Raw genomic sequence first — 57,671 nt, forward strand, 5'->3', positions numbered from 1 at the left:
GTTCCCATGCCGAACACGGAAGTTAAGCGTCTCAGCGCCGAAAGTAGTTGGGGGATCTCCCCCTGTGAGGATAGGACGTTGCCAGGCAAACGGTGGTTCTGGAGCATTCGCTCAAGGGCCGCCGTTTTTTCTTATCATCGATTCAGTTTAGTGGAAGAGAGGACGTAAGAAATGGCTAAGAAGATCAAAGTATATGTCGAACCAAATGAAACGGTCAGCGAATGTTTAGATCGAATCAACGAAATGGGTTATCGTCCTATACGCCGCATTGAAAAGCCCGTCTTTGAGCAAACGGGAGCCAAAGATGAACCTGTCCATTCCCATCAATCGATTTTATTTGAATGCGTCTCTAAAGAATCCTAATGCCAAGCCGTCACACGACTCTGTGTGACGGCTTTTTTTATGTCTCAAAATGAATGCTCACGCTCAAAGCATCGATCTCCAAGCGTATCCAATAAAGTTTGAGCACGTTTCTCTATCTTTATAGGAAGGTTTTCTTTACTAAAGTACTCAAGAGCCAAACTTTCACCATCTTCCATGACGAGTTCTCCACGTACTCCTTTTGCTTGGTATAAATGAATGACACCGTATGTCTCGTCTCCGTTCGGATATTTAAAGTAACCGTCTGGACCGGAAAAGACTTGGATTAATTCAAATTGCTCAGCGAGAAGCCCAGTTTCTTCTTTCAATTCTCGTGCAGCGACTTCTTCCAATGTTTCCCCGAGTTCCATCGATCCTCCTGGTAAACCCCAATCAAGTGTATCCGATCGGAATTGCATCAGTACCTCTTGCTTTTGATTAATGACCAAAATGGTCGCTCCTACACTGATGATTGGGCGATTTCCAATCACTTCACGTAGACCTGCGATATAACTCATCTAACTCCCCCTTTTTCAATAGCATATATTATCAGAGAAACTTGCGCCGATAATATCAAAAAAGCGAACGATAAATATTCAGACAATTAAAATGTTCGCAGTTTATTGACATGTTTTCAAAGAACAAGGTACGATAGGCGTGTGAGATAGGAAAAATAAATAGTGCTCCATATAATCGCAAGGAAATGGCTTGCAAGTTTCTACCTGATCACCGACTCTGATCAGACTATGGGGTGTAGCTGACGTGTATTTGTCATGCCTATACCCTAAACTGATTGCTCGGTTTAGGGATTTCTTTTTGTAAGGGGGACATTTGGAATGAACGCAGTGGTTGGAGTAATTATGGGTAGTTCATCTGATTGGGAGACGATGAAACATACTTGTGACTTGTTAGATGAGTTACAGATTCCATACGAGAAACAAGTTGTCTCAGCTCATCGAACACCAGACCTTATGTTCGAATATGCGGAAGAGGCACGAAGTAGAGGCATTCAAGTTATTATCGCTGGTGCTGGTGGCGCAGCTCATCTTCCTGGAATGGTGGCTGCTAAAACGACACTCCCTGTCATCGGTGTCCCAGTTCAGTCCAAAGCACTCAATGGAATGGATTCACTACTATCAATCGTTCAGATGCCTGCGGGAGTGCCAGTAGCAACTGTGGCAATCGGGAAGGCTGGCGCGACGAACGCGGGACTACTCGCTGCTCAAATTCTAAGTATTCACTCCAAAGATATCACGCAGCGACTTGAATCGTTTCGGGAGAAAAAACAAGAGGTGGCTATGCGAGGAACGGAGGAGTTAGTCTAATGAGAATCGGAATCTTAGGCGGAGGACAGCTTGGGCGAATGATGTCTCTTAGTGCAAGTGCAATGGGATACACGACACTTTGTCTAGACCCAAACCCACATGCACCGACTGCTCAAGTGGCGGATTCAATCGTTGCTTCATTTGATGATGTTGATGCCGCAAAGAAACTTGCTGACCGTTCAGACGTTGTAACGTATGAATTCGAGAATATTGACACAGAAATGATTGCAGCGATTGAAGAGAAATGTCCACAAGGAATGGATGTATTGAAAGCGACGCAGCATCGTACTTTAGAAAAACAAATGATTGAGTCAGCTGGTTTACGAGTCGCACCTTATGTTTCAGTCCGTACCGTTCGAGATGTTCAGGTGGCGAAAGAGAAACTTGGGTTGCCATTTGTCGTCAAAACGTGTCGCTTTGGTTATGACGGAAAAGGACAGACGGTCATTCGGACGGAACAAGATGTTCAGGCATTCATTGAACAGTTCACCGAGCAAGAATATGTCGCTGAAGCTTGGTTGCCTTTTGAAAAAGAAATCTCGGTCATTGTGACACGAGGAGAAGAAGAAACGTCAACGTTCCCAATTAGTGAAAATATTCATCATAACAACATTCTACATCTATCGATCGTACCAGCTCGTGTGGCTGATGAGATTCAAGAAGATGCGAGACACCTTGCGCTTCAGCTTGCTGACCATATCGGATTAATGGGAACACTCGCTGTCGAGCTGTTTGTCATGTCAGATGGTCGCCTTTACGTAAACGAACTCGCACCACGTCCCCATAATTCTGGGCACTATACGATTGATGCTTGTGAAACCTCACAATTTGAACAACACATTCGAGCCGTGACGGGAATGCGTCTCGGACGGACAACATTGAAAACGCCTGTCGTGATGGTCAATCTTCTCGGCGAGCATATGCAACGACTCAATGTCAAAGCATTGCCTTCGAATGTTAAACTACATCTGTATGGAAAAGATGAAGCGAAGACAGGTCGCAAAATGGGACACTTGAATGTTCTCGGTGACACGGTCGAGGATGCGCTTCATACCATCGAACAACTGGCAATTTGGAAGGAGACCGTTTTATGATTTCACGCTACACCCGCCCAGAGATGGCGAACATTTGGACTGATCAAAACAAGTTCGAGGCTTGGCTAAAAGTTGAACTTTACGCTTGTGAGGCTTGGAGTGAACTTGGGATTATCCCGAAAGAAGATGTACAGGTCCTTTGGAACAAAGCATCGTTTGATGTTGACCGTATTTTAGAAATTGAACAAGAGACGCGTCACGATGTGATTGCGTTCACGCGTGCGGTCTCCGAGACACTCGGAGAAGAGAAAAAGTGGGTACACTACGGATTGACGTCGACGGATGTCGTCGATACGGCGCTCTCGTACTTAATCAAGCAGGCGAATGATATTTTAGAAGCCGATTTAAATCGCTTCATCGGCATTCTTGCAGAAAAAGCAAAAGCACATAAATATGACATCATGATGGGACGTACACACGGTGTACATGCGGAACCGACGACGTTCGGCTTGAAGCTCGCCCTTTGGTATGAAGAAATGAAACGCAACAAAAAACGTTTCATGGCAGCACGCGAAACGATTGAGTTTGGGAAAATGAGTGGAGCCGTTGGGACATTCGCAAATATTGACCCGTTCATCGAGTCATATGTATGTGACAAGCTCGGTATTCAAGCTGCACCAATCTCGACACAGACGCTCCAACGCGACCGCCATGCCGAGTATATGTCGACGCTCGCATTGATCGCGACATCGATTGAAAAGATGGCAACAGAGATTCGTGGTCTTCAAAAAACAGAGACACGCGAAGTGGAAGAGTTTTTCGCAAAAGGACAAAAAGGATCGTCGGCGATGCCGCATAAACGGAATCCAATCGGTTCTGAAAACATGACAGGTCTTGCACGTGTGATTCGCGGTCATATGGTGACGGCTTACGAAAATGTTCCGCTCTGGCATGAACGTGACATCTCGCACTCATCGGCAGAACGCATCATCATCCCGGACGCGACGATTCTTCTCAACTATATGTTGAATCGCTTCGGTAATATTGTGAAGAATTTGACGGTGTTCCCAGAGAATATGCGTCGTAACATGGACCGTACGTTTGGAATCATCTTCTCACAACGTATTCTACTCGGTCTCATCGAGAAAGGCTGGTCGCGCGAGGCTGCATATGACGCGGTTCAACCGAAGGCGATGCAGGCATGGGAAGAAGAAACAATGTTCCGGACATTGATTGAAGAGGACAAAGAAATGGGCGCACTCTTTACGAGTGAAGAGCTCGATGAGTTGTTCGACCCGCGTTATCATGTACGCCGTGTCGATACGATTTTTGAACGCTGTGGTTTGTAATCGTTGAGGGGCGATATGCCCCTCTCACTTTTAAGGGGGACGGTTCAGATGAAAGCAATTTATGAAGGCAAAGCGAAAGCGTTATTTGAGACAGAAGAAGCGGGTGTGCTTCGCGTATATTACAAAGATGATGCAACGGCATTCAATGGAGAGAAGAAAGAGTCGATTGATGGAAAAGGGATTCTCAACAACGCCATCACGACCCAGTTGTTCGAATTGATGCATGACAACAAGATTCCGACGCACTTTATCAAACGAATCTCAGAGCGGGAACAGTTAGTCCGCCGTGTCGACATCATTCCGTTAGAAGTAGTCGTTCGAAACGTAGCGGCCGGTAGTCTGGCGAAACGACTCGGTTGGGAAGAAGGGACGCCGCTCCTCGCACCGATTGTCGAGTTCTACTATAAAGATGATGCCCTTGGGGATCCGTTGCTTACAGAAGACCATATCCGTTTGTTGCAAGTCGCTACACATAAAGAAGTCGAAACATTGCGACAACTAGGTCTTTGGGTAAACGATGTATTGCTCGATTTCTTCGGCCAACATGGCATTGACGTGATTGATTTCAAACTAGAGTTTGGAAAAGTAGACGGAACGATCATCTTAGCGGATGAGATTTCACCAGATACATGCCGCTTGTGGGACAAAGAGACGAAACAAAAGCTCGATAAAGATGTATTTCGTCGCGATTTAGGTTCTTTGACTGAGACGTATGGACAATTGTTAACACGCATAGGGGGAAACGGACAATGAAAAAAGTAAACGTGTATGTGACATTACGTGAAAGTGTACTCGACCCACAAGGAGTTGCCGTGAAAGGTGGACTCGAACATCTTGGATTCGCTGGGATTGAGTCGGTCCGCATCGGGAAGGTCATTGAGCTTCAAGTTGCTGACGAGACAACAGAAGACATGGTCAAAGAAATGTGTGAGAAGTTACTCGTCAACACGGTCATTGAGAATTATGAGATCGAGATGGGGGTACTTGCATGAAGTTCGCGGTCATCGTCTTTCCAGGATCAAACTGTGACCTCGACATGTACCATGCGGTAAAAGACGTGCTCGGGGAAGAAGCGGAATACGTGTTCCATACAGAAACATCACTTGAAGGATTCGATGGGGTCCTCTTACCAGGTGGCTTCTCATATGGCGATTACTTGCGCTGTGGGTCGATTGCTCAATTTTCACCGATTATGGCTGAGGTGAAGCGTTTCGCAGAAGAAGGACGTCCGGTTCTTGGGGTATGTAACGGATTCCAAGTACTCGTTGAAGCAGGGTTACTTCCAGGTGTATTGATGCGAAACCGTGATTTGAAATTCATGTGTAAGACAGTCGAACTCGTCGTCGAAAATAATGAGACGATGTTCACTAGTGATTATGCGGCACAGGAAACGATTCGGGTCCCAATCGCACACGGTGAGGGCAACTACTACTGTGACGAGGAAACACTTGAGACATTGAAGGCAAAAGGTCAGATCGCGTTCACCTATAAAGAGAATCCGAACGGGTCGGTCGAAAATATCGCTGGTATCACTAACGAGGCAGGAAATGTACTCGGCATGATGCCACACCCGGAGCGTGCGGTCGAAGCGCTACTAGGTGGGGAAGACGGTAAACGGTTATTCACGTCAATCGTAAAATGGGGGGCACGACATGTTACTTACAACTGAACCGACAGCTACACAAATCCGTGATGAAAAGATCTATGCCACGATGGGATTATCAGACGACGAATATGCACTCGTCGTCTCACTACTTGGTCGAGAGCCAAACTATACAGAAATCGGTCTCTTCTCGGTCATGTGGTCTGAACACTGTTCGTACAAAAACTCGAAACCTGTGCTCCGGAAGTTTCCTACAACCGGTAAGCACGTTTTACAAGGACCGGGAGAAGGGGCAGGAATTGTCGATATCGGAGACGGTCAAGCTGTCGCCTTTAAAATCGAGAGTCATAACCACCCGTCAGCCATCGAACCTTATCAAGGTGCAGCGACTGGGGTGGGTGGAATCATCCGCGATATCTTCTCGATGGGCGCCCGTCCGATTGCATTATTGAACTCGCTCCGTTTCGGAGATTTGAACGAATCACGTGTGAAACATTTATTCGGTCATGTCGTATCGGGCATCGCCGGTTATGGAAACTGTGTCGGCATCCCGACTGTCGGCGGTGAAGTCGCATTTGACCCGGCTTACTCAGGAAATCCTCTCGTCAACGCGATGTGTGTCGGTTTCATCCGGCATGAAGATATTCAAAAAGGAATCGCAGAAGGTGTCGGGAACTCGGTCATGTATGTCGGTGCGACGACAGGACGCGACGGAATCCATGGTGCCACGTTCGCTTCTGAAGAACTCGGGGAAGACGCAGACGAGAAACGTCCAGCCGTACAAGTCGGAGACCCGTTCATGGAGAAGTTATTGATTGAAGCGTGTCTCGAAGTCATCAAGCACCCAGCGCTCGTCGGGATTCAAGACATGGGGGCAGCCGGATTGACATCTTCTTCAGCGGAGATGGCCTCAAAAGCTGGCATGGGGATCGAGATGAACTTGGACCTCGTCCCGCAACGTGAGACAGGCATGACGCCTTACGAGATGATGTTATCGGAATCGCAAGAACGGATGCTTCTCGTTGTCAAAGCCGGACATGAAGCCGAGATTGAAGCGATTGTGACGAAGTGGGGACTTCACGCGATCAAGGTAGGAGAAGTCATCGAGGAGAAAGTGCTTCGCCTCGTTCACCAAGGAGAAGTCGCAGCCGAAGTACCGGTCGACGCGCTCGCCGAAGACGCTCCTGTCTATCATAAACCGTCAAAAGTACCCGCATATTACGAAGCGTTCCAGGCGATGAAACCAATTACGCCGGTCGTCAACGACGTGATGACGACATGGAAAGACGTCCTTGCGATGCCGAGTATCGCTTCGAAACGTTGGGTGTATGAGCAATACGACCATATGGTACAAACATCGACAGTCGTCGCACCAGGCAGTGATGCCGCGGTCATTCGCATCCGTGAGACGGAGAAATCGCTCGCGATGACGACAGACTGTAACGCAAAGTACGTCTATCTCGATCCTCGGGTCGGTGGGGCAATCGCTGTCGCTGAGGCGGCTCGAAACATCGTCGCAAGTGGCGCAGAACCACTCGCCTTGACGGACTGCCTCAACTTCGGAAGCCCAGATAAACCGGAAGGATTCTGGCAACTCGACCAAGCCGTTGAAGGGATGGCGGAAGCGTGCCGTACGCTTGATACGCCTGTCATTGGTGGGAACGTATCGTTGTACAACGAATCGAACGGACAAGCGATCTATCCGACACCGGTCGTCGGAATGGTCGGACTCATTGAGAAACCGGAACACATTACGACATCGTTCGCGAAACAAGCAGGAGACGTCGTCTTCTTACTCGGTGAGACGAAAGCAGAATTCGGTGGAAGCGCCCTTCAAATGCTCCAAGATGGAAAAGTGAGCGGTCATGCACCGACACTCGATCTTCAGGAAGAGCAAATGACGCAAAAGGCATTGCTTCAAGCGATTCGTAAAGGTCTTGTCACGGCGGCACACGATGTGTCAGAAGGCGGTCTTGCGGCAGCGTTACCGGAACTTGTTTTCGGAACCGAGTTCGGTGTTGACGTCACAATCGATACAGATCTCGTCACTGCGCTATTCAGTGAATCACAGTCACGCTTCCTCGTGACGGTCGATCAAGCGCAAGCTGAGGCATTCGCGAGTATGACGAACGGAACAGCAATCGGAACGGTCACAGAAGCGGCAACCGTTGTCGTTCGTGCGAGTGACCGTTTGATTGAAATGGATGTGCAAGAGTTGGAACGTGTATGGGAAGGAGCTATTCCATGTTATATGACATCCGAGGCATGAATGAGGAATGTGGAGTCTTCGGTGTGTTCGGTCACATCGAAGCTTCACACCTCGCCTATTACGGACTTCACAGTTTGCAACACCGTGGTCAAGAAGGAACGGGAATCGTAACGGCGGATGGAGAACGTCTCCATGCGAAGCGCGGACTCGGTCTCGTCACCGAGGTGTTTGATGAGACGTCACTTGACGCACTCACGGGGAATCATGCGATTGGTCACGTGCGTTACTCGACAGCGGGAGGTAACACGCTAGAGAACGTTCAGCCACTTCATTTCAAATCGTTAACAGGTGATTTGGCGATGGCACATAACGGAAATCTCGTGAACGCGACAGAGTTAAAACATATGCTCGAAGCGGAAGGTGCCATCTTCCAGACGACGTCTGACACGGAAGTTGTAGCTCATTTGATTAAGAGAAGTCGTGGCAATTCGTTGAAAGAACGGATCGCGGATAGTTTGGCTCGCCTCGTAGGAGCGTTCGCTTTCTTGTTTTTGACGGAAGACGCGCTTTACGTCGGAGTCGACGTACATGGATTACGTCCTTTGTCACTCGGACAGACAGAAGACGGTGCATACGTCTTCGCATCGGAGACATGTGCGTTTGATGTCGTCGGAGCAACGTACGTCCGAGATGTCGAACCAGGGGAACTACTCATGATCACGAGTGAAGGCATCACATCCGAACGCTTCAGTGAAGCGGCAGTTCGTGCGATGTGTTCGATGGAATACATCTACTTCTCACGACCAGACTCGATCATCGATGGCATCAACGTGCATACGGCGCGTAAAGCCATGGGGAAAAAGATGTTCGAAGAAGCGCCGGTCGAAGCAGATGTCGTCACGGGTGTACCAGACTCGAGTATTTCCGCGGCAATCGGTTACGCCGAAGCGAGCGGAATCCCATACGAGATGGGACTCATTAAGAATCGTTATGTCGGACGGACATTCATTCAACCTTCTCAGGAATTACGGGAGCGCGGCGTGAAGATGAAACTGTCGGCGTTACGCGGTGTCGTGAATGGGAAGCGGGTCATCATGGTCGATGATTCCATCGTCCGAGGAACGACGAGCCGCCGAATCGTTACCTTGCTTCGAGAGGCAGGCGCGACGGAAGTGCATGTGCGCATCACGTCACCGCCAATCAAGCATCCATGCTATTACGGAATCGATACATCAACGAAGGAAGAGTTAATTGCGGCAACCAAATCCGTTGAAGAAATCAGAGAAGAGATTGGTGCCGATTCACTAGCGTTCCTCACATTAGATGGAACGGTCGAAGCCATCGATCGTCCATTCGAAGGAGCGTTACGCGGGCAGTGTGCTGCATGCTTCACGGGACTTTATCCGACTGAACTTGCAGAACTCGTGACAGAGACAAAGGCTTAAGGGGGAAAACCGATGAGCGTTCGATATGAACAAGCGGGTGTGAATTTAGAAGCAGGATACGAAGCCGTATCCCGTATGAAACGTCACGTCGCTCGGACGATGCGTCCGGAAGTGATGACAGGTCTCGGTAGTTTCGGGGCGATGATTGACCTCGGCTCGATGAACATGAAACATCCGATTCTCGTGAGTGGGACGGATGGGGTCGGAACGAAGCTGAAGTTGGCTTTCGCACTCGACCAACATGACACGATTGGAATTGATTGCGTCGCCATGTGTGTGAATGATTGCCTCGTTCATGGAGCGGAACCGCTTTACTTCCTCGACTATATCGCGACAGGAAAAGCAGAGCCGGCTAAACTCGAGCGCATCGTCGCCGGTGTCGCCGAAGGTTGTGTCCAAGCAGGCTGCGCCCTTGTCGGTGGCGAAACGGCTGAGATGCCAGGTATGTATCCGGATGGAGAGTACGACATCGCCGGATTTGCGGTCGGGGTCGTTGAAAAGGATAACCTGTTAGACGGTTCGAAGATTCAAGTAGGAGACATTGTACTCGGACTCGCTTCTTCAGGTGTTCATTCAAACGGGTTCTCCCTCGTCCGACATATCGTCGACGCGCAACACCTCCAATACACGGATGAGATTGCGATGCTCGACACGACACTTGGGAACGCCTTACTTCTTCCGACACGAATTTATGCCGAAGCGGCGAAAGCAGCGATTTCGACAGGGAAAGTACAAGGGATGGCACATATTACAGGCGGTGGCTTTTATGAGAATGTCCCTCGCATGTTGCCGGAAGGGCTCGGAATTACGTTCGATGCATCCAATTGGCCAAGCCTTCCTGTATTCGACTGGCTCGAACAAGTCGGAAACATCTCGAAACAGGAAATGTTCAACGTCTTCAATATGGGAATCGGTTATATGATTACGGTACGTCCTGAAGATGTAGAAGTGGTCGAAGCGGCGCTCGAACGTGTCGGTGAGACAGCGCATCGAATTGGGAAAGTCGAGAGTCGTCCGGGAATCCGAATCTCAGGAGTCGACCAATGAAGCGATTTGCCATCTTTGCGTCAGGATCGGGGAGTAACGCTGAAGCCATTTGGAAGACGATTGCCGATGGACAATTATCAGCCGAATGCGTGTTGCTTGTGACGGACAAACCAGAAGCGACGGTTCTCGATCGTGCGGAGCGTTATAACATCCCTAGCTTTTCTTTTACGCCGAAAACATATTCTTCCAAAGAGGAGTTCGAGGAAGAAATCCTCGTTCTTCTCGATTCACTTCAAGTAGACTATATTGTGTTGGCGGGGTATATGCGCCTAATCGGAAATGTGTTACTATCCGCATATCCGAACCGAATCATTAACATTCATCCCTCGCTCTTACCTGCGTTTCCGGGGAAAGACGCGATCGGTCAGGCACTTGACGCTAAGGTGCCTACGAGTGGCGTGACGGTTCATTATGTGGATGCGGGGATGGACACAGGTCCCATCATCGCACAAGCGACTGTAGAGATTGAAGGATGCGATCGTACTGAGGCGACACGACGCATTCAAGCGATTGAACATCAACTGTATCCGCGCGTATTACAACAAGTGTTGAATCAACAGGAGGTTTTCAAGTGAGAGCATTATTAAGTGTTTCTGATAAAACAGGGATTGTGGAATTAGCAAAAGTCTTGCATGAGGCGGGCATTGAACTCATCTCGACAGGAGGAACCGAGGCGGCACTCCAACAAGCCGGTTTACCAGTCAAAAACATCTCTGAAGTGACATCGTTTCCCGAGATGTTAGACGGTCGTGTCAAGACGTTGCACCCACTCGTTCACGGTGGATTGCTCGGGCGTCGCGACCTCGAGACGCATGTCGCACAAATGAAAGACCATGATATCGAGCCAATTGATTACGTGGTCGTCAACCTCTATCCATTTAAAGAGACGATTGCAAAAGAGAACACGACTTATGAAGAAGCCATTGAAAACATCGATATCGGTGGACCGAGCATGTTGCGTTCGGCTGCGAAAAACCATGCGAGCGTCACGGTCGTCGTCGACCCAAGTGACTATACACTCGTTGCAGATGAGGTACGTGGAGGCGGCACATCGTTTGAGACACGTCAACGTCTTGCTACGAAAGCATTCCGTCATACGGCTGCTTACGATGCGTTAATTGCCGACTATTTAGGTCGCCAAATCGGGGAAACCTTCCCAGAACAGTTGACGGTCACGTATGAAAAAGTTCAAGACCTTCGCTATGGGGAGAATCCGCATCAACAAGCAGCGTTCTATAAGACGCCTTTATATGACGGGATGACACTTGCGAATGCAACACAGCTTCACGGGAAAGAACTTTCGTATAACAACATTCAAGATACGAACGCGGCGCTTGAAGCACTCAGTGAATTGAACGAGCCGGCTGCCGTCGTCGTCAAACATATGAACCCGTGTGGTGTCGCAGTCGGACGGACGATTCACCAGGCGTTCGAACGTGCACATGCGGCCGACCCGGTTTCTATTTTTGGCGGGATTGTGGCCCTGAACCGCGAAGTCGATTTAGAAACGGCAGACGCCCTTCACAACATCTTTTTAGAGATCATCATTGCGCCATCCTTTAGTGAGGCAGCACTTGAACGATTGAAAGAGAAGAAGAATCTTCGCTTGTTAACGTTGGATATGGGACAAATGACAGGGATGCGCTTAACGGCTGTCGCTGGAGGATTGCTCGTCCAAGATGGGGATGACATGACGCTCGACGACGCCGCGTGCCAAATCGTGACGGACCGTCGCCCGACTGCATCCGAATGGGAAGATTTGAAACTCGCATGGCGTGTCGTCAAACACGTGAAGTCGAACGCCATTGTCGTAGCGAAAGATGAGACGACGATTGGAATCGGAGCAGGGCAGATGAACCGTGTCGGAGCTGCAAAAATCGCTTTCGAACAAGCGGGTGAACGTGCGACAGGTGCAGCGCTTGGAAGTGACGCGTTCTTCCCAATGGCAGACACGGTCGAAGCGGCAGCAGCGGCAGGTATTACAGCCATCATCCAACCAGGTGGGTCAATCCGCGATGCCGAATCGATTGAAGCGGCAAATCGTCATGGGATCACGATGGTATTCACATCCGTCAGACATTTCAAACACTGAGAGGGGTTCGCGTCATGAACGTAATGGTCATCGGTCGAGGAGGACGCGAGCATGCGCTCGCATGGAAATTAAAACAAGACGGACATCACGTCTTCGTTGCACCAGGTAATGACTTTATGGAGGGCATGACGTCTGTGTCGATCAATGAGACGGACGTCGAGGCGCTCGCTCAGTTTGCAGAAGAGATGGACATCGAGTGGACGATTGTCGGACCGGAATCTTCCTTGATGGCAGGGGTCGTCGATACGTTCCGTGCCAAAGGACTGAACATCTTCGGACCGACGAAAGAAGCGGCCTTGCTCGAAGGAAGCAAGGCGTTCGCAAAAGAGGTCATGATGGAGGCGGGCATCCCGACAGCGGCGTATGAGGCGTTTACGGACGCAGAGTCGGCGCTCACCTATATTCAGAAGCTTGGGGCACCGCTCGTCGTCAAGGCGGATGGACTAGCTGCTGGGAAAGGTGTCACGGTCGCATTCACGGTGGAAGAGGCGGAATCGGCTGTACGTGATATTTTCACGACGGATAAATTCGGACAACAATCACAGGTCGTCATCGAAGAGTTCCTTGATGGGGAAGAGTTTTCACTCATGGCATTCGTCTCGGGAGAGCGTGTCATTCCGATGATTACGTCTCAGGATCATAAACGTGCTTATGACGGTGACCAGGGACCGAATACTGGCGGTATGGGTGCTTACAGCCCGATGCCGCATCTATCAGAGCATGTATACGAAGAAGCGGTGAAGACGGTGTTAGAACCGCTCGCTCAAACAATGGTCAAACGAGGGACGGCGTTTGAGGGATTCTTGTATGCTGGTCTCATCTTGACATCGACTGGTCCAAAAGTGATCGAATTCAATGCGCGCTTTGGTGACCCGGAAACGGAAGTCATCTTACCGAATTTGACATCACCACTCCTTGATGTGATTCAAGCGGTCGTCCGTCAAGAAACGTATCCGATTGAATGGATTGATGGGTATACGATGGGTGTCGTCATCGCAGCGAAGGGTTATCCGGATCGACCTGTCACAGGGCAAGTGTTGTCTGGGTTTGAGGCGCTCCCGAAGGACGTTCTCGTCTTTCATGCGGGGACTGTACAACAGGAAGGTCAAGTCATTGGGAACGGTGGCCGCTTGCTCGTCGTTACCGCGACGAAACCGACGTTACTTGAAGCGAAGACAGCCGTATATGAAGCGATTGAACAACTCGATTTGCCGAAGACGTTCCATCGAACGGACATCGGGTCGCGAGCGTTTACACAGATTATTTAAAGGATGGGTCAACCCATCCTTTTTTTCATGCGAAAAAAAGGAAATCCCGATATCCTGTTCTACAATATTAAAGTAGTTTGTAGAAAGAGGGTGGTCGACCTGCGTGTTCAAACAAAATTATTCATTGCGATTGCCGTTAACATCGTACTCTTCATTGGTGTCATTCTGTTTGTCATCAAACCGTATTTTGTAGAAAAGAGCATTGAGCAGGATCAGGCGATGACCCGCGATCAAATCGAGAGCGTGTCAGAAGTGTTCGCCAATCATCGAAGCACACTCGAACGCATACTTGTCGACTGGTCGGTTTGGACGAACGCTTACGATTTCGTACAAAACAAAAACGATGCCTTTATCGAAAATAATATGGGGGAAGAAACGCTCGACAATTTAGGAGTCGGGGCGATGATTTTCCTCGACCAAAATCGAGAGGTTGTCTACTCCGAATTCAATCAATTTTATGAATTGGACAATATAGAAGAAAAGAATGTTTTCCTGAACGAACTGGTGCGATACATCAACTCGTCTGGAGTCACACAAAGTGCGGTATATGGTACCGACTATGGTCCCGTCGTTTTCATGAGCCATCCGATTGTGAAAAGTGATGGAACAGGCGAGCCGGGAGGGACGCTTGTCCTGATTCAAAAAATTGGTCCGGACTTCATGGCGGCTTTAAGTGTACAGGCAAAAACGAAATTATCCATCAGTCCGCTTTCGCATCAACGGTTAACGATTGAACAAGACAATCAGTTTGCCCGTGTCTCTTTACCACTGCAGTCGGTCTATCAAGATGCGAACTGGGAAGTCAATTTCTCAGTGAAGCGTACGTACTACACCAACACGCAGACGATGCTTGAAACAGGCATGCTCGGGCTATTGGTCCTCGGTATTGGTCTGTTGTTGACATTGTTTTGGACCGTGAACCAAATCATCACGAAACGATTAATGGCCATCGTCAAAGAATTGAAGTGGATTACGAAAGAGCGAAATAGTCGTTTACGAATTCGCTTAAACCCGAGCCAGCGGGATGAAATCGAAGAGATGGCCATCAGTATGAACGAAGTGCTCGATGCGCTGGAACAGACACAGAAAGAGTCGTTGACGCGTGCCTTTCGAGATTCCTTGACACGTCTTCCGAACCGTTTGGCCGTCGAAGACATGTTTATGAATTTACCGGATACTTCCCGTTCGATCGGGGTGATGGGGATTGACCTCGATAACTTCCGACGGATTAACGACCAGTTCGGTCAACGGACAGGTGATGCGATGCTGACCTTCTTTGCATCTCGGTTAATGTTTTACAAAGAGGAAGGTTTTGTTGCGCGGATTGGGGCCGATGAGTTTATTATGATTCATCCCGGATGGGCGACCGAAGAGTTACTGATTGTTGCGAATCAATTGGTGAAGGATTTGAGAGAATGGGGTTTGAAGCAAGGAATGAATCATCTGACATTAAGTATCGGAATCGATGAGTTGGAACCGTCCCATCATTCATACGAGATCATGATGGCGCGTCTCGACGTCGTCTTACACGAAGTCAAGGCATCAGGGAAAGACAACATCCTTACGTATCAGGACATTGAGGATGGAAGCCATTACTTGCAGGCACTCGAGATGGAGCGAGATTTACGATATGCGCTTCGTCACGATGAATTTGAACTGTACTATCAACCAATCGTTTCCCCGAAACCGTTTCAAGTGCGAGGGGTGGAGGCATTGATTCGTTGGAATCACCCTCAAAAAGGTTTCGTTTCACCGGGCATTTTTATTCCCGTCGCAGAACAACTCGGACTCATCTCAGATGTGGGGAGATGGGTACTCGTCCGAGCCATCACAGAGATTCAAGACTATGCGGAACGCTTTGATTTATTTTTGTCTGTCAATGTATCGAAACGTCAGATTTTAGATGGATCGTTTTTAGAGGCGTTGGAAGAAACGCTCGCCACAACGAGCTTTCCGCCTCATCGATTGCATGTAGAAATCACAGAGAGCGAAGTCGGTGGGAATGTATATGAACTTCAACAGTTCATTCATGCGTTGAAGACAATCGGTGTCAAAATATCACTTGATGATTTTGGTGTCGGCACGTCATCGCTATCTTACCTTCAGTCCCTACGTCTCGATATCATTAAAATTGACCAGAACTTCGTCAAAGGGATTCCGGAGAATAAGTTTGATCGTGCGTTGTTAGAAGGGTTATACCAAACGTTCCATACCCTCGGCCTCGATATCGTTACGGAAGGGGTCGAACGACCAGAACAATTAGCATTCGTATTAGAATATAGTGGTTCGCTCATCCAAGGATATCATTACAGTAAACCGATTCCGATGGAACAGTTGCATCACTATTTACGCAAAACGGTGATCACTCAAATTTGACGTAGGCGACTCTTCATGCGAAGAGCCGCCTTTTTTGTGAAAAATATATGTGAAATTTGTTACAATAGGGAACATAACTTGCGACCCTTTCAGAGAAAAGGTAAACTTGAAACAGGTAAAGAAAACGCTTTCAAAACTATTTCTTAATAGCATTGAAAGGGAAAAGGGAGGATTGGGTTCGATGCCAACAAAAAGAACGGCGCGGGCACCGTGGTCTAAAGTGATGATTCGTTCGCAACTTGAAGTCGTAGATCGAGTACGACCACCTTCGCTCGTCTTACAAAACGCGACCTATTTGAACGTATACGTGAAACAATGGAAAACGGCGAACATTTGGATTGAGGGAGACCGTATCGTATATGTCGGTCCAGATCTACCAGAATCGGCGGTCGAGACGGTCGATGTGTCAGGAAAGTATATTGTACCTGGTTATATCGAGCCTCACGCTCATCCATTTCAATTATACAATCCGGCGACGTTGTCTAAGTACGCAGGAGAGCGCGGAACGACGACGCTCGTCAACGACAACATGCTTCTTTTTTTACAAGAAAAAGAGCAAGCGTTTGCGCAGCTTGAGGCGATTCAACAGTTGCCAACAAGCACGTATTGGTGGGCAAGACTCGACACGCAGACCGAGCTCGATCGTGAGAGTGTCGCCGTCGATTCAGAACGGGTTCACGAATGGTTCAATCATCCTGACGTCGTGATGGCCGGTGAGCTGACAGCGTGGCCACGCGCCTTGAAGGGCGATGATGAGATGCTTCAGTGGATGCTTGACGCAGAGACATGCGGTTTACCGGTCGAAGGGCACTTTCCGGGTGCCTCACCAAAGACATTGACTAAAATGGCGTTGATGGGTGTTCACAGCGACCATGAGGCGATGACAGCGGAAGAGGCGCTTAGCCGACTCGAACTGGGCTACACGACGACACTTCGTCATTCTTCGATTCGACCGGACCTAACGGGAATGATTCGTGACCTGCTCGCGAACGGATTAACCGCATTCGATCATCTCATGGTGACGACGGACGGTTCGACCCCTGGCTTTTATGAAGACGGGATGCAGGACGCTCTCGTTCGCATCTTAATGGAAGAAGGGTTACCTGCGATCGAAGCGTATCGGATTGTGTCTCACAATGTAGCGCGTCATTTCGATCTCGATCATATTCTCGGTTCGATTGCTCCAGGTCGTATCGCCCATCTGAACATTCTTGACGCAATCGAGGAACCACGCCCGTCGGCTGTCATCGCGAAAGGGCAATGGATTTTCCGAGATGGTGTGTCTCTGTTCCCGAACGAATTGGTGGAAGCGGTACTCGATAAGATGCCGTCAACAGACGTTTCGATTGAATTGACACCACAAGATTTGTCGTTCAGTATGCCTGTCGGTCTCGATATGGTCAACTCGGTCATCATGAAACTGTTTAAAATCAAGCACGATACAGGGCAAGACGAATTGCCGCGCGATGAGGATGAATCGTTCTTGATGTTACTTGATAAAGAAGGAAAGTGGCGATTGAACACGGTTCTGAAAGGATTTGCGAAAGACTTCGGCGGTCTCGTCAGTTCGTACTCAATTAGTGGAGACTATTTGATTTTAGGAAAATGTAAACAGGATATGTTACAGGCATTTGAACGGATGAACGAACTCGGAGGAGGAATTGTCCTTGTCGACAAAGGAGAAATCGTTGCTGAAATTCCGTTACCGCTTTGCGGCATGACCTCGACAGAGCCGCTCGAGACGCTCATCGGTCAAGAGAAACAACTACGTGAAGAGCTTGTGTCACGAGGGTATCAGTTCGAAGATCCGATTTACACGTTGCTGTTTTTAGCATCCACACACTTGCCGTACGTTCGGGCGACTCCACTCGGTATTTATGAAGTGATGAAAAAACAAGTACTATTTCCTGCGATTTTGCGATGAATAGTTGAGTCCGAGCCGCCCCTGCTTTAGAATGATAAAGAAGTATGAGTAGAGAGGATGCTTGCGGATGCAACTCGATAAATTACGAGGTCGAGAGCTTGATCAATTGTTTGAGGCAATTTTGAAGCTCGATACGCTCGAAGACTGTTATCAATTATTTGAAGATTTAGCGACTGTCAATGAAATTCAGGCACTTGCGCAACGACTAGAAGTGGCGCGTCAAATACGTGAAGGCAATACGTATCATAAAATTGAGGACGCAACGGGTGCCTCAACGGCTACGATTTCTCGTGTGAAACGTTGCTTGAACTATGGGACAGGCGGATACGATCTCGCTCTTGAACGTCTACAACAAACAAAAGGTGACTCGTAAGAGTCATCTTGTTTTTGATGGAGGGGAGGGGCGAGATGCAACAAAAATTCATGAAGCGGAACTTACAATTGTTCTTTCGAAATTTAACACCAGTCCAAACACTCGTGTTAATCTATAGCGCGGCAGCCGTTTTATCCGTGTTGCTCCTCGCCTTACCGATCGCCCATAAACCAGGTGTGACGATTACGTTTACGGACCTCGTCTTCTTTGCGGTGAGTTGTGTCAGTGTCACCGGACTCACACCGATCGTGGTCACCGATACGTTTTCGACGTTTGGTTTATTTATTATCTTGTTCATCGTTCAGGTGAGCGGGGTCGGGTTGATCAGTTTGCATGTCATCATGTGGATTTTGCTCGGGAAACGAATTGGATTTCGGGAACGACAACTGATTTTACGTGACCAAAACCAGACATCGATGTCGGGGATTGTCAAATACATCACGGAAATCGTGATTACCGTTATCGCAATCGAGGCGGTTGGTGCCGTCTTACTCGGTGTCCATTACTTAAATTATTTCGATACCGCCGGGGAATCCTTCTTGCAAGGGTTATTCGGGTCGGTCAGTGCGACGACGAACGCCGGTTTTGATATTACCGGTAGCTCGCTCGCGCCATTCCGTGAAGACCCATTTGTCATCTTCACGCAAATTGCGCTCATGACCGGTGGTGCCATCGGATTCCCCGTTCTTGTAGAGATTCGGACCTATTTGGTGAGTCGCATCACGCGGAAACGTCATACGTTCCCGAGTCGATTCTCTTTGTTCACGAAATTGACGGTCTCGACATTCTTTATTTTAATTGCTGTCGGAACGGTCGGCTTGTTCATTTTTGAGTACAACAATGCATTTAAAGACTTGCCGCTTTGGCTATCTCTCTCGGATTCATTGTTCCAATCGGTGACGACACGTAACGGTGGATTATCGACGGTCGATGTCAACTTGTTTTCAGAAGCGAGCATGCTGCTCTTATCAATCCTCATGTTTATCGGAGCTTCCCCATCGTCTGTCGGTGGGGGGATTCGGACGACAACATTTGCCGTGGCCGTTCTCGGTGTCGTCGCGTTTATTCGTGGTGACTCGTCGATTAAAATTTTCGGTCGTGAGATTGTTCTCGAGGATATTTGGAAAGCATTCGTCATCATTACGGTGTCGCTTGCTGTCTTATTATCTGGGGTCATGGTCATGGCTTATTTCGAAGATGCCTCATTGACACGAATCTTATTTGAGGCATGTTCCGCGTTCGGGACGACAGGACTCTCTGTTGGCCTCTCTTCTGAATTCAGTAACGTCGGAAAATGGGTGCTGACGATTCTCATGTTCATCGGTCGAATCGGGGTCATTGCCTTTATTCTCATCTTGCAACGGAGACAACCGAAGCGGATGTATAACTATCCGAAAGAATCAATCATCTTAGGATAAGGAGATCGTCATATGAAAGCATTTTGGATTAACTTTGGATATGTTTTTATCGTTCCGGTCCTTCCGTTCATCGCGGTCGTCAATGGAACGGCGCTCTGTTCGCCAGACTCACCATTACTCGATATTCCAGTGCTCGGATTCTTTTTAGCGAATCCGCTCTGGTTTGTCCCGGTATATGCACTATTCGCATTGCTAGTTGCGAAATGGTTAACGGATCGGGAACGGAATCGTACGGCACGCTCGTGACTTGCTTCGGCAAGTCTTTTTTTAATGGAGAGATGCACGCGATGCAAAAAATCGATACACTAGAGAAGGATTCGATGGGAGGGAACAAGTTGAAATTTCAGTCATGGCGACATGTGTTTAAATTAGATCCGAATAAGCATCTCGACGAGGAGGCGCTCCATGCGCTCATTCACTCGGGCACCGACGCTTTTTTGATTGGTGGGACGGACGGGGTCAATGCGGAGAATACATTCGCACTTTTTGCGAGAGTCCGGGATGCCGGATTACCGGTCGCCCTTGAAATCAGTCAACCGAGCCAGGTCATCGATGGCTTCGATCACTACTTTGTACCGACCGTGCTTAACGCCGGAACGCCGGAATGGATTGTCGGACACCATGCGCGTGCATTTGAGCGCTACGGTCATTTCTTTGATTCACGTCATGTCACGGCACAAGGCTATCTCGTCTTGAATCCAGACGCGAAAGTGGCGCACGTGACGGAATCAAGATGCGACTTGTCGCTAGAAGAAGCCGTGGCATATGCCGAAGTCGGACATCATTTGTTCCGACTCCCGTCACTTTATATCGAATACAGCGGACGACTCGGCGATGTCGACGTCTTGAAAGAAATTCGATTGGCGTTACCACAGGCGCACCTTTTTTACGGAGGTGGCATCGATGGGGCGGAATCGGCTCAGTTGATGGGAGCGTACGCCGATACGATTGTCGTCGGCAATATCATTTATGAAGACTTAGCGGGAGCACTTGCGACTGTGCAAGCACTCCGATAAAATAAGAACAAACGTTTGGAACAAGGAAGGAAACGATTATGTATAATCTTAGCGAAGAATTAGTCAAAGGCATGAACCCGGAACAAGCGGAAGCGGTCAAGCACACGGATGGTCCTCTGTTGATCATGGCGGGTGCGGGGTCTGGTAAAACCCGTGTCTTGACACATCGTGTCGCCTATTTGATGGCGGCAAAGCAAGTGGCACCGTGGAACATTTTAGCAATCACGTTCACGAACAAGGCAGCACGCGAGATGAAAGACCGGATAGCGCGCCTCGTCGGTGGAGTCGCCGAAGACATTTGGATTTCCACATTCCACTCGATGTGTGTCCGTATTTTACGACGCGATATCGATCGCATTCGATATGACCGAAGCTTTTCGATTTTAGACGCCTCGGACCAATTGACGGCAATCAAACAAGTGTTGAAAGAGTTGAACCTCGACCCGAAAAAGTATGAACCGCGTACACTTCTCGGGATGATTTCAAATCATAAGAACGAGTTGCGCACGGCAAAGGACGCAGCGGCTCTTGTCGGCAACAACCCATATGAACGAATCATCTCTGACGTCTACACGGCGTATGAGAAAAAGTTGAAACAGAACAACGTACTCGACTTTGATGACTTGATCATGAAGGCAATCCATTTATTCCAAGAGGCGCCGGACGTCTTGGCGTTTTATCAAAAGAAATTCAAATACATTCACGTCGATGAGTATCAAGATACGAACCGGGCACAGTACACGCTCGTCAAACTTCTCGCACAAGCACACGAGAACTTATGTGTCGTCGGGGACTCGGATCAGTCGATTTATCGTTGGCGCGGTGCCGATATCGCCAACATCTTGACGTTCGAGAAAGACTATCCGAGCGCTCACGTCATCTTGCTCGAACAGAACTATCGTTCGACGAAGCGAATTTTGGAAGCGGCGAACGGCGTGATTCAGAACAACGCTTCCCGTAAAGATAAAAACTTGTGGACTGAGAACGATGAAGGAGAGAAACTCTTACTCCACGTCGCCTCCGATGACCGTGACGAGGCGTTCTTCATCATGAACCAGATGAAGGAACTGAAGATGGAAGGGATGGACTACGGTCAGATGGCGGTCCTGTATCGGACGAACGCCCAGTCACGTGGTCTCGAGGAGATGCTCCTTAAATCCAACATCCCGTATAAAATGGTCGGCGGGACGAAGTTCTATGAGCGAAAAGAAATCAAGGACGTCTTGGCGTACTTGCGCTTGATCGCCAACCCGGACGAGGACATCTCATTCGTTCGAGTCGTCAATGAACCGAAACGAGGCATCGGAGCCGCAACAATCGACAAACTAGGAGACTTTGCGGATATGCAGGGTGTCTCACTCATGGATGCGATTCGTGACATCGAACTGTCTGGGATTGCACCGCGTACGGCGACGAAGCTCGCAGATTTCCGTCAGATGATGATGGACTTACGACAAATGGCAGACTATCTCTCGATTTCAGAGCTCGTCGAAGAAGTATTGAAGAAGACGGGTTATGAAGAGATGCTCAAGATTGAGAAGACGCTCGAAGCAGAAAGTCGACTTGAGAACTTACAAGAGTTCCTGTCAGTCGCTCAAAACTTTGAAAAAGAAAGCGATGAACAGTCACTCGTCGCCTTCCTCACTGATTTGACGCTCGTGTCCGACCTCGATTCACTTGATGAAGTCGACGAGTCGCATCAAGTCACGTTGATGACGTTGCACTCGGCCAAAGGACTCGAATTCCCGGTCGTCTTCTTAATCGGGATGGAAGAAGGTCTATTCCCACATAGCCGTGCATTAAACGATGAAGAAGAGATGGAAGAAGAACGTCGCCTCGCATACGTTGGGATCACGCGGGCCGAGAAACGTCTCTATTTGACACGTGCTCAGTCGCGGATGTTGTACGGTCGTTTCCAAAACAACCCGGAGTCAAGGTTCTTGCATGAATTGCCAGAAACGTTGTTAGAACGGTCCGGTAAGGCGAGAAAGCCGATGCCGTGGAACCCGGTTGAATCACCAGGGAAGTTGCCGGTGAACGGCTTTAGCTCAAAACCGAAGCCGAAGCTCGCTCAATCTTCAGGCGCCGAAACGGTCGGCTGGAACGTTGGTGACAAAGCGAATCATAAAAAGTGGGGACAAGGGACAGTCGTCCAAACGCGTGGAGAAGGCGACCAACTCGAAGTCGACATCGCATTCCCAGAAGTCGGCATCAAGCGTCTATTGGCTAAATTTGCCCCAATCGAAAAAGCATGAGGTGAAGATATGGAGATGGCAGAACGTGTAGAAGAGCTTCGCAAAACGTTAAACCAATATGGTTATGAATATTATGTGCTCGATCGGCCGAGTGTACCGGATTCAGAGTACGACCGTTTGATGAACGAGCTGATTCAAATCGAAACAGACTATCCAGAACTTCGGACTCCGGACTCCCCGACACAACGCGTCGGAGGAGCCCCGCTCGACGCGTTCGTCAAAGTGACGCATGACACACCGATGCTTTCACTCGGGAACGTCTTTTCAAAAGAAGAGCTTGCAGAGTGGGTGGAGCGAATCGAGAAAGACCTTGGCTACACACCGACATTCGTAGCTGAACTAAAATTTGATGGGCTCGCCGTCTCTTTGAAATACGAAGACGGTCGTCTCGTTCGAGGCGCGACGCGCGGGGACGGTACGATAGGTGAAGACATCACGCAAAACTTGAAGACGATTCGCGCTATTCCGCTTCGTCTCCAAGAGGATGTGACGTTTGAGGTGCGGGGTGAGGCGTATATGCCGAAGCGTTCGTTCGAACAATTGAATGATGAACGGGAACGACTCGGTGAGCCATTGTTCGCCAACCCGAGAAACGCAGCGGCCGGTTCACTCCGACAGCTCGACTCTAAAATTGCCGCATCGAGAAATTTGGCTTTCTTCGCCTACGGTTTGGTGTCACAAGACGATCTCGTCGCGTCACACGATGAGTCACTCGCTTATTTGAAACGCCTTGGCGTCGCCGTAAGCGGGGACTATACGACATGTAAGACGGCAGATGAACTTTGGGACTATATCGAAACATATGTGACGAAGCGTAGTGAACTCCCGTACGAAATCGACGGAATCGTCATTAAAGTGGCTGGATACGAAGAACAAGAACAACTCGGCTTCACAGCGAAAAGTCCACGCTGGGCCGTCGCGTATAAGTTCCCGGCAGAAGAAGTCGTGACGACAATTGAAGACGTCGATTTCAGTGTCGGTCGCACTGGGAAGGTCACACCGCGGGCACGGTTCGCTCCGGTATCTGTGGCAGGATCAACGGTAACGTATGCGACACTTCACAATGAAGATTTTATAAAAGAAAAAGACCTTCATATCGGTGACCGAGTCGTCATTAAAAAAGCTGGGGATGTCATTCCGGCTGTCGTATCAGCACTTGCTAGTGAACGAAGCGGGGAAGAACGAGCAATCGAATTCCCAACCCATTGCCCTGCGTGTGGGTCCGAATTGATCCGATTAGAGGGTGAGGCCGATCATCGCTGTGTCAATCCGGAGTGTCCGGCTCAACTGCTCGAAGGGCTAATCCATTTCGTCTCACGACAAGCGATGAATATCGACGGACTCGGTGAAAAAGTGATTACGCAACTCCATGAAGCAGGACTCGTCCATAACGTGGCCGACTTGTATCGTCTGAACCGAGACGATTTACTTGGACTCGAGCGTATGGGTGAGACGTCGGTGACGAACTTGCTCTCGGCAATTGAACAGTCGAAACAAAATTCGCTCGAACGTGTGCTCTTCGCCCTCGGCATCCGTCTCGTCGGACAAAAAGCAGCTTCGTTGATTGCAGAGCGGTTCGAGACGATGGAAGCCATCATCGATGCAACGGTCGAAGAACTGACGTCGATTGATGGAATCGGGACGAAGATGGCCGAGTCAATCGTTCTTTACTTTGAAAAACCAGAAGCACGTGAACTCGTCAGTGAACTAGCAGAATCGGGTGTGAACTTGTCTTTCAAAGGAACAAAACGCCCAACGGCTGAAGGGGCACCCCTTTCTGGTAAAACTGTCGTATTGACCGGGAAATTACATGAGATGACGCGGGGGGAGGCAGGGAAGCAGCTTGAACTCCTCGGCGCGAGTGTGACGGGAAGTGTGAGTAAAAATACAGACTTACTTGTCGCCGGTGAAAAGGCTGGTTCGAAGCTGACGAAAGCTGAATCGTTAGGCATCGAAGTATGGGATGAGGTAAAGCTTCTCGATTTTTTAAGTGAACATGCATAAGACGTTTCGCTACGGCGAACGTCTTTTTTGTCGTGTCGTATTGTAAAAAATTATGAGATTGAACAGGTTCGCACAAGCGTTCGGAGGGTATAGATTAACTAAATCAAAATGCTAATATATTTTTGCGGGAGAACCCTTTGACACCATGACTTTCACACACACATCCCCTCATTCCTCTACGTGGTGAAATCCGTCATCGGGCAAACATCGATGTGCGCGCTCATTTTTCACCTTAGAGGAGGGACCGACACCATGACACATAACATCCAACGCTTCGTTGCTATATTCACCATCCTCATGCTCTTTTCAACACTGATCCCCTACCACGTCGCACATGCAGACACGACCACATTCCGATATATTCAAGTGGATTTGACAGACGAGGAAGTCGAGACATTATATGAATCAAGTCTTGTCTACGAAGACGTCACGTATTATGGAGTTCGTGAATCAGCCAATGTTTGGCGATTTATGATCGATGCGGAAACAGTCGATGATTCGTTGATTGATTTGGTGACACTTTACAACGCTGAAGGCGTTCCATATACGTTCATCCCGAACTCCATCACGGAAGCGTATCCTGTCGAAGTGGAGGAACCACCTGTTGTCATAGAACCAGATCAACCGGAAGAGGTGACACCACCAACAGAACCAGAACCGGTTATCGAAGAACCAGCAATCGAGCCGATCTTACCGGCGCTCGCGCTAGAAGCGCAGAACATTGCCGGGGTCGACAAAGCCGTTGTCGGAGGTGAACTGTCGTATACGTTCATCGTAGAGAATACAGGAGACGCACCGTTAACGGTGACGAACTTTTCCCACGAGTATGTGAGCGGGGACGTTGGCCGTCTTGCCATCGAATCGTTGAATCAACACGTGTTTGATCGCTTGTATGAATTGATAGGAGAAGATGGTCTCTTACCCGATGAACGGGTCGAGGTGACAGCTGTCTTATCCGTTCCGTCTGACTATTCATTCAGCACGCATCCTGAGATTGGTAGTCTGTTTCGCGTGACAGGAGTGGATGAATACGACCGCATCGTCACAGCAGAAAGTCAACAAATCGTCCTTTTGCAACAACCTGATTTTACAGTGACAGGGACGAGTGAGATGGAGACCGTTCAGCCAGGTGAACCAATCCGATACACCTATACAGTGACCAACACTTCTAACGTTACCTTGTTCTTGTCTGACGTGATGCTAACTTGGCCGAGTGGTGCCTTGACGTATGAGGAGCAACAGATGGCGAATGAACGATTCGTGAAGCAAGTCGAAGCCATCCCTGAATTCGTAAACGGGTTCGGACCGGAAGAAGTGGTCACCCTTTCATTTGAACTCCCACTGCTCCCGTCCTATGACACACGAGCTGGGGCAGAATTAGTACAACAGGCAACGTTTACCCTCCAAGTGAATGAAGGAGTGAACGTGATCCGTTCCGTCGATGTACCGGTTGCGGTGAAACAACCCGTTCCGGTAAAAGAGGATGAACCGAAGCAAGTGCCTGAGAAAGAAGAAACAAAGATGGAACCACCAGTCGTGAAAGTGGTTGTAAAAGAGCGAGAGGCTCCTCCAGTGAAGCCTGACGATGAAGTCGACACGTATTCGCAAGATGTACTCCCGATGACCGGGGAGACGAACGAGACGTGGCATATGATGATTGGACTCCTCATGTTTGCATCTGGACTCCTTTTGATGATTCGTCGTAAGCACCCATCTACAAAACAATAATCGTGTATCCCTTCTTGTTTGATCAAGGAGGGATTTGTTCTGATTCCGCTTCGATACTTTTTTCGTGGAACGATTTTGTTATAATGGACAAAGTGAAATAGGAAACGATGTTCAAAGGAGCTAGACATAGATGAAATGGAAACAACTCGTCATCCCGACAATCGCCTCTGCGCTTTTGTTAAGCGGATGTTCAATGAAAATCCCGATGGGTGAAGAAGAAGCGACACCGACCGGCGAAGAAACAGCAGCAGAAGGCGTCACACAAGCGATCGAAGCACGTGATTCCTACTATCAAATGGTCATTCCCTTCAAAGCCGCAGCAGCGCGAGGACTTGCCCAGCGTCAAGTGAGTTCGTCGTTAGAGCTTGAAGAAGTTGAACTCGGTCTCATGCGCCATTCGACAGATGCGTTTGACCCAGACAAATTCGCTTATCAAGAGGGACAACTTTTAAACGCGGAAGACGTAACCAATTTACTTGGACGTAAAGGCGGGAGTAACGAAGGATTGACGCCGCTCAACCCGGCTTATGCGGACGGGAAGGCCGAAGTCGAAGACGACAAGTTCGTCGATGCGAACAAGAAGTCACCTCTATATTTGGCTTCGATCGTGGAACAGAACTATATGACGAAAGAGGATAGCGGATATCAGCTTGGCGGTGTGTCGTTTGCACTCATTTTGAACCGTGAGTATGTCTTCCAGGCACCGAACTACGGACCGACCTATACGGTGAAACTCGATCAGAAAAAAGTGATCGCAGAAGGGGAACGGATGGCGAACGAACTCGTCGCTCAATTGCGGAAGCGAGAAGACTTTAAAGATTTGGATGTAAACGTCGCGCTTTATATGAAGTCGACGCAAGGTTCACCGACGCCGGGGAACTATATCAAATCCGCTTTCGTCGGAACGGATGATGAGGTCACATCAGGTGACTGGAAAGCCATCGATGAGAAGTACTACTACTTCCCATCTGCGACGGCAACGAATGACGTACGCGAGGATGCACAGAAATTTACGCTCTTCAGTGACCGAATTGCCGATCTGTTCCCAGACTATAGCGGGATGATTGGGAAAGGCTTTTATCAGAACGGCGATTTGTCACGACTTGAAATCGATATCCCGATTCAATTCTATAGTCGTGCCGAACTTGTCGGATTCACCCAACACGTTGTCGGCTTGCTTGAAAACCGATGGGAATATAGCCGGAATGTCCCGGTCCGCATCAACGTGACATCACTCGGTGGCGACCCTGAAGTGACGATTGTGTTCGAGGATGGCATGGATAGTCCAAAAGTATACTTCTAATTCAGAAGAGGTTCGTTTTTTGAAACGAACTTCTTCTTTTTTTCGTATGAAAAGTGAAAGGATTATCTTTGACCTTATTTGACCAATTGAGTAGAATAGAGTTAACAGAAACGGGAAAGGGATAGGTGAGGTGAATCCATATGGCTAAAAACTATTATGACGAGCTCGGTGTCTCAAAAGGGGCGAGCGAACAAGAGATTAAACGTGCATACCGGAAGTTGGCGAAACAGTACCATCCGGACGTCAATAAAGATCCTGGCGCACAAGAGCGATTCAAGTCAGTCCAAGAAGCGTTTGACGTGTTGAGCGACCCAGAGAAAAAAGCGAACTATGATCGATATGGTAGCCCGGATGGACCGTCGTTCGGACAGGGGTTTGGTGGCGGTGGAGAAACTTACGGGGAAGGTTCGTCCCAGTTCGAAGATTTATTCCGACAATTCGGAGGTGGGTCGCGTACGACTTCGCGAACATTCGGATTTGAAGATATGTTCGGGAGCTTCTTTGATCAAGCTGTCGAAGAAGACTTGGATGAGACCGTTCGTGTGAATATCCCACTCAGCCAATTGACGAAGGAATCGAAAGTGAGCCTTCGACTTCAAACAGGCACGGTGAATGTCAAAATTCCACAGGGTGCCTATGAAGGTCAGAAGTTGCGGTTGAAGGGAAAAGGCAGCCGAGTCGGACAATCAGGGAACCGAGGAGATGTATACGTCGAGCTTCATTTTGCGGATGACGATACGTACCGACGTGAAGGAGAGCATATCGTGACGTTGAAACGATTGCGTCCGCTCGAGTTTTTAGATGGATCGAGCGTCATCATTTCAACACTCGACGGAGGACGGGTGAAGTTGAAAGTGAAACCTGGAAGCCGACCGGGGCAACGGATGCGCATTCCAGGTCGCGGTGTCATGACCGGTTCGAAAGTACGTTCTGACTTATTCGTACAACTCGAGGTCGACCTGCCTCTTGATGAAACATACCGTTCTGTCTATGAGCAAATCGAACGTTAATGGATAAGGAGGAATCGTGATGGACTTTAATCGTTTTACAGATAAAGCACATGAATGCATTGTCAGTTCACAGGCGTTGGCAAAACAATATCATCATAGTGAAATCAATGAGTGGCACGTGTTGGCATCTATGATTTCACAGACAGACGGGATTGCGCCGTTGCTGTTTCAAAAAATGGAGATCAACGTATCTGAGATTGAAGGAGAAGTCGCGCTTTCTTTGAAAAATGCGCCAAAACTTCAAAATCCGACGACACCGATGATTTCTGCTTCTTTGTTAGGCGTGTTGACGACGGCCGAGCGGGAAGCGACAGGGATGAACGATGAATACGTATCGGTCGAACATATCTTACTCGGGATCTTGTTGAACAGCAGTCAGGCGCAGGCGATGCTTGAGCGAAAAGGCATCACGGAAGAACGACTCCGCGAGGCGCTCGTCGCCGTACGTGGCAATCGCCGCATCACATCGAAATCGCCTGAAGCGACGTATGACGTCTTGACGAAATACGGACGAGACCTCATTCAAGAAGTGAAGACTGGGAAAATTGATCCGGTCATCGGACGCGATAGTGAGATTCGTCGCGTCATCCGGATTTTGAGTCGGAAAACGAAAAACAATCCGGTCCTCATCGGGGAACCGGGTGTCGGGAAAACGGCGATTGTCGAGGGACTCGCTCAGCGGATCGTTCGCGGAGACGTGCCGGAGAGTTTGAAAGACAAAACAATCTTCAGTCTCGACATGAGTTCACTCGTCGCTGGTGCGAAATATCGCGGTGAATTCGAGGAACGACTTCAAGCCGTCCTATCAGAAGTGAAGGAAGCAGAAGGCACGATTATCCTCTTCATTGATGAACTGCATACGATTGTCGGAGCTGGGAAGTCGGAGGGGTCGATGGATGCCGGAAACATGTTAAAACCGATGCTCGCCCGTGGGGAATTGCACTGTATCGGTGCTACGACGTTAGACGAGTATCGCCAATATATCGAGAAGGACCCTGCACTCGAGCGGCGTTTCCAACAAGTGCTCGTCGCTGAACCAGACGTCGAGGATACGGTTTCCATCTTGCGTGGCTTAAAAGAACGTTTCGAGATTCACCACGGAGTACGCATCCACGATAACGCTCTCGTCGCGGCGGCGATGCTATCAAATCGCTATATCACCGACCGGTTCATGCCGGATAAGGCTATCGATCTCGTCGATGAGTCGTGTGCGATGATTCGGACTGAGATGGAATCGATGCCGGCTGAGCTCGATGAATTGGTCCGTCGGGTCATGCAACTTGAAATCGAAGAAGCGGCGCTTAAAAAAGAGAGTGACGCGGCTTCCATGAAGCGTCTCGAAGCACTTCAACAAGAATTGGCATCACTCCGTGAACAGTCTGACTCGTTACGTCTTCGTTGGGAAAATGAGAAAGAGTCAACGCACCGCGTGCAACAAATCCGGGGAGACCTTGAAAAAGTACGTCTCGAATTACAAGAGGCAGAAAGTCGCTACGACTTGAATCGGGCTTCAGAACTGAAATATGGACGAATCCCAGAACTCGAGCGAGAACTAGAAGAAGCGGAACAGCTAGCGAGTTCGGTGACGCGTGAACTCGTACGCGAAGAAGTGACGGAAGAAGAAATTGCCGAGGTCGTCTCGAAATGGACCGGCATTCCGGTGACTAAACTGACAGAAGGAGAGCGAGATAAACTACTCAACTTAGAAACGGTGCTACACAAGCGTGTCTTCGGTCAAGATGATGCGATTCGCTTGGTCAGTGACGCGGTCATCCGGGCTCGGGCCGGAATCAAAGACCCGAACCGCCCAATCGGTTCTTTCCTCTTCCTTGGACCGACGGGTGTCGGTAAAACCGAGCTCGGGAAAGCGCTAGCGGAAGCGATGTTTGATTCAGAAGATCATATCGTTCGTCTCGATATGAGTGAGTATATGGAGAAACATGCCGTATCACGACTTGTCGGTGCACCTCCAGGATATATCGGTTACGAAGAAGGCGGGCAGTTGACGGAAGCCGTTCGCCGTAACCCTTACTCCGTTCTCTTGTTAGATGAGGTCGAGAAGGCACACCCAGACGTTTTCAATATTTTGTTGCAACTGCTCGATGATGGTCGATTGACCGATTCGCACGGTCGCATCGTCGACTTCAAAAATACGATTGTTATCATGACGTCGAACATTGGAGCAGACATTTTGCTCGAAGCGGCGAAAGATGGTGTGATCGATGAGGATGAAGAGCGTCAAGTGCTTGATAAGCTCCGCCGACATTTCCGTCCTGAATTCTTGAACCGGGTCGATGAAACGATTTTGTTCCATCCACTTACGAAAGATCAAATCGGTCAAATCGTCGAGAAAGCAGTCGGTCGAATGAGTGAACGGCTCACGACGCGCTCGATTCATATTGAAATCACGGATGCAGCTAAAACGTTCGTCGCCGATGAAGCGTACGAGCCTCAATTCGGTGCTCGTCCAATCAATCGTTACGTGCAACGAACGATTGAGACGAAGCTTGCCCGGAGTATCCTAGCGGGAGATGTCGAGGATGGCCAAACGGTCGTCATCGATGTCGAAAACGGGGAATTGACGTTACGTCCGTCGACGGTCAATGCATAAGAAAAGAGGAATCCGATCGGATTCCTCTTTTTATGTATGCCGAGGTTGTCGTTTCAAGAGTAGAAAACTGATGCCTACAAAGATGAGGTAAAGCACCGTTCCGAAAAATAAATTGAATAGCCACGGGATGGTCCCCATGAACAAGGCGCGTGTCGCTTCCTGGAACCAAAGCAGTAACCAAAAGAATAAACCAAGACTCGTTGCGAGTAGGGCATAAAACCCCGTCATGCCATGTTTCGTCAATCGTTTGATTCCGAACCCGAGTAAAGCCGTTACAAGAAAAATCGTACCTAGCCCAACATAGAACAATCCATCAATCGGCAAAGACTGCATCTACATGTCTCCTCTCACAGCATAAGAATCATATAGTTTCATCTTACACCTCGAGGAAATAAATGGGAATCAAAAAGGTGAAGCGTTTCGTCGCTCAGGTTGATAAATACAATATGGCTCTGATTCCTTATAGTCTCCCGTAACTGCGTATGCCCGCGCCCGTGAACCACCACAAAGATAGCGATATTCACAATAGCCACATTTCCCTTGGTGTGTATCGGGGTCACGTAGCGCCTTGAACGTCGGATGGTGACGATAAATATCAGCGAGGGGTGTCGTTCTTACATTTCCGCAATGGATCGGTAAAAACCCGGAAGGCTGTACGTCTCCTGTGTGCGAGATGAAGACAAACCCGTTCCCGTCATTCGTCCCACGTGGTGCCTTGGCTAAATCATCATGCGGATGTCCGATTGGGGGGAGCCCATCTGCTTTTCGCCGCTGATTTTCTTGTCGTGCCACCCGCCGATAGAACTGGGCTTCTGTTGTCGAGATGATGAACGGTGCCGTCTCCTGTAGTGAGAACGCCCACTTGAGCACTTCTTCATGTCGCTCGGGAGAAATGGGCTGTAACAGTGAACCGCGTCCGGTCGGGACGAGGAAAAAGAGCGTCCAGACGGATACACCGAGGGACTCTACGAGTTTCGCCATTTCGGGCAAGCGATCGACGTTGTATTCGGTCACCGTCGTGTTGATTTGAAAAGACATCCCTTCTTCTCGGAAGTAGGAAATTCCTCGGATGGTACGCTCAAAACTGCCACGTGTCCCTCGAAAGTAATCGTGCGTCTGTGCGTCCGGACCGTCGATAGAAAACGCCCAGCGTGACAAACCGGCAGCTTTTGCTCGTTTTACGGCGTCATGCGTGACACGCGGTGTGGCAGAAGGTGTCATCGAGACTCGCATCCCGAGAGAAGAAGCGTACGCGGTCAATGCAAACAAATCTTCACGCATGAGGGGGTCGCCACCTGTGAAGACGAGAATCGGATTATCCATCGCATGAATCTCTCGAATGAGCGCCTTTCCTTCTTCCGTGTCGAGTTCATTTTCGTATCGGTGAAACTGTGCCTCGGCCCGGCAATGGACACAGGAGAGCGCGCAGGCACGCGTTACTTCCCAAATGACGATAAACGGGTTCTCGTGATAGTCGATGTGCTTCATACCATCACCCCCTGCTTGAGGTTTAGGTTGTTAACCGCTTGTTTTGCAGAATCAACACAATCTGGTAAACCAACCCCATGGAGAATGGCGCCACACGCCTCGACTCCGTCCCACTTCGAGAGTGCTTGTTCAAAGGCGCGGACATCCTCTTTATGACCGACCTCGTATTGGGGCATCGTTTGAACGTGGCGTTCGACTTTCGTGAAGAGTGGTGTCCCGACTTGTTGAATACGACGGAGCTCGTGCAAAGCGAATGATGCAATCGTATCATCGTCCTCGTGCAATAAGGACGAAACATAATCAGAACCGATGTACATGCGAATCAACGCTTTCCCTTCAGGTGCCATATGCGGCCACTTCTTATGCATCCAACTGCAAGCGGTCAAGGCGTTGCCTTCCGATTTGGCGATGACGTAACCTGTTCCGTCTAGCGCCTCGACTTCTGATTCGTCGAATGCGGCAAGAACGGTCATCGAGGACGTTCGCTTACGAGTCGACAAACGCTCGGCTTCAGAAAATCCGAGTAGCGGCCCGAGCATGTTTGGGGAAGTCGCAAGGATGATGCCGTCAAACTGCTCGACCGTTCCATCCGCCAATGTGATTTCATGCGGTCTTACGGACTTGACGATTGTATTCAGCACGAGGCGGTCGATGGAAGGACGGAGCGCCTCAACGAGCGCACCGAGCCCTTGGTCGATGGATAAAAACTTTCCGGTCTCGGACGGCTTCACCCCAGCCTGAACAGGTGGTGTGAGTGCTTTCATTCCGAGAATCAGACTGCGAGTTTTTTGTTCAATCGTGATAAACTGAGGGAAAGTAGACTCGATGCTCATATCATCAAGCGTTCCGTTGTAAATCCCGGACAGAAGGGGTTCGATCATCGTGTCGACGACTTCTGAACCGAGTCTCGTCCGAAAGAAGCGATCGAGCGAGATGTCCTCCCCTTCATACACACGCGGAATCACGAGGTCGAGTCCGGCACGAAATTTTCCTCTCCACGTAAAGAGATCCGTTTTAACCATCGGCCAAAACTTAGTCGGAATCCCCATGACCGATCCTTCTGGCATCTGTCTCAGTTGTTGACGGACATAAATGTAAGAGGTCCCGGTTTTAGAACGAACGAGTTGGTCCTCAAGGCCAAGGTCGGTAATGAGAGTCGTCAAAGTTGGCTTTCGTGCCATATAGCCATCCGGTCCGGTCTCTAATGTGAATCCGTCTCGATAGATGGTTTTGATTTTTCCGCCGAGACGGTCCTGTGCCTCGAACAGTGTGACGTGTGCGCCGGCGACCTTGGCATAATGTGCCGCGGCCAGCCCGGCGATGCCACCTCCGATAATTGCAATCTGATTCAATCGATTCACCCATTTCTTTAAAATTCTTTTCTTACTAACGGTACCGAGAATGTAGACGCAGACATAGGATAAGTGTCACGGAGTTCTAGACAAATTTGTCACGAATTCGAAAGGGGACGATGAGATGATCGCCTTCATCATTGTCGCGACTGTCATTGTGTCAGGTGTGATTGGATTTATTGTGACGATGAATCGACATGGGGAAAAATTGGTCGGGGACGAGGAAAGTCCATCGATGATTTGGGCGGATGAGGACTGGTATAAAGAAGATGGACCGCCAGACGGATAATATGATAAGATGACCCGGTTGAAATTTGATGGAACATGAGGTGATCGAATGAATGTACTCGAACAACAGTTGAACCACTTGATTGATGAGTGTCGTCCGTACACAGCTCAAGGGAAAGTAGCGGACTATATCCCGGAACTGGCGCATGTGAAAAATGATTTACTCGGGGTGGCGATTTGTTTGCCAGACGGTACGTATATTCACGCTGGGGACGTTCATCATAAGTTCACGATTCAAAGTGTATCGAAGGCGCTGACGCTTTGCTATGTGCTGATGGAGTTTGGGGAAGACTATGTGTTTTCAAAAGTAGGGATGGAACCGACGGGCGATGCGTTCAACTCGATTGCGAAACTCGAGGAGACGGTCCCGTCAAAACCGCTGAATCCGATGATCAATGCGGGGGCGTTAGCAGTGACGAGTATGATTTTAGGGGAGACGGCTGAGTTAAAGATTTATCAGTTCCGTCAATTTTTAGCGACGTTGTTAAATCGACCGGTGGAGGAAATTACGTACGATGAAAAAGTCGCCCGCTCTGAATACGAGACGACCGACTTGAATCGCGCACTCCTCTATTTTATGCGTCATCATGGGATTGTAGAGGGAGACGTCGATGAAATTATTGACGTGTATACGAAACAGTGTGCCATTGAAATCGACTGCTTTGACTTGGCACGAATCGGACGTGTCTTCGCTGGGAACGGGGAGGACCCGGATACAGGGGAAGAATTGATTCCGCGTCGTGTTGTTCGGATCGTCAAAGCCATCATGACGACATGTGGCATGTACGATGCTTCGGGGGAGTTTGCCGTCCGTGTCGGTCTTCCAGGTAAGAGTGGAGTGTCCGGCGCCATTTTAGCGGTTGGGAACCACGAACTAGATTTGAGTAACGTCGGGTTTGGCATCTTCGGTCCAGCGCTCGATTCAAAAGGGAACTCGATTGCGGGGATGAAGTTGCTCGAACTGTTGATTGAACGGTATACATCGCGCTAAATGGTTAGATGTTCAACGGATGTATCCAGTTCGTGCTGCAACGTTTTGATTTTTGTATCATACGCAGACTGTAGGTCGACAGGCGGTGTGAACGAACGCCAACGCTTCAACAGTTGGTCATGGTCGTTCATCTCACCGAGTTCGGTTTGCATCTTTTTTAACGTACGGACGGTGTCCATGGACGCGTCCGACTCGTAGTTTAACAAGTATTCATGTAAGTATCGCTCACGTTTCACGGCCAAGCGGACTTTATGGAGCGCTTCGATTTGATCTTTCCCATTGGTTTGTTCATGATAGATGCGAATACGCTGTTTGCGCTCGCTTTTCGCCTTTTCTAACATCGGAGAGGCGTTCGTTTTTTTAAACGCACGAAATAAAGGTCCTCCGATGAAACGGCGGATTTGTTGATCGAGTGAAGGGGTCATCTTTTCACTGACTCGAGTTGAGAGAATCGTTCGTTCGATGGCACGTTGCTTTTCCATCGCTTGAAGAAACGCTTCATCGAGATTCGTTTCGGCATCAAACTGTTCGACAAGTACGTCGAGGTCACGCACATGACCAAGTGCTTCCATCAATTGTTTGAGTTGCCGGAACGTCGCAGGCTTCGTCTCAAAGATTTGCATGAACGTGATCAGCTTTCGTAAATGAACGCGGGCGCGGTGAATATCCTCGGAATTGTTGAACGTGAGAGCTTCTGTCACGTAGTGATTGAACGTGTTCCACGTTTCTAACAGCTCAAATTTAAGTTTTTCTGCATGCCGTTGATTCATGATATTGTTTCCTTTCTGAAAAAGAGATGAGGGTTGTCCATGTACCAAACACATTCATTAAACGAAAAAATAAAACTATTCTTTACGATTTTCTTCCCAATCCTAGTCACGCAAGTGTCTTTTTATTTGATTAGCTTTTTCGATACCGTCATGTCCGGACGCGCGGGTGCGGTCGATCTGGCAGGCGTCGGTGTCGGATCAAGCTTATGGATGCCGGTGTATACCGGACTTAGCGGAATCTTGCTGGCGGTGGCTCCGATTGTATCGCAAGCGCTCGGCGCACGGGATCGTCAACAGATTCAACGCACGCTATTTCAAGGTATCTACTTAGCCGTCATACTGAGTATTGTTACGCTGACATTAGGGTCTTTCCTCGTGCCGATTGCAATCGAGGGAATGGGACTCAGTACGGAAGGGAAGCGAATCGCGACCCAATACTTACTTGCACTTGGTTTCGGCGTCTTACCGATGTTTTTGTTCAACGTGCTTCGCACACTCATGGATGCGCTCGGCAAGACGAGGGTCTCGATGATCCTCATACTATTAGGGTTACCCATTAATGTCGGATTAAATTACATCTTCATCTTTGGAAAACTCGGTGTTCCAGCGTATGGCGGCGTTGGGGCAGGAATTGCCTCGAGCATCACTTATTGGTTGCTCTTTTTCATGGCTTTCTTTTTCGTCAGAAACGGAAAACCATTCCGTGAATATAAGTTTTTACGGACGACTGAGCGCATCATCTGGCTCAGACAAAAAGAGTTGTTGCAACTCGGGACGCCAATTGGGCTTGCCATTTTTGCGGAGGTCAGTATCTTTGCGGCGGTCACGCTACTGCTTAGCTCATACGGGGACCAAATCGTCGCGGCACACCAAGCAGCCATTAATTTCGCCTCGTTCGTATATATGCTCCCGCTTTCGGCATCGAGCGCACTAACGATTGTCGTTGGATACGAACTCGGCGCGAGACGGCTGCAAGATGCTGTTCGATATGCGAAGATTGGGATCTCGCTTTGTCTCGCTGTCTCCATCTTTTCTGGTGCATTGTTGTTTTGGCAAAATGAGCGGGTCGCTGCCATTTATACGAATGATCCGACTGTCGTGGACCTCGCAGCCCACTTTATGATTTTCGCCGTGTTCTTCCAGTTATCAGATGCTGTCGCCGCACCGATTCAAGGGATTTTACGAGGGTTCAAAGACGTCAACATCACGTTGGTCCTTTCTCTTGTCGCCTATTGGGTCATCGGTTTACCTCTCGGTTATGTATTGGCGGAACACGCTGGATTCGGACCAGACGGTTATTGGATTGGATTGATTGCCGGGCTGGCCGCCGGAGCGGTCTTATTATTCCTCCGACTCGTATGGATTGTCCGGCGCTACGGGACGCTCCAATCGACATAAGGACGTAAAGGTTGTTCGCAATTGTGAACAATCTTTTATTTATTATAAATTGGTCTATACAACTATACTTTTATCCAGTATGATAACATGGAGGAAAACAAAAAGGAGTGGTGAACCGGTGGGGACATTGATCAATGCTCATATCGTGTCAGCAGAACAAGCATGGGAGCGAGGGTATATCAGGTGGAATGGCCAATCGATTGACGAAATCGGATCGATGGAACAGTTTGTACAACGAGATGAGAACGTGATTGATGTCTCGGGTGCGCTCGTGACACCTGGTCTCATCGATATCCATATTCACGGGGGATATGAAGTCGATACGATGGACGCGGACGAGTCACGGCTTCGTCAATTGAGTGAAGACATGCTACAAGAAGGCGTCACGTCATTCTTTGCGACAACAATCACTCAATCGAAAGAGGCGATTGAACAAGCGTTGACGGCCGTTCGAAACGTCATGGCAACAGAGGATACGACCATCGCCGGAATTCATTTGGAAGGGCCATTCGTTAACGTAGAGATGGCGGGGGCGCAACCGGCGGAATATATCATCGACCCAGATGCGGAACAGTTTCGAAAATGGCAACAGCTTGCTGGAGGCCATATTCGACTCGTCACGTATGCACCGGAACGACCAGGAGCCCGTGAATTTGAAGAAGCGCTTCGCGAATCAGGAGCAATCAGTTCTGCGGGACATACGAGTGCGACGTTCGAAGAGAATAAACAGGCGGGCGTTAAACATGGAACACACTTATATAACCAAATGCGAGGCTTGCATCATCGGGAACCGGGAACGGTCGGATATTGTCTGTTAGAGAAAGGTGTCATGGCCGAAATCATTCCAGACGGGATTCATAGCCGCCCTGAAATGGTTGATTTTGCTTACCGTCTAAAAGGAGCAGATGAACTCGTCGTCATCACGGATGCGATGCGAGCGAAGGGTTTGCCTGACGGACAGTATGAATTGGGAGGACAACCGGTCATCGTAGAAGGCGGCGCTGCCCGCCTTGAAGCCGGCAATCTCGCAGGGAGTGTGTTGACGATGGATGCAGCATTCCGAAACATTCAAGCGTATACCGGATGTACGGTGGAAGAGGCGGTCAAGATGACTGCGACGAATGCGGCAAAAGAGTTCGGGTTAACGACAAAAGGAGACATCAAATCGGGGTTTGATGCGGACCTTGTCGTCTGGGATGACACAGCACATGTTCAGATGACAATCGTCAAAGGAAACATCGCATATGAACGGGAGGATCAAAGATGAACGTATTAGTCGCCAAATCAGCGAACGACGCGGAACGAATCGCATATTTGCTCATCAAAGAACGGATTTCAGGGAAGCATGACTTCGTACTCGGTCTCGCCACAGGTAGCACGCCAGTCGGAATGTATCAAATGTTTAAACAAGACGCGCTCGATTGTAGCCATGTGACGAGCGTCAACCTAGATGAGTATATCGGACTGTCACCAGAGCATCCCCAGAGCTACAACCGTTTTATGAAAGACCGACTGTTTGACGAAGTACCATTCAAGCAAAGCCATCTTCCTCAAGGCGATGCGCCAGATCCCGAAGCGGAAGCGAAACGGTATGAAGCACTCGTCCGAACACTTGGTGTCGACTTGCAACTCCTTGGCATCGGGGAAAATGGACACATCGCATTTAATGAACCGGGTACAGCGCTTGACGCGAAGACGCATGTGACTGAACTCACCGAATCAACACGGGAGGCAAACCGTCGCTTTTTTGATCGGCTTGAAGATGTACCGACCCACGCCATCACGATGGGACTCGATACAATCATGAATGCGCGGGAGATTGTTCTCGTAGCGACAGGCGAGCGGAAGGCGGAAGCTGTACAACATATGATTGAAAGCGTACCGACGGTCGACTGGCCGGCGACGATTCTGCAAGCACATCCTGGTGTAACGGTCGTACTCGATGAAGCGGCGGCATCGCGCTGTGCAGAGGCCCTTCAAGCTCGAGGGCAAGAAGCGGCAACGCGATTCTTCACGATTCGGGCTTAACTAACCTGCGGAGACATCTCCGCAGGTTTTTCTGTTTTTAACTGTGGGAAAATGTAAAGAAATGAATTTGTCATCAAAACGTTTTCGACAAATTTCACACTTTCCTCTATAATGAGTGAAGCTTATTACTTTGACTCGAAGGAGACCATTATGAATTCTAGAACACATACTCGTAGACAGCGCAAAGGTCCGTCTGCGTTTTATAAGGTATTTAGTGCCCTCGTGCTGATTGCGATTATTGCTGGGTCTAGCATTTACGGTACCGCATTTTATAAAGCCCACAACATGTTGTCCGGTACCCAGGTCACGTTAGAGGACGACCCAACAGTCGAACCGACTCGTTTTGATAAAGAAGACACAGAGTCGTTTTTGATTTTAGGGACTGACCTTTCTCCACAAAAGAAAGCGCGTGGAGAGTATGGACGCTCGGATGTCATGATTGTCGTCATTTTGAACAAGAAAGAAAAACAGACGACGATGCTCAGTATCCCACGTGATTCGTACGTGAATATCGATTACACGGGATACAACATCCCTTATGGAAAGACGGGTCTTGATCAAGATAAGATTACGCACGCCTATTACTTTGGTTCGATGGATGAATCGAATCCGAACAACGGGATGCGCATGGCAACGAACACAATCGAGGACTTGGTCGGCGTTGAAATCGACCATGTCGTCTCGCTCAACTTCCAAGGGTTTGTTGATTTCATCGATGCGGTAGGTGGTGTTGAGATTGACGTACCGTTCTCATCACAACAAAACAGTTATGACGCCTCGCGTGAGACCGTTCAAATCGAAGAGGGACTTCAGCAACTTTCTGGTGAAGAGGCACTCGCCTACGTCCGAAACCGATATGACGACCCACGTGGTGACATCGGCCGTGGACAACGCCAAATGGAAGTCATCAACGCCGTACTCGAACAATCACTTGGCACGTCACTGATCAATAACTACGATAAAGTCTTGAAAGCCGTCGGTGACAACATGCAGACGACGCTCGGACCGAATGATTATATGCGTTTGATTGAAGATGTCGGTGCGTTGCACAATACGGTGCAATATCAATTGACAGGTGAAGGTGCCCGCGCAGATGACGGCCACTTCTACTATTTCTTGAATGAACCGCTTCTTGAAGAAGTACGCTATCGTGTACAACAAGCGGACGCAGGCAATCCTGTGGAGCCGATGACGGACACGGAGTTGGAGTCTTACACGTTAGACCCGAACGGAATAACGTACGAAGCACAATAAAAAAAGTTTGCCTCTCTCGGGGCAAACTTTTTTTATATGCGATCCATCGCGACGGTCAAGGAGTAGGAGTCTCCGCGGAAGAGTGAACGACTATACTCGAACATGTCACCGTTCTCGAGATAGGTACGTTGATCGATCAGCAATACCGGTGCGTTTGGAGAAATGGTTAGCAGTCTTGCTTCCTCGGGACCAGCGCTACGGGCTTCAAGTGTCTGTGTTGCATTTTTCAAACGTAAACCGTGCTGTTCGGCGTACGCATAAATGGAACCGGTCGCGTCTTCTTTCGTCAGGTCAGGCAATAAACGGACAGGAATGTAGGCGGTCTCGAGCGCGAGAGGATGATCATCTGCAAGTCGGAGTCGCTTCATTTCGTATACCGGCGTTTGATTCGGGATACTCAGTTGCTGGGCGATTCGATCCGTTGCCGGGATGACCTCGTAGGACAAAAGACGACTGAGCGGTCGCATACCTCGATGTTTGATTTCTTCAGAGAAACTCGTCAATCCGGACAATGTCATCGCAATCTTTTGACTCGCAACGAATGTGCCCCGGCCTTTTTGCCGACTCAAATAACCAGCGTTGACGAGGTTCATGATGGCTTGACGAATCGTCATACGACTCACATGAAATTGTTCGGAAAATTCTCGCTCTGAGGGTAAGGTGTCTCCTGGTTTTAACAATCCGTCATCAATTTGTTGCTTTAAGTACGCTTCAATTTGATAATAAATAGGTAACGGAGATTGTTTATCGATTTCTAACATATCATTTCGCTCCTGACTGAGAAGATGTATGTTTCATTATAGACGAAATAAGACTAGTTGTCTGAACAGATTTATAGAGAGAAGGTGGAGGACAAGATGGATCAACATACAGTAAATACAATCGTGACCTCAGTAAAACAGGACAATAAAGGGCATTGGCATACGCTCGAGAATAGTCCTTTTTATGCGGAAGGCGGCGGTCAACCGGCTGACCGTGGATCAATCGGTTCGCATAATGTATTGGATGTGCAAATTAAAGATGGTGAAGTGTGGCACCTCTTGTCAGAAGGATTATCTACGGGTACACCTGTAGCGGTTCGAATCGATGAGGACGTGAGAAGAGACCATTCCATCCAGCATACTGCCCAACACTTGTTAACAGCGATATTAGAAGACCGACATGGGATTCGTACGCTCAGCTTTGGAATCGGGGAAGAGGATTCATCTATTGAGATTGAGACGGCAGCGATGGACTGGACGCAAATTGAAGTACTCGAGCAAGAGATCCAGCAACTCATCTTTGACAATCATCCGGTTCATGTCTATGAAATCCCGGACGAAAAAGTCGATCGGACACGCTTGCGGAAAGCCTCCGATCGAACAGGAATGATTCGAATCGTCGAAATCGAAGGGATTGATTACAATGCGTGTGGCGGCACACACGTTGAAATGACAGGACAACTTGGCATGATTCAAGTCACCTCGCTCAAAAAAGTGAGAGGCAACATCCGCTTGACGTATGTTGCCGGAAATCGTGCGTTAAAGGCGACGCAACGAGCACGTGAAGCGCTCCGGACGATTCACCATACATTCTCGACGACGAATGAAACGGTGGCGGCACGTGTGATTGAAGAGCATACGATTCGACTAGAACGTGAAAAAGAAATCAAAACACTTGAGGAACGGATTGCGAAAGCGAAAGTAAAGGCAGTCTTACAAGAAGATAATTATGTAGCGTTACATGTGGGACGGACCGAGGCCGAAACATTGACGACCGCAATTATTGAACGGATTGCCGCGACAGGACGCATTGCGGTCGGGGCCAACTACAGTGCGCAAAAATTATTTGTCATGCATGATGGGACTCACGATATCGCGGTAGGGACGTTCCTCCGAGCGGCACTTCAAGAGATGCAGATCGGTCGCGGTGGTGGAAACCATAAACAAGCACAAGCTCGATTCACTTCCGTATCGGAACTAGAACGGGGGATGGAAGAAATCGTGAGACGATTGCAAGAGGGGGTTTTACCATGTTGACCATTCAATCGGGAAAAGAAGCACAGTTGATTGACCAGGCCAGATACGTGCGAGAAGTCGTATTCATTCAGGAACAAGGAATCGATGCTAGTCTCGAATACGATGACTTAGACGATGTCTGTACGCATGTTGTTGGTCTCATTGACGCTCAACCGGTGACGACAGCACGCCTTCGCCCCGTGGATGCGACGGTCGGGAAAGTGGAGCGAGTGGCGACGATTCAGGCGGCTCGAGGTCATGGATATGGAAAAGAAATTATGAATGAAGTCGAACGTGTCGCAAAACATCAAGGATTAGGTGAGTTGCGCTTAGGCGCACAACTAACGGCGCTCCCATTTTACGAAAAACTCGGGTACGAGGCGTTCGGAGATGAGTTTTTAGATGCGAATATCCCACACCGAATGATGCGGAAAACGTGGTAATCCTTTTTTGAAATATCCCATTTTTCTAAAAAAAGGTTGGCAAGAAGATTTCGATTTGTTATAACTAATACTAACAACTGACAGATAGAGGTTGCGAATGACATGAGTAAGCTTGATTGAAACGGACGCACTCCGGATCGAGCCGAAAGGGGAAATTCGCCGAAGTCAACGTTCACGTGCGTGTGAACGGAGGCTGGGGTAGTCGTGAATAACGCCTACACTGCCATGGTCAACTACCATGGAGCGCTATCTACGGAACGATTTTTTTAATCGTTTTTCAACTGCGCGTACAAGCGGCAGACCGTAGGGAGAGTGCTTCCTACCGGTCTGCCGCTTTTTCTGTTGGTGGACATCTTGAAAGTGGGGAACTTGATGACAACCGTACTGAAATTTGGAGGCAGCTCTGTTGCCACAATCGAACAAATACAAGCCATTTCGGACTATTTACAAACACGTGTGGCGACCGGTGAAAAATTGGTCGTCGTCGTTTCGGCGATGGGCAAGACGACGGACTCGCTCCTGTCGCTTGCTAAACAAATCACGGAGCGCCCGATGATTCGTGAACTCGATCGGCTACTCGCCGTCGGGGAAGAACAGACGATCAGTTTACTCAGTATCGCCTTGAACTCGCGAGGCGTACCGGCCATTTCACTCACCGGGCAACAAGCTGGGATTGATACGATGGGCATCCATACGAAAAGCAAAATTAAAGCGATTCGTAAAGAAGTGTTGCACGAGAAGTTACGTCAGTACGATGTCTTAATCGTCGCTGGTTTCCAAGGTGTGAATGAAGCGGGAGACGTCACGACACTCGGGCGTGGCGGTTCGGATACGACAGCAGTCGCACTAGCAGCCGTCCTCAGTCAACGTTGTGAAATTTATACAGATGTGGCTGGGGTGTATACGACAGACCCGCGAATTCATCCGACGGCGAAGCGTCTAGACACGGTGTCTTACGACGAAATGATGGAGATGAGTGCACTCGGCTCCAAAGTCATGGAGATGCGAAGCGTCGAGCTCGCCAAGAAGTATGACGTGAATATTTTTGTTGGAAAGACGCTCTCGAGCGAAGGAGGAACATGGATCATGGATACGACACAAGCAATGGAACAGAAAGCAGTCACGAGTGTGAGTGTTGTCAAAAACGTACTCAGTGTCTCAATCAAACATATCCCGCACACGGCAGCCGGAGTCGCGGACATCTTTGAAAGATTATCAGAACGCCACGTCAACATTGATATGATTTCGCAGACGGCTTTCGATGGAGAAGTGTTCCTTTCGTTCACATGTCCACTCGATGAAGAAGCATTTTTGGAAGAGGCGCTCGCAGAATTGACAGCGACCTTACCACAAATCAAAATCGATCGTCACACAGAACATGCAAAAATTTCAGTTGTCGGAATCGGCATGCGAGACGCAACAGGCGTCGCATCAGAACTGTTCGCGACATTCCGCGAGATGGGCATCCCGTTCTATCAAGTCACGACTTCTGAAATCAGCATTTCCTATACGATTCAAGAACAAGACGTGGAAGCGGCCGTCGCAGCCATTGCGGCTCGCTTCAACTTATAAGGGGGAAGCACGATGTATAACGTAGCTGTCGTCGGCGCAACTGGCGCCGTCGGACAAAAAATGATTGATGTATTAACAGAGTACGAATTTCCAATCAGTGAACTGAGACTATATGCTTCAGCCCGTTCAGCAGGAAAGACGGTTGAGGTGAACGGACAACCGGTCGTGATTCGCGAGCTGAACGATTCGATTTATGCGGACCCAATCGATATCGCCTTGTTCTCTGCCGGTGGGAGCATCAGTGAACAGTATGCGCCACGCTTGAGTGAACAAGGGGTCATCGTCATCGACAATTCAAGCGCATTCCGAATGCAAGAAGGAATTCCGCTCATCGTGCCGGAAGTGAATCGGGTCGAGCTCAGCCCAGAGAAGACGCTCATTGCGAATCCGAACTGCTCGACGATTCAATCGGTCGTCGCGCTCGCACCGCTTTCGGAAGTGTATGGACTGACACGTGTCGCCTATACGTCTTATCAAGCTGTATCGGGTTCCGGTCAAAAAGGGATTGATGACCTTGAGCGCGGGGCGCGTGGCGAGGAACCGACGAATTATCCGTATCCGATCTATGATAACGTGTTGCCGCAAATCGATGTATTTTTAGAGAATGGCTATACGAAAGAGGAACAAAAAATGATTGAGGAGACGCGTAAGATTTTGAATGCGCCGAACCTCGGTGTGACGGCTACGTGCGTCCGCGTACCGGTGCGAAACAGTCATGCGGTATCCATCACGGTGACGCTCGAACGGGATGCGACGGTCGCAGAAGTCAAAGCCGTACTCGCAGATGCGCCTGGTGTCGTGGTTATGGACAGTCCGGCCGACCTATCATATCCGACACCGCTTGATGCGAACGGGACCGACGAGGTGTATGTCGGTCGAATTCGCCGAGATGATTCTCAGCCGAATACGTTCCACCTATGGTGCGTCGCGGACAACGTTCGAAAAGGGGCAGCGGCGAACGCGGTACAAATCGCACAATGCATGATCAGTCAAACAGCGACAAAATAAGGAGGGGATGACATGTTCACAGGAGTTGCGACAGCACTAGCGACCCCATTCCAAGAAGATGGGCAGTTAAACTTAGAGGCATGGACGGCATTGATTGAAGACCAAATCCAAGAGGGAGTGAGTGGACTCGTCATCGGTGGAACGACCGGCGAAGGCATGACACTGACGAATGAGGAATTCGAGACATTGCTCGTTCGAGCAGTGGAGGTCGCGAACGGACGAGCGGTGATCATCGCGGGAACCGGATCGAATAACACGGCTCTCAGTATCGAGAAAACGAAACGGGCCGCAGAACTTGGGGCAGAGATGGCGATGGTCGTCACCCCGTACTATAACAAGTCAACACAAGCCGGGCTTCTCGCTCACTTTACAGCGATTGCGGATGCATCACCGATTCCGCTCATGCTATATAACGTCCCGTCACGAACCGGTGTCGCGTTAGCACCTGAAACGGTTGGGGAGTTAGCGGAACATCCGCGCATCACGGCCTTGAAAGAGGCGAGTGGGGACATCTCGGTCATGGCACAGATGATGGCTCATCTTCCGGAAGGATTCACCGTTTACTGCGGGAATGACGATCAAATCTTGCCATATATGGCATGGGGCGCTCAAGGTGTCGTTTCGGTCTTGTCGAACGTCTACCCAGGGGCGACCGTCGCCTTGGCAGAAGCACTTCTAGCAGGTGATCTCCAGACGGCGCGTACATGGCAGCTACGCCTGCTCCCGGTCATCGACGAACTCTTCGCAGAAGTGAATCCGATTCCGGTGAAGGCGGCACTTCAAGCGAAAGGCTTTGCCTTCGGTGCGCCACGTCTGCCGCTCGTCCCGATGAGCGCGACGGCCGAAGCAAAATTACTATCGGCGATGGAGCAGTTTAACGAGGTGAGACAATGAATGTATTGATTCACGGATTTGGTGCGATGGGACGAATCGTCGAAGAAGTCGCCAACATGCAAGGCGTGAACGTCTCGGCAATCGTGTCACCGGGAAGTGACGAGCATCTGGCCTCATTAGATAAGGTAGATGCACCAGTCGACGTTGTCATCGATTTTTCAAATCCGGCATTGCTTCCTGACTTGCTCGCATTCGGGCGGTCACGCAACATTCCGCTCGTCATCGCAACGACAGGGTTCACACCTGAGGAGCTTACAAAGATTGAAGAAGCGTCAACAGACATTCCGATTTTTCAGTCTTATAACACATCGTACGGGATCGCGTTGCTGAAGCAGTTGCTCGATCAGCTCGTCCCGCTCACACTCGGTTATGACATCGAGGTGATTGAGGCGCACCATCGGAAGAAAGTAGACGCGCCAAGCGGAACGGCGGAGCTATTAGCCCGTGCCATCGAAGCGAAACGAGAGGTGACACCGATTTACGAACGAACGTCACGCCGAGAAGCGCGTGGTGCCGAAGAGTTGGGGATGCACTCGATTCGTGGTGGTACGATCTTCGGGGAGCATACCGTGCTCTTCGCCGGAGATGATGAAATGATTGAATTGAAACATACCGCGTTATCGAAACGCGTCTTTGCAAACGGGGCACTTGCCGCGGCAGCGACGATCATCGACCGCCCGGCAGGACTTTATAATCTATCGAACTTATACGAGGAGGCTACTCATGTTACTCACAAACGCTTATGAAATCGCACAATATATTAAAGATGCAAAAAAGGAAACACCGGTAAAACTTTACGTCAACGGCCAATTGGCAGGTCTTGAAATCGAGGAAGCGAAAGCGTTCGGAACGGATGAGTCGAAGCTGTTCTTGACGACTGCGGAGCGCGCAGCCGCTTTCTTAGAAGCGAACGCGTCGGTCATCACCGATTCACACCTTGAGTATGATCGTCGTAACAGTGCCGTTCCAATGCTCGACACGACACAACTCAATGCACGAATCGAGCCAGGTTCATTCATTCGTGACCATGTACAAATCGGGAACAACGCCGTCGTCATGATGGGTGCTGTCGTCAATATCGGTGCAGTCATCGGAGACGGTTCGATGGTCGACATGAATGCCGTCATCGGCGCGCGAGGAACGCTTGGGAAGAACGTCCACCTCGGAGCGGGTGCCGTGGTCGCAGGTGTCCTCGAGCCACCTTCAAAAGATCCGGTCATCATCGAAGATGGCGTCATGATTGGAGCGAACGCTGTCATCTTGGAAGGGGTTCGCGTCGGGGAAAATGCGGTAGTCGCAGCTGGGAGTGTCGTCACGCAAGATGTTCCTCCAGGTGTTGTCGTCGCGGGTACGCCGGCACGCGTCATCAAACAGAAAGATGAAAAAACTTCTGAAAAAACGCAACTTGTTGATGACTTACGCTCTCTCTAACGTATAATAGACAGAAAATATAAACAATGAGGAATGGGAGAGTTGCATTATGGAACAGTATGGACAATGGATGTGGAAAGACGGGGCTTGGATTGAGCCGACTGACGCAAACACGAGTATCATGACACACGCGATTCATTACGGAAGTGGGTTCTTTGAAGGGATTCGCGCGTATCACACGGAGGAAGGCCCAGCCATCTTCCGCTTACGTGAACACTTGGAGCGACTCGTTCGCTCGTGTGCATACTACCACGTCACGCTACCTTATACGGTAGATGAACTCGAACAAGCTACGATGGAATTGATTGAGCGAAACGGATTTGAAGCATGTTATATCCGCCCGTTCGTCTTCCTCGGAACACCTTGGCAGGCGCTTATGCCGACAGCAGAAACGAAGGTACACGTTGCCATCTCGTGCTGGCCGCTCGGTGAATATTTCAGTAAAACAGTTGGGATTCGGGCAAAAGTAGCTTCATATCGCCGTGTGTCTTCGACAATGATGCCGATGCAAGCGAAAGCAGCATCGAACTATATGAACTCACAGTTACTAAAAGGAGAGGCACTTCGTGACGGATTTGATGAAGCGATTGCCCTCGATATGAACGGAAACGTCAGCGAGGCGAGTGTCGCGAACATCTTCCTCGTCAAAGGGAAGACGATCACGACACCGTCACTCGATTGTTCCGTACTCGATGGCATCACGCGTCAGACGGTCATGCAACTTGCGCGTGATGGAGGTTATGAAGTCGTAGAACGTCACATCGGGCGCGATGAGTTATATGTAGCCGATGAGATTTTCTTGACGGGAACGGCAGCCGAAGTGACGAGCGTCATCGAGGTCGACCACATCTCGATTGGTGGAGGCATCCAGAAGGTTGCGACAGAAATGTTGACACGTTATCGTGAGGCCGTGACAGGACAACTTCCGGAACACCGCGATTGGGTCACGTTCGTGAAATCAGCAGTTAAAGAGTAAAGGAGTTTTGAACGATGGGAGTCACAATTGACTTGAATGCGATTCGCGAGAACAAACGTCGGATTGAAGCGCTCGGGCGCCCCGTGTTTGCAGTCGTGAAAAACAACGCCTATAACCTAGGGATGGAGCCAGTTGTGACGACTTTGTATGATGAAGGGGTCCGTCACTTCATGGTGACAACAATCGAAGAAGCGATCGAGGTTCGGACGTATGCGCAATCGGCTCGTGTCCTCGTCATGAACCCGGTCTATACGTGGCAACACGTGCATGCCCACGATTTTGACGTCGCCATCGGGTCATATGAGTGGCTCGTCTCACAGCGAGAGCATCTCGATGGCGTTCGTCTGCATCTAAAACTAGATGTCGGGATGAACCGATTCGGTGCTAAAACGTTTGAAGAAGCACTACAAATCGTCGCTTTCTGTCAAAATGAAGGACTGAACCTCGTCGGATTATGTACGCACTTCCCGCTCGCGGACGCAGACAATGCGGAAGTCGAGCACAGCGTTCAAGTCGAACGGTTTGCTGATTGGTCGACACGATTGATGGAACGTCATACGTTTGAATTGATCCATGCAGCGAACAGTGCGGCCACGCTTCAAGACGATTCGCGTCTGCATCATTGCACACATGTACGTGTCGGGATCTTCTTATATGGCTATTCATCGGTCGAACCGGTTGAATGGTTAGTTCCTGCTTTCTATTGGGAGACGGAAGTGGTCGCGGTCCATGACATTGAAGCGGGGGCTCATGTCGGATATGGGACGGGATACACAGCCGAAACGAAGGAACGCATCGCCGTACTTCCGGTCGGATACGGAGATGGATTGATGCGGGCGAGACGTCACTTGCCTGTTCATATTGACGGGAAAGCCTATCCGTTCGTCAGCAACATCTTTATGAGCCATAGCTTCATCAAAGTCGACGAGAATGTGCAGATCGGCGACCGTGTGACGTTGTATGGCATAGAAACGAAAATCGATGACGTGACACGCGTTGGCTATGCCAACAACTCAGAACAGCTCTGTGCCCGTTCGTGGCGTGTCCCACATCGCTTTGAAGGAGGAATTGTATGTACACCACCAATCAATCAGAATGTTTGATCGAAGGCGTGTCCGTCCGTGAACTTCAAGCGACGTACGGGACACCTTTATATATGATGAGTGAGCCAGAACTAGAGCGTCGCCTTGGGATCGTTCAAGACGCGTTTCTAGACAAGTATCCGAACACATATGCGTTGTACGCGTCAAAAGCATTATCGATTGCGGCCGTGTATGAAAAAGTGATGGCGGCAGGATTAAGTGTCGACGTCGTCTCACGGGGTGAAATGTACGTGGCACTGCATGCCGGTGTACCGGCGGAGCGCATTCACGTCCACGGGTCGAACAAGACGATCCTTGACATCACGTTCGCGCTCGAACAGGGGATTACACACTTTACCATCGACAACATGCGTGAAATCAGCCTCTTGTCAGGACTTGCGGCTGAATACAATCGTGAAGTCGATGTCCTTCTCCGCATCGTGCCTCAAGTTGTTGGAGGTGCTCATGCGGCGATTCAAACGGGTGGAGTTGATACAAAATTCGGTTTCCCGACGCATGACGATACGTATTTAGATGCGGTTCGTGCGACGTTAGAAGCGGAACATTTACAGTTGAAGGGGATTCACTGTCATGTCGGCTCTCAAATTCAAGATCCGACCCTCTTCATCAATACGGTGAAGACGATGGTACGGTTCATGGATACGATTCGTCAGGAGACGGGCTATACGACGGATGTGCTGAACATCGGTGGTGGCTTCGGTGTCGCTTACTTAGACGAAGACGAGCGTCTCGACTTCGCACAGACGATGGAGCGGGTGATGGAAACGTTAATCGACGAGGTAGAGGCTCGTGAGTTGCCACTCCCAAAAATCGGGATTGAGCCAGGCCGTTGGCTCGTTGCCAATGCCGGTGCCACACTGTATGAAGTAGGAACCGTCAAAGAAGTGAATGGCGTACGCACGTTTGTGTCCGTCGATGGGGGGATGACGGATAACATTCGCCCGGCGCTATATGACGCGGAATACGAAGTCGTGGCAGCGACTCGGATGAATGAAGAGAAGACGCTCGAGGCGAAAATTGTCGGAGCGTGCTGTGAGTCGGGGGATATTATCTCGAACCGCTCCTTGATTCCTTCGGTCACGCCGGGTGATTTGTTACTCGTCAAAGCAACGGGAGCGTACAATTTCTCGATGGCGAGCAACTATAACCAAATGCTTCGTCCCGCAGTTGTTTTCGTCAAGGATGGGAATCACCGCCTTGTCGTACGTCGCCAAACGTTTGAAGATTTGGTGGCATGTGAGGTTATTGGACAATCGATTTAAGGCTACAGAGTCATCTGTAGTCTTTTTTTGATTTTGAAATGAGAACGTTTTTCAATTATGATAGAGGAGAGAAAAGAAGGGGAAGTGACGGTCATGACAAAGACAGCAGCACAACAATTAATTGAGGAAAGACGGACGGTTCGGATTTTCAAGGAAGAACCGATCGATACGAAAGTGCTCTATGAGGTGTTGCAATCGGCACATCACGCACCGTTTCATAATAAGATCGAGCCATGGAACGTGTACGTGTTCAATGGGGATGGGAAACAGGTATTACTCGACGCGCTCGAGCCAGCCTTCACGGAGGCGTCAGAAGGCCAACGTGAAAAGGTGACAGGACGAATCTTAAATGCCGCCACGTGTATGTATGTGACGGCAAAACGATTTGAGACGGATAAAGGAAATCGGGATGCGATGCTCGCGACGGCGACATTTATTCAAAATGTTCAACTTTTGTTCAGTGAACGTGAAATCGGGATGGTCTGGCGTACAGGTGGGCTATTTGACGATGCGCGTTTGAAGGAAATGATTGGAGCAGAAGGAGAAACATTTATCGGTCTTCTGCAAATCGGGAAATATGACACCGGGGACATTCCGACACCAAAAGCACGGCAACCGATTGATGCACATCTGACCATTTTCGAATAAAAAAGCGAGCGTGGGGATCACCCTCGCTCGCTTCATCTATATATCGTTTATTTTTTTAATTTAGTTGCGAGCCAATCTTGAATTACAGGTGTTGGAATCATCCAGCCGTTCCTCCATTTTTAGAATCTTCTTCTCTACTATTATCCAAATGCATGCGTTCCCAAACCTCACGATGTGCACCATGGAGCGTGTCATCGAAAGAGTCATCGATATGAAGACCATAACTTGGGTTAATCGATGAAGCGTACAAATCTAACATGAGTTGATCGTGGTTCGGATACATAGAGTGGGCTCCTTTCAATACGTCAGCTTGGCTACATCATCAGTATACAAAGGAACTGTGTAGAAAATTCGAGAGAAACGTTAACATTTTATGAATCTTGTAAACGCTTTCACAAACTGTGCGTTTCGCTTAAGGGCACACACGTCTGTTTATATTGTTCGGCGCGTTTCGCGTACTTCTTAACGGTTCTCTCCATGATGAAACGATCCTCGTCATTCAATGGACGAACAACTTTTGCGGGGACGCCCATTACCATTACCCCTTCAGGAATTTGCATATTTGGTGTGACGAGAGCACCCGCAGCTACGAATGATCCTTTCCCAATCTTGGCACCATCGAGCACAGTAGCGTGCATCCCAATGAGGCAATCCTCCTCGATCTCACAGCCATGAATCATCGCCATGTGACCGATTGAGACACGGTCATGGATGATTGTCGGCGACCCTTCATATTGATGGATCATCGAACCGTCCTGAATATTCACATAAGCACCGATTTGAATCGGACCTTCATCTCCACGGATGACGGTATTGAACCATACCCCCGAGTGCGCCCCAATCGTCACATCTCCAATCACATGTGCTCCTGGTGCGAGATAAGTCGTCGGGTCGACGTGTGGTGTCAGTTCTCCTAGTTTATATTGCATCGTTGTAACCCCTTTCAGATCGATATGCTATCATTGTCGCACAACTTGAAAAAGAAATTGCAACGAAAAGAATATTCTTGGTAAGATAGTTAAAATACGTTGAATAAGGAGATCGAGAGATGGAGAAACAACATTTGATTGACATCGCCGCAAAGAAAAAGAAAGCGGCCGTCGTCTTTAAAGACGTCGCTGTGATTGACGTGTACAGTCGTGAGACGATTCGTACGGACGTCGCCATCGATGCTGGGTATATTGTGGCAATTGGGGATGGATACGATGGAGAGGTCGAATATCATGATCCAACTTGGACGCTTGCCCCGTCCTTCATCGATTCGCACGTCCATATCGAATCGTCGATGGTCCCGCCACATGAGTTTGCGAAGGCGGTCTTGCCACTCGGTGTCACGACAGTCATTGCGGACCCGCATGAGATTGCGAACGTGAACGGGGCACTTGGAATTGAGTATATGTTAGCGGATGCGAAAGGCCTTCCACTCGACGTCCGGATGATGTTACCAAGCTGTGTGCCGGCGACGCCGTTTGAACATGCAGGTGCAAAATTGTATGCAGAGGACTTGGCGCCGTTTCTAGGAGATCCCGGTGTCCATGGATTGGGTGAGGTCATGGACTATCCATCGGTCGAAGCAGGAAGCGAAGACATGCTTCAAAAGATCGCACAGACGGAACAAGCGGGCAAAGTCGTGGATGGACATGCTTCAGGTCTCAACCCTGATCAATTGAACGTATATCGTTCAGCAGGAATCATGACGGATCATGAATGTACGACAGCAGAAGAGGCGATTGAACGGGTACGACGTGGATTCTACGTTCAAATTCGGGAAGGTTCTGTCGCTCGGAACGTGGAGAAGGTCAGTCTTGCCGTGACAGAGAGCAACGCCCATCGCTTCCTCTTCTGTACAGACGATAAACATTTGGATGATTTAGTCGCGGAAGGTGGGATTGACTACAACATTCGTACGGCGATCAAGCAAGGGGTCAAACCAGAGACGGCCTATGCGATAGCGAGTTTACACGCCGCAGAAGCCTACGGGTTAAAGGAAATTGGTGCCATCGCACCTGGCAAGAAAGCGAACTTCGTCATCTTGTCAGACGTCGAATCGGTAAAAATCGAACAAGTGTATGTCAACGGTACACTCGTCGCCGAAGCAGGGAATGCGACATTTGATGCTGAAGGAATTGAAGTGCCAAAACCGATGAAAGGCGAACTCGAGTTACCTGAATTGACGGCTGACTCGTTCCGACTTGCCCCTAGCGAAGAGGAAGTGGATGTCATTCAAGTGCTTCCGAACAGCTTGTTGACGAAACGACAACGTCTCACGTTCCAACCGGATGCATCAGGCGCAGATTTAGCACAGGATATCGCAACGCTTGCTGTCATCGAACGTCATCACGGAACAGGTCACATGGCGCTTGCTCCCGTTACAGGATTCGGGTTGAAACGAGGTGCACTTGCGGCTACGGTAGCCCATGACAGTCACAACTTGGTCATCGCTGGGGTCAGCCCGGAAGATATGTTGCTCGCAGCGAGAACGCTTGAAAAAGTAGGCGGTGGGGTCGTCGCTGTATCGGAAGGGGAAGTGCTCGCCGTGCTCCCGCTTGAAATCGGTGGTTTGATGACGAAACGCCCTTACCGTGAGGTGGCAGATATTCTCGAACAGCTAAACGATGCGCTCGATGTTGTCGGGGCACACCGTCATTTCAATCCGTACTTGACGATGTCATTCCTTGCCTTACCGGTCATTCCAGATTTGAAATTGACCGATATGGGATTGTTCGACGTGACGACCTTCTCATTCATCAACACTTGACTCGGTCTAACGTATGATTTTTGTTAAGAACGGTCGATAACGATTGAATGCCTGACTGGAAGTTGGTATAGTTACGACAAGTTTCATCGGGTCAAATTTGAAAGGGGGGATATTACAGATGGAACAAGTTGCTTACAATCGGTCGTATGATGAACATGAGGAATTGATCAATTCTGTATATCGTGCTTTCAAGGACCGATGCGAAGAACTGCCAGAAGAAACACAGACGAAACGACGTCTGCGGCGCCTCATCTTCTCTACAATTAAAGAACAGACGAAGTCTCACGCTGACCGATTCGTGTTGTATCACTTCTTCAACGACTTCTTTAAAGCCGTAGAGACGAATGACCAAGAAGCACTTGCTGTTTTGAAACGAATCATTCGTGATGAAAAAAACTATTGATATGTGACGTCAACTTGTGATAATTTAGACGTAACTTTAAATGAATATTCGTGCTATCGATGAGGTAGAGGTGCGATGCTGATGAGTAAGTAGTCGGAGGATGACAACGATGAGGACTACAAAAAGGCAGGATCGCCGAAGTGCAACACCATGTCCGTGGGGTTGTGCTGGGCTGACGGGAAATACCCGTCGGACTGCCATACATATTTACGTATGGAGCGCTCCAAGTCGGCTAAGAAAGACGGAACATCCAGCGAGGGTGTCGGCTTTGTTGCCGATGCCCTCGCTTTGCGTTTTTTTAAGCATAGGGGGGCCTCATCCTAATTAAAAAAGGAGGAATTCAGCATGGTAGATTATTCAACTTCGGTACTTTCACTCGTACCGGCATTACTCGCAATTATTATGGCAATTACAACAAGAAAGGTTATCCCATCACTCGGTGTCGGGATTGTCGCAGGGGTACTTCTCTTGCATAGCTTCAATCCGCTTGATTCGATTCAATACTTATGGTCGAACATTATCGCTTTATTCTGGTCGGACGGAGCCGTCAATGAATGGAACGTTTTGTTGATTGCATTCTTGCTCTTGCTCGGGATTTTATCGTCAATCATTCAAACGTCAGGTGGTGCACGCGCATTCGGTGAATGGGCTGCTGCGAACGTCAAGACAGCACGCGGTGCGCGTCTCGTATCGTTTGGACTTGGTATTTTGATCTTTATCGATGACTACTTCAACAGTTTGGCAGTTGGGAATATCAGTCGTCCGCTTACGGACCGTAAAAATATCTCGCGCGCGAAACTTGCGTACACGATTGACTCAACGGCAGCACCTGTCTGTGTCATCAGCCCGCTTTCAAGTTGGGGTGCGTACATCATCGCCATCATCGCTGGGATTTTGACGAAATATTCGATTGATAGTTACTCATCGTTCTCTGCATTCATTCAAATCATTCCGATGAACTTCTATGCCGTCTTCGCACTCTTGTTGACAGCGTATGTCGCCTTCACTGGACTTGCCATCGGCCCGATGCGCACACATGAACTTCGTGCCCTTCAAGGTGAATTGTATGATTCGGCAAAAGGGAAGCCGATGGGTATGAGCGAAGACTTGCATGAACATGAAGGCGGAAAAGTTCGTGATTTAATCGTTCCAATCATTACGCTCATCATTGCGACAGTATCAGCGATGCTTTATACAGGTGGTCAAGCACTGGCTGCAGACGGTCAAGATTTCTCATTGATTGGGGCGTTCGAATCGACAGACGTGACACGCTCACTCGTCGCGGGTGTTGTCATCAGTTTGATTGTCGCATTCCTTCTACTTGTCGGACGTAAAATCCCGGCACGTGATTATGGTAAAGCAGCATGGGAAGGCGTCCGTGCGATGTGGCCGGCTGTTCTCATCCTCTTGTTTGCTTGGACAATCATCGCAGTCATTAGTGATATGAAGACCGGTGAATACTTGGCGAGCTTCGTTACAGATACAATTGCCGCTTCTTACTTGCCGCTACTTCTCTTCTTGATTGCGGGTATCATGGCATTCTCGACTGGGACGAGTTGGGGAACGTTTGGTTTGATGCTTCCGATCGGGGCAGACTTGATCATGGCGGTTGAACCAGAGCTTCTCCTCGCATCACTTGCTGCTGTATTGGCCGGTGCGGTGTTCGGTGACCACTGTTCACCAATCTCGGATACAACGATTCTCAGTTCGACCGGTGCAGGTTCGCACCACATCGATCACGTGTTGACACAGTTGCCATACGCGATTCTCGCGGCAGTCGTCTCAGCAATCGGATATTTGGTGCTCGGAATCACAGCATCGATTTGGATCGGGTTCTTCGCGGCATTGCTCTCGTTT

The 57,671-nt window shown here is 49.3% G+C and carries 53 protein-coding genes, 1 rRNA gene and 3 riboswitches (1 of these 57 running past the window's edge); of the genes, 46 read left to right on the plus strand and 8 right to left on the minus strand.

The window, feature by feature from the left end; translation table 11 throughout:
- A 5S ribosomal RNA gene (gene rrf, locus KNO87_RS12440) occupies positions 1–87 on the plus strand; the annotation flags it as partial.
- Positions 88–171: 84 nt separating this feature from the next.
- Complete coding sequence (locus KNO87_RS12445; protein WP_015880702.1) at positions 172–363, plus strand: NETI motif-containing protein; 192 nt, start codon at positions 172–174, stop codon at positions 361–363.
- Between the two features lie 44 nt (positions 364–407).
- Here KNO87_RS12445 and KNO87_RS12450 read toward each other — a convergent pair whose 3' ends face one another.
- A complete protein-coding gene (locus KNO87_RS12450; protein ID WP_214796210.1) occupies positions 408–878 on the minus strand; it encodes an NUDIX hydrolase in 471 nt (156 codons plus the stop codon).
- Positions 879–1,025: 147 nt separating this feature from the next.
- Positions 1,026–1,127: riboswitch (purine riboswitch) on the plus strand.
- A gap of 69 nt (positions 1,128–1,196) precedes the next feature.
- Here KNO87_RS12450 and purE point away from each other — a divergent pair.
- The 24 genes from purE to clpB all read left to right on the plus strand — a co-directional run bounded on the left by purE (position 1,197) and on the right by clpB (position 31,750).
- Positions 1,197–1,685 carry a 5-(carboxyamino)imidazole ribonucleotide mutase gene (gene purE, locus KNO87_RS12455; protein ID WP_214796212.1) on the plus strand — a complete coding sequence of 163 codons (489 nt, stop codon included), beginning with the start codon at positions 1,197–1,199 and terminating at the stop codon, positions 1,683–1,685.
- Positions 1,685–2,779 carry a 5-(carboxyamino)imidazole ribonucleotide synthase gene (purK, locus tag KNO87_RS12460; RefSeq protein WP_214796213.1) on the plus strand — a complete coding sequence of 365 codons (1,095 nt, stop codon included), beginning with the start codon at positions 1,685–1,687 and terminating at the stop codon, positions 2,777–2,779. The genes purE and purK overlap by 1 nt, the downstream gene beginning before the upstream one ends.
- Positions 2,776–4,068, plus strand: a complete 1,293-nt coding sequence (gene purB / locus KNO87_RS12465) for an adenylosuccinate lyase (protein ID WP_214796215.1) — start codon at positions 2,776–2,778, stop codon at positions 4,066–4,068. Before purK ends, purB begins: the two co-directional genes overlap by 4 nt.
- 48 nt (positions 4,069–4,116) lie before the next feature.
- Positions 4,117–4,821 (plus strand): phosphoribosylaminoimidazolesuccinocarboxamide synthase, encoded by a 705-nt coding sequence (gene purC, locus KNO87_RS12470; RefSeq protein ID WP_147536348.1) that lies wholly within the window; start codon positions 4,117–4,119, stop codon positions 4,819–4,821.
- Complete coding sequence (gene purS / locus KNO87_RS12475; protein ID WP_074032936.1) at positions 4,818–5,060, plus strand: phosphoribosylformylglycinamidine synthase subunit PurS; 243 nt, start codon at positions 4,818–4,820, stop codon at positions 5,058–5,060. The genes purC and purS overlap by 4 nt, the downstream gene beginning before the upstream one ends.
- Complete coding sequence (purQ, locus tag KNO87_RS12480) at positions 5,057–5,737, plus strand: phosphoribosylformylglycinamidine synthase subunit PurQ (RefSeq protein ID WP_214796217.1); 681 nt, start codon at positions 5,057–5,059, stop codon at positions 5,735–5,737. Before purS ends, purQ begins: the two co-directional genes overlap by 4 nt.
- On the plus strand, positions 5,721–7,940 hold the full coding sequence (gene purL / locus KNO87_RS12485) for a phosphoribosylformylglycinamidine synthase subunit PurL (protein ID WP_214796219.1): 2,220 nt from the start codon (positions 5,721–5,723) through the stop codon (positions 7,938–7,940). Before purQ ends, purL begins: the two co-directional genes overlap by 17 nt.
- Positions 7,916–9,325, plus strand: coding sequence for an amidophosphoribosyltransferase (gene purF, locus KNO87_RS12490; RefSeq protein ID WP_214796221.1), 1,410 nt, complete (start codon positions 7,916–7,918; stop codon positions 9,323–9,325). Before purL ends, purF begins: the two co-directional genes overlap by 25 nt.
- Before the next feature lie 12 nt (positions 9,326–9,337).
- Positions 9,338–10,372 (plus strand): phosphoribosylformylglycinamidine cyclo-ligase, encoded by a 1,035-nt coding sequence (gene purM, locus KNO87_RS12495; RefSeq protein WP_214796226.1) that lies wholly within the window; start codon positions 9,338–9,340, stop codon positions 10,370–10,372.
- Entirely contained in the window at positions 10,369–10,947 is a 579-nt protein-coding gene (gene purN, locus KNO87_RS12500) for a phosphoribosylglycinamide formyltransferase (protein ID WP_214796228.1), read from the plus strand. The genes purM and purN overlap by 4 nt, the downstream gene beginning before the upstream one ends.
- A complete protein-coding gene (purH, locus tag KNO87_RS12505) occupies positions 10,944–12,464 on the plus strand; it encodes a bifunctional phosphoribosylaminoimidazolecarboxamide formyltransferase/IMP cyclohydrolase (RefSeq protein ID WP_214796230.1) in 1,521 nt (506 codons plus the stop codon). The genes purN and purH overlap by 4 nt, the downstream gene beginning before the upstream one ends.
- A 14-nt stretch (positions 12,465–12,478) precedes the next feature.
- Positions 12,479–13,732, plus strand: coding sequence for a phosphoribosylamine--glycine ligase (gene purD, locus KNO87_RS12510; protein ID WP_214796232.1), 1,254 nt, complete (start codon positions 12,479–12,481; stop codon positions 13,730–13,732).
- A gap of 90 nt (positions 13,733–13,822) precedes the next feature.
- Positions 13,823–16,108 (plus strand): bifunctional diguanylate cyclase/phosphodiesterase, encoded by a 2,286-nt coding sequence (locus KNO87_RS12515; RefSeq protein ID WP_214796234.1) that lies wholly within the window; start codon positions 13,823–13,825, stop codon positions 16,106–16,108.
- 181 nt (positions 16,109–16,289) lie between these two features.
- Positions 16,290–18,032, plus strand: a complete 1,743-nt coding sequence (locus tag KNO87_RS12520) for an adenine deaminase C-terminal domain-containing protein (protein ID WP_214796236.1) — start codon at positions 16,290–16,292, stop codon at positions 18,030–18,032.
- Between the two features lie 67 nt (positions 18,033–18,099).
- Complete coding sequence (locus KNO87_RS12525) at positions 18,100–18,405, plus strand: YerC/YecD family TrpR-related protein (protein WP_026826878.1); 306 nt, start codon at positions 18,100–18,102, stop codon at positions 18,403–18,405.
- Positions 18,406–18,440: 35 nt separating this feature from the next.
- On the plus strand, positions 18,441–19,823 hold the full coding sequence (locus KNO87_RS12530; protein WP_214796238.1) for a TrkH family potassium uptake protein: 1,383 nt from the start codon (positions 18,441–18,443) through the stop codon (positions 19,821–19,823).
- Positions 19,824–19,835: 12 nt separating this feature from the next.
- Positions 19,836–20,069, plus strand: coding sequence for a hypothetical protein (locus KNO87_RS12535; protein ID WP_214790791.1), 234 nt, complete (start codon positions 19,836–19,838; stop codon positions 20,067–20,069).
- 89 nt (positions 20,070–20,158) lie between these two features.
- Positions 20,159–20,839, plus strand: a complete 681-nt coding sequence (gene pcrB, locus KNO87_RS12540) for a heptaprenylglyceryl phosphate synthase (RefSeq protein WP_214796240.1) — start codon at positions 20,159–20,161, stop codon at positions 20,837–20,839.
- Positions 20,840–20,877: 38 nt separating this feature from the next.
- Positions 20,878–23,094, plus strand: a complete 2,217-nt coding sequence (gene pcrA / locus KNO87_RS12545) for a DNA helicase PcrA (RefSeq protein WP_214796242.1) — start codon at positions 20,878–20,880, stop codon at positions 23,092–23,094.
- A gap of 9 nt (positions 23,095–23,103) precedes the next feature.
- Positions 23,104–25,098, plus strand: coding sequence for an NAD-dependent DNA ligase LigA (ligA, locus tag KNO87_RS12550; protein ID WP_214796244.1), 1,995 nt, complete (start codon positions 23,104–23,106; stop codon positions 25,096–25,098).
- 252 nt (positions 25,099–25,350) lie between these two features.
- A complete protein-coding gene (locus KNO87_RS12555) occupies positions 25,351–26,826 on the plus strand; it encodes an LPXTG cell wall anchor domain-containing protein (protein WP_214796246.1) in 1,476 nt (491 codons plus the stop codon).
- 130 nt (positions 26,827–26,956) lie between these two features.
- Positions 26,957–28,129: a CamS family sex pheromone protein gene (locus KNO87_RS12560; protein WP_214796248.1), complete on the plus strand. Its 1,173-nt coding sequence runs from the start codon at positions 26,957–26,959 to the stop codon at positions 28,127–28,129.
- A gap of 140 nt (positions 28,130–28,269) precedes the next feature.
- The gene (locus KNO87_RS12565; RefSeq protein ID WP_214796250.1) at positions 28,270–29,139 is read left to right on the plus strand and encodes a DnaJ C-terminal domain-containing protein; all 870 of its coding nucleotides are present in this window, start codon (positions 28,270–28,272) and stop codon (positions 29,137–29,139) included.
- A 19-nt stretch (positions 29,140–29,158) separates the two neighbouring features.
- Positions 29,159–31,750 carry an ATP-dependent chaperone ClpB gene (clpB, locus tag KNO87_RS12570; RefSeq protein WP_214796252.1) on the plus strand — a complete coding sequence of 864 codons (2,592 nt, stop codon included), beginning with the start codon at positions 29,159–29,161 and terminating at the stop codon, positions 31,748–31,750.
- Positions 31,751–31,780: 30 nt separating this feature from the next.
- On the opposite strand, the gene KNO87_RS12575 is transcribed toward clpB, so the two are convergent.
- The 3 genes from KNO87_RS12575 to hemG all read right to left on the minus strand — a co-directional run bounded on the left by KNO87_RS12575 (position 31,781) and on the right by hemG (position 34,599).
- On the minus strand, positions 31,781–32,083 hold the full coding sequence (locus KNO87_RS12575) for a hypothetical protein (RefSeq protein ID WP_214796254.1): 303 nt from the start codon (positions 32,081–32,083) through the stop codon (positions 31,781–31,783).
- A gap of 69 nt (positions 32,084–32,152) precedes the next feature.
- Positions 32,153–33,238: a TIGR04053 family radical SAM/SPASM domain-containing protein gene (locus KNO87_RS12580; protein ID WP_214796256.1), complete on the minus strand. Its 1,086-nt coding sequence runs from the start codon at positions 33,236–33,238 to the stop codon at positions 32,153–32,155.
- Positions 33,235–34,599 carry a protoporphyrinogen oxidase gene (hemG, locus tag KNO87_RS12585; protein ID WP_214796258.1) on the minus strand — a complete coding sequence of 455 codons (1,365 nt, stop codon included), beginning with the start codon at positions 34,597–34,599 and terminating at the stop codon, positions 33,235–33,237. The genes KNO87_RS12580 and hemG overlap by 4 nt, the downstream gene beginning before the upstream one ends.
- Before the next feature lie 115 nt (positions 34,600–34,714).
- Here hemG and KNO87_RS12590 point away from each other — a divergent pair, with 115 nt between their 5' ends.
- Together KNO87_RS12590 and glsA are read left to right on the plus strand one after the other, a co-directional pair.
- On the plus strand, positions 34,715–34,879 hold the full coding sequence (locus tag KNO87_RS12590; protein ID WP_214790769.1) for a hypothetical protein: 165 nt from the start codon (positions 34,715–34,717) through the stop codon (positions 34,877–34,879).
- Positions 34,880–34,927: 48 nt separating this feature from the next.
- A complete protein-coding gene (gene glsA, locus KNO87_RS12595) occupies positions 34,928–35,869 on the plus strand; it encodes a glutaminase A (RefSeq protein ID WP_214790767.1) in 942 nt (313 codons plus the stop codon).
- Here glsA and KNO87_RS12600 read toward each other — a convergent pair.
- A complete protein-coding gene (locus tag KNO87_RS12600; RefSeq protein ID WP_214796260.1) occupies positions 35,866–36,639 on the minus strand; it encodes a CHAD domain-containing protein in 774 nt (257 codons plus the stop codon). The genes glsA and KNO87_RS12600 overlap by 4 nt on opposite strands.
- 39 nt (positions 36,640–36,678) lie before the next feature.
- On the opposite strand from KNO87_RS12600, the gene KNO87_RS12605 reads away from it, so the two are divergent.
- The 4 genes from KNO87_RS12605 (at position 36,679) to KNO87_RS12620 (ending at position 41,319) form a co-directional block, all read left to right on the plus strand.
- Complete coding sequence (locus KNO87_RS12605; RefSeq protein ID WP_214796262.1) at positions 36,679–38,037, plus strand: MATE family efflux transporter; 1,359 nt, start codon at positions 36,679–36,681, stop codon at positions 38,035–38,037.
- Between the two features lie 79 nt (positions 38,038–38,116).
- The gene (gene nagA / locus KNO87_RS12610; protein WP_214796264.1) at positions 38,117–39,304 is read left to right on the plus strand and encodes an N-acetylglucosamine-6-phosphate deacetylase; all 1,188 of its coding nucleotides are present in this window, start codon (positions 38,117–38,119) and stop codon (positions 39,302–39,304) included.
- The gene (gene nagB, locus KNO87_RS12615) at positions 39,301–40,065 is read left to right on the plus strand and encodes a glucosamine-6-phosphate deaminase (protein WP_214796266.1); all 765 of its coding nucleotides are present in this window, start codon (positions 39,301–39,303) and stop codon (positions 40,063–40,065) included. Before nagA ends, nagB begins: the two co-directional genes overlap by 4 nt.
- Before the next feature lie 150 nt (positions 40,066–40,215).
- The gene (locus tag KNO87_RS12620; protein WP_214796268.1) at positions 40,216–41,319 is read left to right on the plus strand and encodes an LCP family protein; all 1,104 of its coding nucleotides are present in this window, start codon (positions 40,216–40,218) and stop codon (positions 41,317–41,319) included.
- Positions 41,320–41,351: 32 nt separating this feature from the next.
- Here the strand turns inward: KNO87_RS12620 and KNO87_RS12625 are convergent, their stop codons facing one another.
- On the minus strand, positions 41,352–42,080 hold the full coding sequence (locus tag KNO87_RS12625) for a GntR family transcriptional regulator (RefSeq protein WP_214796270.1): 729 nt from the start codon (positions 42,078–42,080) through the stop codon (positions 41,352–41,354).
- A gap of 96 nt (positions 42,081–42,176) precedes the next feature.
- Here KNO87_RS12625 and KNO87_RS12630 point away from each other — a divergent pair, with 96 nt between their 5' ends.
- The 11 genes from KNO87_RS12630 to KNO87_RS12680 all read left to right on the plus strand — a co-directional run bounded on the left by KNO87_RS12630 (position 42,177) and on the right by KNO87_RS12680 (position 52,653).
- Positions 42,177–43,337: an alanyl-tRNA editing protein gene (locus tag KNO87_RS12630; protein ID WP_214796271.1), complete on the plus strand. Its 1,161-nt coding sequence runs from the start codon at positions 42,177–42,179 to the stop codon at positions 43,335–43,337.
- A complete protein-coding gene (locus KNO87_RS12635; RefSeq protein WP_214796273.1) occupies positions 43,331–43,759 on the plus strand; it encodes a GNAT family N-acetyltransferase in 429 nt (142 codons plus the stop codon). Before KNO87_RS12630 ends, KNO87_RS12635 begins: the two co-directional genes overlap by 7 nt.
- A gap of 77 nt (positions 43,760–43,836) precedes the next feature.
- Positions 43,837–44,016: riboswitch (Lysine riboswitch) on the plus strand.
- 115 nt (positions 44,017–44,131) lie between these two features.
- Positions 44,132–45,331 carry an aspartate kinase gene (locus KNO87_RS12640; RefSeq protein ID WP_371743064.1) on the plus strand — a complete coding sequence of 400 codons (1,200 nt, stop codon included), beginning with the start codon at positions 44,132–44,134 and terminating at the stop codon, positions 45,329–45,331.
- Positions 45,332–45,343: 12 nt separating this feature from the next.
- Positions 45,344–46,339, plus strand: a complete 996-nt coding sequence (locus tag KNO87_RS12645) for an aspartate-semialdehyde dehydrogenase (RefSeq protein ID WP_214790745.1) — start codon at positions 45,344–45,346, stop codon at positions 46,337–46,339.
- Positions 46,340–46,351: 12 nt separating this feature from the next.
- A complete protein-coding gene (gene dapA / locus KNO87_RS12650; RefSeq protein WP_214790738.1) occupies positions 46,352–47,233 on the plus strand; it encodes a 4-hydroxy-tetrahydrodipicolinate synthase in 882 nt (293 codons plus the stop codon).
- Entirely contained in the window at positions 47,230–47,979 is a 750-nt protein-coding gene (gene dapB, locus KNO87_RS12655; protein WP_214790736.1) for a 4-hydroxy-tetrahydrodipicolinate reductase, read from the plus strand. Before dapA ends, dapB begins: the two co-directional genes overlap by 4 nt.
- A complete protein-coding gene (dapD, locus tag KNO87_RS12660) occupies positions 47,957–48,664 on the plus strand; it encodes a 2,3,4,5-tetrahydropyridine-2,6-dicarboxylate N-acetyltransferase (protein WP_074032983.1) in 708 nt (235 codons plus the stop codon). Before dapB ends, dapD begins: the two co-directional genes overlap by 23 nt.
- Positions 48,665–48,713: 49 nt before the next feature.
- Positions 48,714–49,640, plus strand: coding sequence for a branched-chain amino acid transaminase (locus tag KNO87_RS12665; protein WP_214796275.1), 927 nt, complete (start codon positions 48,714–48,716; stop codon positions 49,638–49,640).
- A 14-nt stretch (positions 49,641–49,654) separates the two neighbouring features.
- Entirely contained in the window at positions 49,655–50,743 is a 1,089-nt protein-coding gene (gene alr / locus KNO87_RS12670) for an alanine racemase (protein ID WP_214796277.1), read from the plus strand.
- On the plus strand, positions 50,713–52,005 hold the full coding sequence (lysA, locus tag KNO87_RS12675) for a diaminopimelate decarboxylase (RefSeq protein WP_214796279.1): 1,293 nt from the start codon (positions 50,713–50,715) through the stop codon (positions 52,003–52,005). Before alr ends, lysA begins: the two co-directional genes overlap by 31 nt.
- Before the next feature lie 93 nt (positions 52,006–52,098).
- Entirely contained in the window at positions 52,099–52,653 is a 555-nt protein-coding gene (locus KNO87_RS12680) for a nitroreductase family protein (protein ID WP_251126826.1), read from the plus strand.
- A gap of 97 nt (positions 52,654–52,750) precedes the next feature.
- Here the strand turns inward: KNO87_RS12680 and KNO87_RS12685 are convergent, their stop codons facing one another.
- Both KNO87_RS12685 and KNO87_RS12690 read right to left on the minus strand, forming a co-directional pair.
- Positions 52,751–52,936, minus strand: a complete 186-nt coding sequence (locus tag KNO87_RS12685) for a hypothetical protein (protein ID WP_214696806.1) — start codon at positions 52,934–52,936, stop codon at positions 52,751–52,753.
- A 109-nt stretch (positions 52,937–53,045) separates the two neighbouring features.
- Entirely contained in the window at positions 53,046–53,582 is a 537-nt protein-coding gene (locus KNO87_RS12690) for a gamma carbonic anhydrase family protein (protein WP_214796283.1), read from the minus strand.
- A gap of 119 nt (positions 53,583–53,701) precedes the next feature.
- On the opposite strand from KNO87_RS12690, the gene ade reads away from it, so the two are divergent.
- The 3 genes from ade to KNO87_RS12705 form a co-directional block, all read left to right on the plus strand.
- Positions 53,702–55,411 (plus strand): adenine deaminase, encoded by a 1,710-nt coding sequence (ade, locus tag KNO87_RS12695; protein ID WP_214796284.1) that lies wholly within the window; start codon positions 53,702–53,704, stop codon positions 55,409–55,411.
- 118 nt (positions 55,412–55,529) lie between these two features.
- Positions 55,530–55,814, plus strand: coding sequence for a hypothetical protein (locus tag KNO87_RS12700; protein ID WP_015880753.1), 285 nt, complete (start codon positions 55,530–55,532; stop codon positions 55,812–55,814).
- Positions 55,815–55,871: 57 nt separating this feature from the next.
- Positions 55,872–56,046: riboswitch (Lysine riboswitch) on the plus strand.
- Positions 56,047–56,159: 113 nt separating this feature from the next.
- Positions 56,160–57,671, plus strand: partial view of a Na+/H+ antiporter NhaC family protein gene (locus KNO87_RS12705; RefSeq protein WP_214796286.1) — the 5' portion only. 81 nt of this gene lie beyond the right edge of the window; only the first 1,512 of its 1,593 coding nucleotides appear in the window; it begins with the start codon at positions 56,160–56,162; its stop codon lies off the right edge, out of view.

Origin of the sequence: Exiguobacterium sp. s34, from assembly GCF_018617435.1 — a bacterium.
Taxonomy (GTDB): domain Bacteria; phylum Bacillota; class Bacilli; order Exiguobacteriales; family Exiguobacteriaceae; genus Exiguobacterium; species Exiguobacterium aestuarii.

What these genes read in the sequence shown, in the direction of transcription:
- KNO87_RS12445 (WP_015880702.1), top strand. Translation starts at nt 172, where the DNA reads ATGGCTAAGAAGATCAAAGTATATGTCGAACCAAATGAAACGGTCAGC.
- KNO87_RS12450 (WP_214796210.1), bottom strand. Translation starts at nt 878, where the DNA reads ATGAGTTATATCGCAGGTCTACGTGAAGTGATTGGAAATCGCCCAATC.
- purE (WP_214796212.1), top strand. Translation starts at nt 1,197, where the DNA reads ATGAACGCAGTGGTTGGAGTAATTATGGGTAGTTCATCTGATTGGGAG.
- purK (WP_214796213.1), top strand. Translation starts at nt 1,685, where the DNA reads ATGAGAATCGGAATCTTAGGCGGAGGACAGCTTGGGCGAATGATGTCT.
- purB (WP_214796215.1), top strand. Translation starts at nt 2,776, where the DNA reads ATGATTTCACGCTACACCCGCCCAGAGATGGCGAACATTTGGACTGAT.
- purC (WP_147536348.1), top strand. Translation starts at nt 4,117, where the DNA reads ATGAAAGCAATTTATGAAGGCAAAGCGAAAGCGTTATTTGAGACAGAA.
- purS (WP_074032936.1), top strand. Translation starts at nt 4,818, where the DNA reads ATGAAAAAAGTAAACGTGTATGTGACATTACGTGAAAGTGTACTCGAC.
- purQ (WP_214796217.1), top strand. Translation starts at nt 5,057, where the DNA reads ATGAAGTTCGCGGTCATCGTCTTTCCAGGATCAAACTGTGACCTCGAC.
- purL (WP_214796219.1), top strand. Translation starts at nt 5,721, where the DNA reads ATGTTACTTACAACTGAACCGACAGCTACACAAATCCGTGATGAAAAG.
- purF (WP_214796221.1), top strand. Translation starts at nt 7,916, where the DNA reads ATGTTATATGACATCCGAGGCATGAATGAGGAATGTGGAGTCTTCGGT.
- purM (WP_214796226.1), top strand. Translation starts at nt 9,338, where the DNA reads ATGAGCGTTCGATATGAACAAGCGGGTGTGAATTTAGAAGCAGGATAC.
- purN (WP_214796228.1), top strand. Translation starts at nt 10,369, where the DNA reads ATGAAGCGATTTGCCATCTTTGCGTCAGGATCGGGGAGTAACGCTGAA.
- purD (WP_214796232.1), top strand. Translation starts at nt 12,479, where the DNA reads ATGAACGTAATGGTCATCGGTCGAGGAGGACGCGAGCATGCGCTCGCA.
- KNO87_RS12520 (WP_214796236.1), top strand. Translation starts at nt 16,290, where the DNA reads ATGCCAACAAAAAGAACGGCGCGGGCACCGTGGTCTAAAGTGATGATT.
- KNO87_RS12525 (WP_026826878.1), top strand. Translation starts at nt 18,100, where the DNA reads ATGCAACTCGATAAATTACGAGGTCGAGAGCTTGATCAATTGTTTGAG.
- KNO87_RS12530 (WP_214796238.1), top strand. Translation starts at nt 18,441, where the DNA reads ATGCAACAAAAATTCATGAAGCGGAACTTACAATTGTTCTTTCGAAAT.
- KNO87_RS12535 (WP_214790791.1), top strand. Translation starts at nt 19,836, where the DNA reads ATGAAAGCATTTTGGATTAACTTTGGATATGTTTTTATCGTTCCGGTC.
- pcrA (WP_214796242.1), top strand. Translation starts at nt 20,878, where the DNA reads ATGTATAATCTTAGCGAAGAATTAGTCAAAGGCATGAACCCGGAACAA.
- ligA (WP_214796244.1), top strand. Translation starts at nt 23,104, where the DNA reads ATGGAGATGGCAGAACGTGTAGAAGAGCTTCGCAAAACGTTAAACCAA.
- KNO87_RS12555 (WP_214796246.1), top strand. Translation starts at nt 25,351, where the DNA reads ATGACACATAACATCCAACGCTTCGTTGCTATATTCACCATCCTCATG.
- KNO87_RS12560 (WP_214796248.1), top strand. Translation starts at nt 26,957, where the DNA reads ATGAAATGGAAACAACTCGTCATCCCGACAATCGCCTCTGCGCTTTTG.
- KNO87_RS12565 (WP_214796250.1), top strand. Translation starts at nt 28,270, where the DNA reads ATGGCTAAAAACTATTATGACGAGCTCGGTGTCTCAAAAGGGGCGAGC.
- clpB (WP_214796252.1), top strand. Translation starts at nt 29,159, where the DNA reads ATGGACTTTAATCGTTTTACAGATAAAGCACATGAATGCATTGTCAGT.
- KNO87_RS12575 (WP_214796254.1), bottom strand. Translation starts at nt 32,083, where the DNA reads ATGCAGTCTTTGCCGATTGATGGATTGTTCTATGTTGGGCTAGGTACG.
- KNO87_RS12580 (WP_214796256.1), bottom strand. Translation starts at nt 33,238, where the DNA reads ATGAAGCACATCGACTATCACGAGAACCCGTTTATCGTCATTTGGGAA.
- KNO87_RS12590 (WP_214790769.1), top strand. Translation starts at nt 34,715, where the DNA reads ATGATCGCCTTCATCATTGTCGCGACTGTCATTGTGTCAGGTGTGATT.
- glsA (WP_214790767.1), top strand. Translation starts at nt 34,928, where the DNA reads ATGAATGTACTCGAACAACAGTTGAACCACTTGATTGATGAGTGTCGT.
- KNO87_RS12600 (WP_214796260.1), bottom strand. Translation starts at nt 36,639, where the DNA reads ATGAATCAACGGCATGCAGAAAAACTTAAATTTGAGCTGTTAGAAACG.
- KNO87_RS12605 (WP_214796262.1), top strand. Translation starts at nt 36,679, where the DNA reads ATGTACCAAACACATTCATTAAACGAAAAAATAAAACTATTCTTTACG.
- nagA (WP_214796264.1), top strand. Translation starts at nt 38,117, where the DNA reads ATGATAACATGGAGGAAAACAAAAAGGAGTGGTGAACCGGTGGGGACA.
- nagB (WP_214796266.1), top strand. Translation starts at nt 39,301, where the DNA reads ATGAACGTATTAGTCGCCAAATCAGCGAACGACGCGGAACGAATCGCA.
- KNO87_RS12620 (WP_214796268.1), top strand. Translation starts at nt 40,216, where the DNA reads ATGAATTCTAGAACACATACTCGTAGACAGCGCAAAGGTCCGTCTGCG.
- KNO87_RS12625 (WP_214796270.1), bottom strand. Translation starts at nt 42,080, where the DNA reads ATGTTAGAAATCGATAAACAATCTCCGTTACCTATTTATTATCAAATT.
- KNO87_RS12630 (WP_214796271.1), top strand. Translation starts at nt 42,177, where the DNA reads ATGGATCAACATACAGTAAATACAATCGTGACCTCAGTAAAACAGGAC.
- KNO87_RS12635 (WP_214796273.1), top strand. Translation starts at nt 43,331, where the DNA reads ATGTTGACCATTCAATCGGGAAAAGAAGCACAGTTGATTGACCAGGCC.
- KNO87_RS12640 (WP_371743064.1), top strand. Translation starts at nt 44,132, where the DNA reads ATGACAACCGTACTGAAATTTGGAGGCAGCTCTGTTGCCACAATCGAA.
- KNO87_RS12645 (WP_214790745.1), top strand. Translation starts at nt 45,344, where the DNA reads ATGTATAACGTAGCTGTCGTCGGCGCAACTGGCGCCGTCGGACAAAAA.
- dapA (WP_214790738.1), top strand. Translation starts at nt 46,352, where the DNA reads ATGTTCACAGGAGTTGCGACAGCACTAGCGACCCCATTCCAAGAAGAT.
- dapB (WP_214790736.1), top strand. Translation starts at nt 47,230, where the DNA reads ATGAATGTATTGATTCACGGATTTGGTGCGATGGGACGAATCGTCGAA.
- dapD (WP_074032983.1), top strand. Translation starts at nt 47,957, where the DNA reads ATGTTACTCACAAACGCTTATGAAATCGCACAATATATTAAAGATGCA.
- KNO87_RS12665 (WP_214796275.1), top strand. Translation starts at nt 48,714, where the DNA reads ATGGAACAGTATGGACAATGGATGTGGAAAGACGGGGCTTGGATTGAG.
- alr (WP_214796277.1), top strand. Translation starts at nt 49,655, where the DNA reads ATGGGAGTCACAATTGACTTGAATGCGATTCGCGAGAACAAACGTCGG.
- lysA (WP_214796279.1), top strand. Translation starts at nt 50,713, where the DNA reads ATGTACACCACCAATCAATCAGAATGTTTGATCGAAGGCGTGTCCGTC.
- KNO87_RS12680 (WP_251126826.1), top strand. Translation starts at nt 52,099, where the DNA reads ATGACAAAGACAGCAGCACAACAATTAATTGAGGAAAGACGGACGGTT.
- KNO87_RS12685 (WP_214696806.1), bottom strand. Translation starts at nt 52,936, where the DNA reads ATGTATCCGAACCACGATCAACTCATGTTAGATTTGTACGCTTCATCG.
- KNO87_RS12690 (WP_214796283.1), bottom strand. Translation starts at nt 53,582, where the DNA reads ATGCAATATAAACTAGGAGAACTGACACCACACGTCGACCCGACGACT.
- ade (WP_214796284.1), top strand. Translation starts at nt 53,702, where the DNA reads ATGGAGAAACAACATTTGATTGACATCGCCGCAAAGAAAAAGAAAGCG.
- KNO87_RS12700 (WP_015880753.1), top strand. Translation starts at nt 55,530, where the DNA reads ATGGAACAAGTTGCTTACAATCGGTCGTATGATGAACATGAGGAATTG.